The sequence below is a fragment of the Streptomyces pimonensis genome, from assembly GCF_041380215.1.
GTDB lineage: Bacteria > Actinomycetota > Actinomycetes > Streptomycetales > Streptomycetaceae > Streptomyces > Streptomyces pimonensis.
In genome coordinates this window covers 1-57671 of sequence record NZ_JAHWZY010000024.1, presented here as the reverse complement: position 1 = coordinate 57671, position 57671 = coordinate 1, and the positions used below count along the sequence as shown (strand labels likewise).

The following is a 57671-nucleotide window of genomic DNA, read 5'->3' as shown; positions in this document are numbered from 1 at the left end:
CGCCCCCCGACTCCCGCAGCGGGACGGCGACCGTGCGCCCGACGACGCCATCGCCGTCATCGGCATGGCAGGGCGTTACCCCGGCGCGCGGGACGTGTCGGAGCTGTGGCGGATGCTGGTGGAGGGGCGCCACGGCATCGGGGAGATACCGGCGGCCCGGTGGGACAAGGACCGCTGGTTCGACCGCGGCGACCGCCGGCCGGGCACGAGTTACGGACGTTGGGGCGGTTTCCTCGACGATGCCGCGCGCTTCGACTCGCTGTTCTTCTCGGTCGCCCCACGCGAGGCACGACGCATGGACCCCGCCGAGCGGATCTTCCTGGAGACCGCCTGGTCGGCCCTGGAGGACGCCGGCTACACCCGCGCCCGGCTGCACCGCGCCACCCGGACCGAAGAGGGGCACGCGGTGGGTGTCTTCGTGGGCGCCACCGGACTGGCATACGGCCTGGTGGGCGCGGAGGAGTGGGGCAAGGGCAACCCGGTCCCCGCCTACTCGATGGAGTTCTCCCTCGCCAACCGGCTCTCGTACTTCCTGGACGTCCACGGCCCCAGTCTGACCGTGGACACCGCCTGCTCGGCCTCTCTCACGGCCCTCCACCTGGCCTGCGAGAGCCTGCGTCACGGCGAGTGCCGCACGGCCATCGCCGGCGGCGCCCATCTCAACCTCCACCCGATGAAGTACGCCATGCTCGCCGAGCAGCGCATGATCTCCCCGGACGGCGTGTGCCGGGCGTTCGGTGAGGGCGGCAACGGGTTCGTACCGGGCGAGGGCGTGGGCGCCGTGGTGCTCAAGCCGCTGGCCGCGGCCCGTGCCGACGGTGACCGGATCGACGCGGTCATCCGCGCCACCGCCATCAGCCACGGAGGCCGCACCAACGGTTACACCGTGCCGTCCCCGCGTGCCCACGCCTCCGTGATCGGCGCTGCGCTGCGCCGCTCCGGGATCGATGCCTCGGGCATCGGCTACGTCGAGGCGCACGGCACCGGCACGGAGCTCGGCGACCCGATCGAAATCGAGGGACTGGTACGAGTGTTCGGCCGAGCCGGTGGGCAACGCCAGCACTGCGCGCTGGGTTCCGTGAAGCCCAACATCGGGCACGCGGAGGCCGCTGCCGGCATCGCGGGTCTCACCAAGATCCTGCTCCAGCTCCGGCACCGTACGCTCGCGCCGACGCTGTACAGCGACCCGCCCAACCCGAAGATCGATTTCGCCGGGACCCCGTTCCGCCTTCAGCGCACTGCCGAACGGTGGCGACCACTGCCCGGTCACACCCTGCTCCGGGCGGCCCTCAGCTCCTTCGGGGCGGGCGGTGCCAACGCGCACGCCGTGATCGAGGAGTACCGCGACGCCGCTCCCGTCGTTGACCGATCCGCCGGGAGCGGGGACCAGTTGGTGGTGCTGTCCGCCAGAACACCGGACCGGCTGAAGGCCGCCGCGGAACGGCTGTCCCGCTTCCTCACCGACCGGGACTCCGCCGGCCTGCGGCTGGAGGACATCGCCCACACCCTGCGGACCGGGCGGGAGGCGTTCGACCACCGAGCCGCCTTCGTCGTGCCGACACGCGAGCGGCTGTGCGAGGCCCTCCTCCAGTTCGTCGCGACCGGAACCGCCCACGCGGTCGGCCAGGCCGGGCAGGCGCCAGGACCCGGAACGCCGGCCGGGTCCGGCCCGTTCGCCTCGCGTCCCCTGCACGAGGCCGCCGCCCGGTGGGTGACGGGGGAGGGGCCCGGCCTTCCGGAGACCGAGGAGCGGCACGGCCACGGCCCGCACATCGTGCCTCTGCCCACCTATCCCTTCAACGGCCCCGTCCACTGGCCCGACACCGTGGACGCCCCGGCACCCGGGGCGCAGGCCCTTACGGCCGACGGGCCGGCGCTCGTCGACCGGGGCACGGCGGCGGACGGCGCCGCCGTACTCGAGGCGGAGCTCCTGCCGGATCATCCTTGGGTCGCCGACCATCTCGTCGACGGGCGGCCCGTTTTGGCCGGCGTCGCCCAGCTGGCACTGGCCCGCGCGGCGGCGGAGCGCGCTGCGGGCCGGCCCGTGGCGGAACTCACCGACGTGCGCTGGCGGACGCCACTCATCGTGCGGCCCAAAGCGCAACCGGTGGTCCGCGCACTGACAGATGCTCAGGACGGATCCGTACACATCAGCATCGGTACCGGCACCGACGACGCCCACGTCGTGCACACCACGGTCACGGCGCCCGCGCGGCCCTCCTCCGGCGATCCGTCCCGGGCCGCGGCCGGGGAACTCGACATCGAGGCCGTACGGCTGCGCTGCCCCCGGCAGACGAGCCACGAGGACTTCTACGCCCGCGCACGGGCCGCCGGCCTGGACTACGGGCCGTCGTACCGCCGGGTGGAACGCCTGTGGTGCGGGGACGGGGAGGCGCTGGCCGAACTGGCGCCCGTGCCGCTCGGCGGTACCCGCGGTGGGATCGGCGACCCCGGAACCACCGACGCCGCCCTGCACGCCGTGCACGGGGCGCTGCCCGCATGGGACGAACCCGCCACCCGGCCCGCGGCCGTCGGGCGGGTCCGCGTGCACCACACCGACCGAGCCGCCCGCTACGCCCACGCCCGCCTGGTGTCCGCAGATCCGGAGCGCGGGACGGTCAAGTGCGACGTATTGATGACGGACGCGGCGGGCCACGCACTCGTCGAGTTCACCGGCCTGACGGTGGCGCGGCCACCGCACACCGCCGATGCCCCCTACCTCACGCCCGTCTGGCACGTCGCACCCCGGCAGACCGCACCGGACGCCCGGGACACCGGCCCGGCACTGGTGTTCACGGCCGGTCACGATGAGGGACTCGCCGCCTCGCTGGTACGCCGCCACGGCGACGGAAGCCTGGCTGCCGACCTGGACACACTACGGACCGCCGACGACCACGCGGCCCTGCTCCGGTCCCACGCCGGTACACGCGTGCTCTACTTCGCCGGCGGCGTGGACACCCGCCGCCACTCCTCCACCGACCTCGGCCACCTGGCGCGGACCCAGCGGCACGGGTGCCGGGCGCTGTTCCACCTGGCGCAGGCACTGGCAACCCTCCGGCCGCGCGGTGTCCGGCTCGTCGTGCTCACCAACGACAGCCAGCACCTTCTGCCCGGCAGCCCCGTCGACAACCCGTTCGCGGGTGCGCTGCACGGGATGGCCCGCACGCTCGCGCGCGAACTGCCGTTCCTCGACGTCGTCTGCCTGGACCTCTCCCGGACGGACCTCGCCCACTGCGGCGCGCAGGAGGACTGGGAGCGGCTGGTGGAAGCCGTCGCCGAGGAGCCGCCCGCCACACCGTTCACGGAGGTCGCGCTGCGCGAGGGCACCCGGCTCGTCAAACGGCTCGCCCCGGCCCGGCTGCCCGCCCCGGCCGACCGGCGGCTGCCGCTGCGGCGCGGAGGCCGTTACCTCGTCGTCGGCGGCATGGGCGGCCTCGGACGGGTGGTCGGCGAGTACCTGCTCCGCGCCTGGGACGCGCGTCTGGTGGTGATGGGGCGCCGCGCCGAGAAGCAACTGCCGGACGGGGCGCTCGCGCGGCTGCGTGCCCACGGCGGGCAGGTCGTATACCTCTCCGGCGACGTGACCGATCCCGCCGCGACCCGTGCGGCGGTCCGTCTGATGCACGAGCGGTACGGCGGTGTGGACGGTGCCGTCCACACCGCGTTCGTCCTGGCCGACCGGACCATAGCGCACAGCGACGACGACGTTTTCGACGCCGCGTTCGCTCCCAGGACACGAGGAACCGTCGCGCTGGCCGACGCCCTCACCGCCGAACCTCTCGACTTCTTCGCCCTCTTCTCCTCGGCCGTCGCCCACACCGGCAACCCGGGCCAGTCGAACTACGCGGCCGGCTCCACGTTCATGAGTGCCTACGGCGCGCACCTGGCCGACCGGCTGCACTGGCCGGTCACCGTCTTCGACTGGGGCTTCTGGGGCGACGAGGGGGCCGTGGCCACCCCCGAGCACCACGAGCGGCTGGCCCGCTGGGGCGTCCAGCCGCTGTCCGCGGCCGAAGGACTGCACGCCTTCCGTCAGGCCCTCGCCGCCGGCGTCCCCCAGATCGCGCCCCTACGCGCGGACCTCGCGGAACTGGCACGGGTGACACCCGTGGAACCCGCGACACGACACCGGCGGTCCATGGCCGACGCCGGCCGTGACATCCTCGCCGCGCCTACCGCGGCCGTACTCGCGGCGCAGCGCACCGACCCCGAACCGTATGCGCCCGACTACCTCGACACCATCGACGACTACGCGCGCCTGGCCGTCCTGGAGGCGCTGCGCGAGGCCACGGACCGTCTGGCACCCGGTGGGACGTGCACCCGGACCGACCTGCTGAGCAGCCTGGCCGTCCACGACGAGCGCGTGTCCCTCTTCGACGCCCTGCTCGCGGCCCTGGAGACGGGCGGCCACCTCAGGTCCGACCGGGACCGGATCACGGTGTCAGCCGCCGACAGGGGCCGCCGCAACGCCCTTCGCAGCGGGCTCGTCGCGCGCTTCGACCGGCTGGCACCCACCCTCGACCTCCTGGACGACTGCGCCACCTCGCTGCCCGACGTCCTCGCACACCGCCGACGCGGCCTGGAGGTGCTCTTCCCCGGCGGCTCCGACCGGCGTATGGCGGCGCTGTACGCGGACGATCCGCGCACCCGTCATTTCAACCGCCTCACCGCGGCGGCCGTGCGGGCGGTGGTCGCCGACGCGGTGGCGGCCGGCCCGGCCCGGCACGTCCGCATCCTCGAGATCGGTGCAGGCACCGGCGCCACCACGCATGCCGTGCTGGACGCGCTGGGCGACCACTCGACGGCCGTCTCCTACGACGTCACCGACATCTCTGCCTCCCTCGTCGCCACGACCCGTCAGCGGCTGGCACCCGGCCGGCCGCACACGGACTTCCGCGTCCTGGACATCGAGGACGACCTGTTCCCGCAGGGCTTCGGCACCGACCGGTACGACGTCGTCGTCGCCACCAACGTCCTGCACGCCACGCGGGACATCCGGCGGACGCTGCGCAACGTCGCCGAACTGACCGCACAGGGCGGCCTGCTGGTCGTCAACGAGGCGACCCGTGTTCTCGACGCGGTCACTCCCGTCTTCGGCCTCACGGACGGGTGGTGGCTCGCCCAGGACGCCGAACTCAGGCTGCCGCACAGTCCGTTGATCGCTCCGATCACATGGCAGGCACTCCTCGCGGAGGCGGGGTTCGACCGCAGCCGGCGTTTCGGCGTCCAGGGCTGGACCGATCACCAAGCCGGACAGCACCTCTTCGTCGCCGAGCGGGGCGCCTGGCGCACACCACCGTCGACGACCGTCACCCGGCCCGAGCACCGGGAGCCCGCGGTCCGTACCGCGGAGCCGGCCGGACGCCAGGCCCCGGTGGCTCCGGACAGCGTGGGGGACCGGCTCGACACACGGGCGACGGAGCATTTGCGCGCCCTGTTCGCCGAACTTCTCCATCTGCCCTCGGACGACGTGGACGTCGCGGTGCCTCTCGCGTCCCTGGGCACGGACTCGCTGACCGTGATGGAGGCCGTGGAGCGACTGGAGCGGGACATCGGCCCAGTACCGCAGGAACTGCTGGTCACAGGCGAGTCGGTCCGCACCGTCGCCGAGGCGCTGGTGGCCGTCAAAGGAGAGGAACTGGCGAAGCTGCTCGCCGCTCCCGTGGAAGCCCCCGCTGTTCCCGCCGCCGAGACCGAGACCGGGCGGGGCACGCCGCCGCGGCCCGCCGAGGGCGCCTCCGCCGCCTCGGCACGGCCGGTCGACGGCCCGTCGCCGTGTGCCGAGGCCCTGTCCGACGGGGACGGCTCCGTCACGACCGCCCCGGCCGACGAACCGATCGCCGTCGTGGGGCTGGCGGGCCGTTACCCGGGCGCCGCGGACCTCGACACCCTGTGGGAACACCTGCTCGCCGGACGCAGCCTCATCACCCCCGTCCCGCCCGGGCGCCGGACCGGTGAGGAACCCTCCGGCATGGGCCGGCCCGGCGCCGACGGGACCGTCCGGGGCGGTTTCCTCGACGATGTCGACCGCTTCGACCCCCTCCTGTTCCGCATCTCCCCCCGCGAAGCGGAGCGCATGGATCCCGCCGAGCGCCTCTTCCTGGAGACCGCCTGGGAGGCCCTGGAAGACGCGGCTCTGCCCCCGTCACGACTGCGCGGCCGGGCCACCGGGCCCAGCGGCCGTACCGGAGTCTTCGTCGGCGTGATGCACCACCAGTACGCCCTGCTGGGCGTCGAGGAACGCGCTCGGGGCAACGCCGTCCAGGCGCTCTCCTCCGGCTGGTCCGTCGCCAATCGTGTGTCGCACACCTTCGGCCTGACCGGGCCGAGCATGGCGGTGGACACCGCGTGCTCCTCCGCCCTCACAGCCGTCCACCTGGCCGTGCGGAGCCTTCGCTCCGGAGAGTGCGGCACGGCGATCGCCGGCGGAGTCAACGTCATCCTCCACCCCAGCCACCACACCGACCTGGCCGCCGCGCGGATGCTGTCGCCGCACGGCACGCCCCGGGTCTTCGACACGGCCGCCGACGGCATCGTCACCGGAGAGGGGGTCGGCGCGCTGGTCCTCAAGCGCCTGTCCGACGCGTTGCGCGACGGCGACCGCGTGCACGCCTGCATCCTCGGTTCGGCGGTCAACGCCGACGGACCGACCGAGGCGTACGCCGTTCCCCGCGCCGAGGCACAGGTGGAGCTGGTCGCCCAAGCCCTGGAGGCGGCAGGAGCCGAGGCCCACACCGTGCAGTACGTGGAGGCGCAGGCCACCGGTTCACCCGTCGGTGACCCGGTCGAACTGGCCGCGCTGCGTGAGGCGTACGACGTGCGCGACGACGGTCACCGCCTGCTGATCGGATCGGTGAAGCCGAATACCGGGCACCTCGAAGCCGCCTCCGGCGCCGTCCAGTTGACCAAGGTGATCCTCCAACTGCGGCACCGCACCCTGGCGCCGACGCTCGGCACCGACGGGCCGGCCACCGCGGGCGGCTTCCTGGTGCCGCGTGAGCCCGCGCCCTGGCCCGAACCACCGGACGGCGGGCCCCGCAGGGCCGCCGTCAGCTCCTTCGGCGCGGGCGGCGCCAACGCCCACGTGATCATCGAAGAGGCGCCGCGGGCCGTTCCTGTGAGCGGAAGCGACCGCAGCGGCCCGCTTCTGCTGGCGCTGTCGGCGCGGAGACCGGACGCCCTGCGCACCTACGCCGGGCGACTCGCCGACTTCCTTCGCGGTCCCGGAGCCGCCTTGAGCCCGGTGGACGTGACGCACACCCTCCGCGTGGGACGTGAACCGTTGCCGGCGCGTCTGGGCGCTGTCGTGAACACCCTCGCCGACATCGTCTCGGTGCTCGACGCCTACGCCGGGCAACACCGGCACGACCGGCTGGTGACCGGTCGGCAGAAGGGTGCCGGCCGTGGGAGCGTCCCGCCGGTCCTGCCGCCCCACGAGGCAGAGCTGTGGGAACGGGCCCGGGATTGGGCGGACGGCGGGGCGCCGGATCTCCCCGGACACCACGAACCCGGCGCGCGGATCGTCTCGCTGCCGCACTACCCCTTCGCCGAGGGACGCTACTGGATCCCCTCCGCGCCCTCCCGCCCTCCCGCCCCAGCCACTTCCGAACGTGGCATCGGCCCCGTGGATGTGCCCGACGGCGGATCGGTGTCCGCGCCCGCGGCCCCTGTGCCCGTGCCTGTCGCGCCCGCTCGGTCCGCATCCGCCGAGTCCGGTCCGCGCGCCGTCGGCCCCATTTCTTCCGAGGAGCCCTCTGTGACCTCCACGCACTCGACAGCCGACAGCGCGGACGGCGCGCCCTCTGCCGTTCACAGGACGCGGCAGATCGTCACCGACGCCATCTGCGCACTGGTGGGAGTGACTCCTGCGGACATCGATCCCGCCGACCATCTCAGCGACTTCGGGCTCGACTCGGTGACCATGGTGCAGCTCGCCGACCGGCTCTCGACCGTCACCGGGGCCGACCTCACCCCTGATGTCCTGTACGGCTGTCGGGACATGGCAGCCGTGGTCGAGCACCTGCTCACCGCGACGGCGGACCGGGCGCCCGCACCCGTGACGGTCCCCGACGCGTCGCGGGCCGTCGCCGTCGGCCCGGCCGCGCCTGTCGACGCGCGGAACGAGCCGTTCCAGGACGTGCCCGCTACTCCCGCCCCGGATCCGGCCCCCGGCGGATCGCCGCACGCCGCGGCCGACGAACCGGTCGCCGTGGTCGGCATGGCCGGGGCGTTCCCCGGCTCACCGGATCCGGACACCTTCTGGGACAACCTGGTCCAGGGCCGCGACCTGGTCTCCGAGGCGCCGCCCGGACGATTCGCCGACGCCTCGGGCGCGAGCCCGGTCCGCGGCGGCTTCCTGGACGACGTGGACCGCTTCGACGCCGGGTTCTTCCAGATCACCCCGCGCGAGGCGCGCGTCATGGACCCGCAGCACCGGCTCTTCCTGCAGACCGTGTGGTCGGCGATCGAGGAGGCGGGGTACGACCCCGCCGAGCTCGCCGGGACCGCCTGCGGCGTCTTCGTGGGCGTGGCCTCCTCCGAGTACGGCGAGCTGGCCAGGGAACGCGGCATGGACGTGGACGGTCAGCTGATGACCGGCAACGACCACAGCGTGCTGGCCAACCGGGTCTCCTTCCTGCTCGATCTGCGCGGCCCCAGCGAACCGGTGGACACGGCCTGCTCCAGCTCCCTGGTCGCCGTGCACCGGGCCGTACGCGCCATCCAGACGGGCGAGTGCGCCTCGGCCGTCGCCGGCGGCGTGAACGTCATCGTGGCGCCGACCGCGTTCGAGGCGTTCGGACGGTCGGGCATGCTGGCCCCGGACGGCCGCTGCAAGTCCTTCGACCATCGCGCCGACGGCTATGTACGCGGCGAGGGCGTGGGCGCCGTCCTGCTCAAGCCCCTGAGCAGGGCCCTCGCGGACGGTGACCACGTGCACGGCGTCATCGCGGGCTCGGCGACCAACCACGGCGGGCGCGCCGCCTCCCTCACCGCACCCAACCCGGTCGCCCAGGCCGAGGTGATCTCCCGGGCCCAACAGCGAGCGGGAGCGCGGCCGGAGACGATCGGCTACGTGGAGGCGCACGGCACAGGGACCGCGCTGGGCGACCCCATCGAAGTGACGGGGCTGCGCACCGCTTTCGAGCCTCGCGGAGACGTCGCCCCGGAACCGGCACCGCTGCAGTACTGCGGGCTGGGCAGTGTGAAGACCAACATCGGCCACCTGGAGACCGCGGCCGGGATGGCCGGCCTGTTCAAGGTCCTCCTCTCCCTGCGCCACGGCATGCTGCCGCCCACCCTCCACGTCGAACGCGTCAATCCCCTGATCAAGCTCGCCGACTCGCCCTTCCACCTCGTCACCTCCGCCCGACCCTGGACTCCGTTCACCGACCGCGTCACCGGTGACCGGCTGCCCCGGCGCGCCGGTGTCAGCTCGTTCGGGTTCGGCGGCATGAACGCGCACCTGGTCGTCGAGGAGGCCCCCGCGTCCCTGCCCCACCCACCGTCGACCGGGACGACCGAGGAGGAACAGCTGTTCGTCCTCAGTGCCCGTGACGACGACCGGCTCCGGAGCGCGGCCCGCCGACTGCTGGAACGTCTGGAGCGCTGGGAGCGCGAAGGGCGGCTGCACGCGGTGTCGTCGGCCGACGTCGCCTACACGCTCCAGGTGGGACGCCGTCCCCTCCCCGCGCGCCTAGCGGTCACCGCCCCCACCCTCGCGCATGCGGCCGAGGCTCTGCGCACCCACCTCGACGGCGGCGACGAACCACGGCTGACGACGAGGGACGATGCCGGAGCCCGTACCGTCGACGACGACGATCTGGACGAAGCCCTGCGCCGGGCCGTCGCCGGTGACTTCGCCAGGCTCGCGACGCTCTGGGTGGCGGGCGCCGACGTCGACTGGGCCGCTCTGCACACGGGGACGTCCCGCGCCAGGGTCTCCCTGCCCACCTACCCCTTCGCTCCCGAACGTCACTGGCTTCCGTCCGTGACAACGTCCGCCACCGCACCGCACGCGGCCGAGGACCATGCGGCCGCCCATGTCGCCCCGGCGCGGAAGCCCGCACCCGCGTCCGACCCGGCCTCTCCGCCCGCACCGGCCGGCCCCGTCTCGACGGACGTGGTCACGGCCCCGACGGTGCCAGGGACAACCGCAGCCCCGGACCCGGACCGGTTGGCCGCGCTGCGGCGCCACGTCCGCGAAGCGGTGGCCGACGGCATCGGCATTCCGCCGCAGGACGTCGACCCCGTACGGGACTTCGCGAGTTATGGCGTCGACTCCATCGGTGCCATGCGGATCATGCAGACCGTTCAGGAACGCTACGGGGACCACATCCCGATGGCCGCCATCCTCGAGCACCCCAGCGTCGACCGCCTAGTCACCCACCTGGACCAGAGCTATGTCCTGCCCGACGCGGTACCGGAAACCCTGGACACGAACGACGGGGGAGCCGTCCGGAAACCGGAGTCGCCCCGGTCGCCGGACCGGGCGGCGGCCTCGGCCCCCCGGCTGGTGCCTCTGGCGGAGAATCGCCCCGGGGACCCGGTGTACTGCCTCTTCGGCGACACCGGCGAACTCACCTGGGTGATGCACCTGTGCGGCCACCTCGCCGAGTACGGTCCGGTCACCGGCATCGAAGCCCCCGGCTTCCGGGAGGGCGGGACCCCCGTCGCCGACATCGTCCACCTCGCGCGCGCCTGCGCCGACGTGATCACCACGGCACACCCGGAGGGCTCCTGCCGCCTCGCTGGGTACGGGACCGCGGGGCTGGTGGCCGTCGAGACCGCCCGCATCCTGCAGGACCGCGGTCTGCAGATCGCCGAACTGCTCCTCGTCCAGATCCCGGGGCAGGGGGAGCGGTCGCCGGGCGAGACCGAGACCGAGTCGCTGGCCGCGGTGGCCGGACCACTCGCCGGCGTGTGGGGAGCCGACCGGCCGCCCGTGGTCGGGGCACACCTGGCCGAACGGACCCCCGAAGCGGCGCTGGAGCACGTCACCGCTGCCCTGGCTCCGGTCGCCCCGTTGGACGCCGGCAAGCTGCGGGTCCGACTCGCCCGTGCCGCCGCCTGGCGCGCCGCACTGGTCGCCGCCGCGGCCGAGCACTCCGTGCGTCCCCTCAGCGGCCCGGAGCGGACCGTCGTCGTGCGGGCCGTGTCCTCCGGGGGCACCGACGGGGAGTACCACCGCTGGATCGCGCCGCCCCCCGAGGTGGCCGAGCTCGACGTCGAGCCGTGGCGCCTCGTCTCGGCCGCGAACGCCGCCCGGGTGTGTCCGCCGCCCGCCACTCCCGGACCGGTCGCGCGCCCCGTGCGGGAGACGTCCCCGATCGTGGCGATCAACCGGCACGGTGACAGCCGGCGGTCGGTCTGGGCACACAACCTGTACGGCGAAGTGAGCTACGCGATCTACCTCTCCCGCCACCTGGGGCTGCACAAGCCCGTCATCGGCCTGGAGCAGATCGGTGCGGCTGCCGCGGACCGCGTACCGCGCAGGTACGGATCGGTCGAGGAGATGGCGGCTCACTACGTCGACGAACTGCGCGCCCGCTTCCCGGACGAGCCGTACCTCCTCGGCGGCTGCTCCTTCGGCGGCGTGCTCGCCTACGAGATGACCCGGCAACTGCAGTCGATGGGCGAGGAGGTGACGCACCTGATCGCGATCGACCCCATCATGCCCGGGACCAAGGCCTGGGACAGCGTGGACTGGGGCACCGTCACGGAGGTCGAGGCGGAGGCGTTCTCCCTGGTGATGCTCGGTAACGCCATGTGCCAGCGCTGGGGGGTGAGCGAGCAGGTCAAGCTGGCCCGCCTCACCGGCTCGGACCTTCAGGCCCAGCTCGACCTCGTCGCCGGTCATATCCACGAGCGCTCGGCCGCACGACCCGATCCGGACATGATCAAACAGCAGATCCTGGTCCGTCACGAACTGATGCTCCACAACGGCGACCTGCTCCAGGCCTATCGGCCGGCTCCCTTGCGCACCACCGTGCCGACCACCCTTTTCCACGCCACACAGGGGTTCCTCGCCCCCGGCAACAGCAACGACCTGCCGGCGGTGCCGCGCACCAGCGACGACAAGTCGAACGGGCTCGCCGAATTCGTCGGCCCGCACCTCACCATCCACGAGATGCACGCCGACCACCACACCATCGCCCACGACGAGAACCTCGCCCGCATCGCCCGGATGCTGTCCCCGGTGCTGGCGCCCCGGACCTTCCCGACCAGTCTGTTCCCCGCCCCGCTCAACCCGGCGGGCCCCGACGGCACCAGGTGAGGAACCTGATGGACTTCAGCGTCTACTTCTTCTCTGCCAACGACCGCAACGACTTCGGCGCCCGCTACCGCTTCATCCTGGACGTCGCACGTTTCATCGACAGGCACGGCTTCACCGCCATCTGGACCCCGGAACGCCACTTCCAGGAGTTCGGCGGCAGCTTCCCCAACCCGGCCGTCCTGTCCGCAGCGCTGGCCGTCGCCACGGAGAACCTGCACATCCGCGCCGGCAGCGTGGTGCTGCCCCACCACCATCCCGTCCGTGTCGTGGAGGAGTGGTCCCTCGTGGACCAGCTCTCGCAGGGCCGTGTCGGCGTCTGCTTCGCCACCGGCTGGCACCAGGGCGACTTCGTCTTCTACCCGGACCATTACGAGGACCGACGGCAGTACACCCTGGACAACATCGCGACGGTGGCCGCGCTCTGGCGAGGGGAGACCCGCACCTTCCAGGGCCCGGACGGGCGGGCCCTGGAGGTACGGACCTATCCTCGCCCCTGCCGGCCCGAACTGCCGATGTGGCTGGTGCACACCTCCAACCCGCAGACGTGGTTGGAAGCGGGCGAACGTGGGCTCAATGTCCTCTCTCTGCTGACCAGTTGGGAGAAGCTGGAAGAGGACGTCACCCGGTACCGTGCCGCACGCGAACGAGCGGGCCACGACCCGGCGTCCGGCACGGTCACCGTGGGCATGCACACCTACGTGGGCGACGACGAGAAGACGGTCCGGGAGCTGGTGCGCGAGCCGGTGAAGCGCTACCTCGCCTCCTTCATGACCCAGAAGCGCAACGACGACAAGGTCGGCGGGCACTCCCGCGGCACCGATGCCGCCGAGCAGGACCGGCTCGCCGAACTGATGGCCGAGGACTACTACAGCCGCCGCTCCCTGCTCGGCACCGAGGACAAGTGCGCCGCCACGGTGGAGCGGCTGCGCACAGCGGGGGTGGACGAGGTCGCCTGCCTCATCGACTTCGGTCTCCCCTTCGACACCGTGACACAGGCGCTGCCCGCCCTCGACGCCCTGCGTCGCCGCTGCGCCTCATCCGCTCCACGCCCCGACGCCACGACCGTCCCCGCCCGGTCCGAGGCGGAACCGATGAGCTGGTACTACACCACCTGACAGCATCGTGCGGTGCCGCGGGAGAGCCGCCTGCCCGGTGGCACCGCACCACGACACGTGAGACAAGAGGTACGGGATGACCTCACCGCACCGGTCCAATGCCGAAGCCGTCGCTGAACTGTACGACTCCTTCAGCGAGTTCCACGCCAGGGTCTGCGACAGCAACCTGCACCTCGGCTACTGGGCGAACGAGCAGGACCACTCGACGTTCCAGGCCGCCACCGAGCATCTGACGGCGCTCATGGTCGAACGCCTCGCGCCGCAGACGGGTCAGCGTGTGCTGGACATCGGGTGCGGCATCGGACAGCCGGCGTTCCACCTGGCCGGCGGCCACGCGGTCGAAGTACTCGGCGTCTCCGTCAGCCGTTGTCAGATCGAGCACGCCAGCACCCGGGCCCGCACCGTTTGCCTCGCCGACCGGGTCCATTTCGAACTGGCCGACGCCCAGTGCCTGCCCTACTCAGACGCTTCCTTCGACGCCGGCTGGTTTCTCGAGTCGCTCATCCACATGCCGGACAAACCGCGGGCCCTCCGCGAGGCGGCACGTGTCCTGCGGCCGGGGGCCCGCCTGGCCATCGCCGACATGTTCCACGAGCCGGGCTGCGACTGGTCCGCGCCCCACCCTCTGGTCACGGCCGTACCTCTCGACGCCTACGAACCACTGCTCGCCGGCGAGGGCTTCGAGATCCTCGATCTCACGGACGTCACCCCCCACATCCGCGTCCCCGAACCGGTTCGACGCCGACTGCGCTCGATGATGCTCGAGCACCGCGCCGAATGGGTGGACGTCGCAGGCGAGCAGGTGGTGGCGGCCCTGCTCGACCCGGAAGTCGACACCTTCTACACGCCCGGTCTCGGCTACGTCCTCATCACGGCACGACGGTGCTGACCGGAACCGTGCTCACGGCACGAGCGCTCGCAGCAATTCGTCAGCCAGATGAGCGAGCAGACCGTCTCGCGAAGGCCCCAGGAAGAAGTGGCCGCCGGGCAGGAGCGCGGTGGTGCATCCGCCACTCGTCACGTCCGCCCAGGCGCCCAGCGTCACTGCCGACGTCTCGGGATCCTCGACGCCGCCGTAGGCGAGGACGGGACACCCGAGAGGGCGCCCCGGCGCATAGCGGTACTGCTCCAGCATGGTCGTGTCCGCACGCAGGATCGGCAGATACAGGGCGCGCATCTGGGCGTCCTCGCGCAGCAGCGGAGGTATCGCCCCGTACCGTTGGTCCAGCACGTCGAGGTACTCGTCGTCCGGCAGGCGGTGGACGGTACCCGTGTACGTACGCTGCTGCGGCGGGTTGCGTGCCGACACAACCAGCAGGACCGGCTCCTGCACGCCCCGCTCCCGCAGCGCACGCACGGTCTCGAACGCCAGGAACGCCCCGAGACTGTGGCCGAAGAACGCGTAGGGCTCCGTCAGCAGGGGGACCAGGGCGTCGGCCAGTTCACTCGCCGTCGTCACCAGGTCGGTCCGCAGAGGTTCGTGCAGCCGGGCGTCACGGCCGGGCATGCGCACCGCCCAGGGCTCGATCACGGCCGGCAGACGTTCCGCCCAGCCGTGATAGACGGCCGCGCCGCCTCCCGCGTAGGGAACGCACACCAGCCGCAGCAGCGGATCGGGCCGGCCGGCCGCATCGCGCATACGCAGCACCCAACGGTCCGCCGGCCGGGCGGGGCCGGCGCCGTGGGTATCACGGGTGACGACGGTCATGCCGTCGCGTCCACCGCGGCCGCCCGGGCGGGGGCGTCCAGCATTTCCACGACAGCGCAGGAGAAGGAGATACCGGCCCCGGCGCCCAGCAGCATCACGCGGTCACCGGCCCGCAGTCGTCCGCTCGACACGAGGTGGTGCAGAGCACTGGTCTGGTCGTTGGCACCCGTGTGCCCCACCGAGCGCCCGAAGTCCCAGACCCCCTTGGACACGCCGACGTCATCGCCGAACGGTTCCAGCAGCCGGTGAAGCACGCCGAGGTCGCCGACGAACTGATGGGCGACCCGGGTGATGTCGTCCGCCGTCAACCCTGCCTCGTCCAGCGTCTCCCGGATCAGGGCACGCTGCGTCTCGCCCATCAGGCGCCCGGCGTTCACGAGGTCCTGACTGCCCTTGTACGTGGCCGCGCGCTCCCGGAGGTCGACCCGGACACCTGTGGTGCAGCCCGGAGGGAAGAGCGGTTCCCCGCCCCGGTTGAGCTCCTCCAGCTCCGGCAGCGACATCGCACGGACGTTGACGAGACGTGCGAAACCACCGCGGCGGGACAGCACGCAGGCCGTCGCCGCGTCACCGAACAATCCGCCCGGAGTGGCCCGCCACCGATCGACCAGGGGGTCTCCCCAGTTGTCGGCCGACGTGATGAGCGCGGCCGTACGGTCCGCGGCCGCGGCCAGATAGGTGCCCGCGAGTTCCATCGCGGCGAGGAAACCGTTGCACCCCTGACGGATCTCCATGGCCGGGATGTTCCCGCCCACGGTGTGCCGCAGGACGTAGTGCTGTGGTGACCACATGTCGGGACCCTGATGGTTGCACGACACGTGCATCAGCACGTCGATGTCGGCACGGGTGTGGCCCGACCCCTCCAGCGCCCGGCGCGCTGCCTCGATCGCCAGGTCCGGGGCGGGCACGTCACCCGCGACGGCCACCGACTCCCAGCCGAGGGCCTCCGCCTCCGCCGCGTCGTACCATCCGGCGGAGACGGCTTCCTTCGTGGTGACACGCTCGGGTATGAGGGCACCGAGGCCGGCGATGTACAGGTCGGACAGGAGCATGGTCGAAAGCCTTTCGCTCAGGCGGGGTCGGGACCGTAGGCGGGCGCCGGCGTCGGCCGGTCCAGCCCGTGATTGCGCAGCGAGAACGGGCGGGTGTTCAGCCACATGCAGGGCTGGATCAGGGTGTCGGCGAACACCAGGAAGCAGACGGTGCCGAGCCCCACAGGCCCGCCCAGGACGTAGCCGCACACCAGCAGGACGAGTTCGAGGCTTCCCTTGGCGGCCCGGAACGGCCAGCGCCAGCGGTGCGTCATACAGATGGCCACCAGGTCCATGGCCCGGATCCCGACACCGCTCATGACGATCAGCGCGGACCCGTAGGTGCACAGCGCAACGCCGACGAGCATGAGGCCACCGGCCCGGAGCGGCAGGTGACCGGCTGCTCCGACCGCCAGCAGGACGTCGATCAGGCTGCCGCACAGGAGGAAGGTGAGGAACGGCGACAGCGGTGGCCGTCGCCGGTTCCACGCCGTCCAGACGGCCAGGGCCACCAGGGCCTGGACGGCGCCGATGGTCAGGGGAGCGTGCTCCAGCACGCCCAGCGCGAGGACGTCGAGGGGGGCGGTCCCCGGATCGGCGTGGACGAAGCAGACCGCCCCCACTGGAGAACAGCAGGCAACCGCTCAGATGGACGAGGTACCGCTGCCGGTGTGCGATCAGGTGGCCGCGCAGCCGGGGGTGTGCGGCCTCGCCTCGGATCGGGTCACTCACGAGCGCTCCAGGGGTCCGGCAACCAGTACAAGGTCGTCGTGGACGAACAGCCTGGCCCACCGGCAGGGACGGCCGCCCCGGTACCCGCCCCAGCATCGACCCCAGTCCCGCGAGCGGGCGCGGTCCGTGACCGTGGGCCGGGTTAGCGTCTGGTGGGTGGGCCTGCCGACACGCATCCGGCCCGGCGAGGGGAGACGTCCGTGTCAATGCCGGTAGGATCCATTCCCTGCTTCCGCGTGGAGCGTGGCCGTCCGAGCAGCGTGGACATCGCCGCCCTCGTCGTCGCATTGGCACACCTGCAGCGCCGGGCGGGTGAGCAGGCCGGAGGTCCGGCCGAGTCTCCCTCCGGGACCTCACGCGCGGCCTGGCGGCGCCTTGAACGGCGGCGGTACTACCGCGGCCCGACCAGTTGGTGCAACTGACACACGTTCGGCACACTCACCGGCGCCCGGCCCTTTGCGTAAGGCGGTCACCGCCGAGGGCGGACACACCTCGTGGCTTGTCGACCACCACCGGGCGAGTCGCCGTGCGCCGGCCGACCAGTACCGAGGGCAGCACCGGTGGCCACGGCGTGTTCGGCGATTGGCCGCTGCGCAACGGCTCACCAGTGGGTTGACGCCGAGGTCTGCCAGGCAGGGTGACGGCCGCCCCGAGTTCGACGGAGCCCGTATCGGCCTCTGACAGATGAACCGACCGCAGCTGTGACCGAGGACAGTACGGCCGGCTGCCGTGTCCGTAATGGGTCCTCGACGGACCGGCCTGGCCGTGTCACCGGGGCAAGGTGCGCAACCGGGAGATGGCTTGCTGCAGATCGTCGAAGGCGCGCTGTTCGTCTCGGGGGGTGAAATGGACGGCGGTAGGGATGCCGTCGCGCGCCCTGCGGATACGGGTATAAACGGCGAAATGGTCGACGACCTGCTGAATGGCGACCTCCTGCGACGTGGAAGGATCCGGGGAGGAAGGACCGTTCGGGAGAGACATCGCTGAACTCCTTTCGCAGTGCGGAACCAGCTTCTCCAGGAGGACACACAGAACGCGGGACGAGCCGCACGTGGTGCCCCCTACGCCGTGGTGGTGGCGGGAAGGCCGGGAACGACCGGCGGGCGGCCTGGCGCGACGGGGAGACTGAGGACCATGGTGAGACCGCCGCCGGGGGTGTTCTCGGCGTGCAGGGTGCCGCCCGTGGCCTCGGCGAATCCGCGGGCGACCGCCAGGCCGAGGCCGACTCCGTTGCCGCGCGGGGCATCGCCGTAGCGCTGGAAAGGGGAGAAAATGCGGTCCTTGGCCTCGTCGGGGACGCCTGGCCCCCGGTCGACCACGCGCAGTTCCACCCGGTCGGCGAAAGCGCTGGCCGCCACCAGGACCGGCTCGCCCCGAGGGCTGTACTCGACCGCGTTCTCCACGACGTTGGCGACCACGCGTTCCAGTAGCCCCTTGTCCGTGGCCACCATGGGCAGGGTCTCCGGAATGTTCAGGGCCACGGTCGTCTCAGGTTCGGGGACGCCGCCCAGGGCGAGGGGTACGACCTCGTCCAGGTCCACCTCACGGATGAGCGGGGTGACGGTACCGGTCTGCAGGCGGGACATGTCGAGCAGGTTGCCGACCAGGTGGTCGAGGCGGTCGGCGCCCTCCTCGATCGAGGTGAGGAGTTCGGCCCGATCCTCCTCGGACCAGGCCACGTCGTCCGAACGCAGTGACGTCACGGATGCCTTGATGCCGGCGAGCGGGGTGCGCAGGTCGTGGCTGACGGCGGCGAGCAGGGCGGTGCGGATGCGGTTGCCCTCGGCCAGATCCCTGGCCTGGTCGGCCTGGGACTGCAATCGCTGGCGGTCCAGGACGACGGCGGCCTGCGCGGCGAAGGCGGCCAGGACGCGGCGGTCGGAGGCGGGCAGCACCCGGCCGGAGAGCGCCAGTGCCATGTGGTCGCCCACCGGCACGTCCACGTCGGCGTCCTCGGGACGCCCGACGGCCCGGCCGTCTCCGACAGCGCCCGCGCAGGTCCACGGGGCCGTGTCGTCCTCCCGTTCCAGCAACGCCACGCAGTTCACGGCGAAGGTTTCCCGTACGCGTTCCAGCAGCGCTTCCAGACTGGTCTCGCCGCGCAGCACGCTGCCGGCGAGGAAGGACAGCATCTCCGCCTCTGCGCGGAGCTGGGCCGCCTGGTCGGTACGGCGGGCCGCGAGATCCACCACCGAGGCCACGGAGACGGCGACGCCCACGAAGACCGCGATGGCGACGATGTTCTGCGGGTCGGCGACGGTGAAGGTCCGGACCGGTGGAGTGAAGTACCAGTTGAGCAGCAGCGACCCCGTCCCGGCGGAGGCCAGGGCGGGCATCAGGCCTCCGAGCAGTGCCGCCGCCACCGTCAGCGTGAGGAACAGCAGCATGTCGTTGGCCAGGCCCAGGTCGGGCAGGGCGGCGCTCAGCAGTAGGGTGAGCAGGACGGGGCCGAGCGAACCGGTCAGCCAGCCGGCGACGGTCCGAGCACGGCCGAATCGCGCACCCCGGGCGGCCGGGAGGCCGCGGCCCTTGCCCACCGCGTCATGGGTGATGAGGTGGACGTCCAGATCCGGTCCCGAGTCCCGCGCCACGGTGGCGCCCACGCCGGGGCCGAAGACGTACTGCCAACCCTTGCGCCGGGACACTCCGAGCACGATCTGTGTGGCGTTCACCCCTCGGGCGAACTCCAGGAGCGCGGTCGGTATGTCGTCACCGATGACATGGTGGAAGGTGCCGCCGAGATCTTCCACCAGGGTCCGCTGGACGGCCAGTTCTCTGGGCGAGGCCGAGGCCAGTCCGTCACTGCGGGCTACGTAGAGGGCCAGCACCTCACCGCCGGCTCCCTTCTCCGCGAGACGGGCGGCCCGCCGTATCAGCGTCCGGCCCTCCGGGCCACCGGTCAGGCCGACCACGATCCGCTCGCGCGACCCCCAGATCGTGCGGACCCGGTGCTCGCTGCGGTACTGCTGCAGATGCTCGTCGACGCGGTCCGCCACCCAGAGCAGGGCCAGCTCACGCAGGGCGGTGAGATTGCCGGGGCGGAAGTAGTGGGAAAGGGCGGCGTCGACCTTGTCGGGTTTGTAGACGTTGCCGTGCGCCATCCGGCGGCGCAGCGCCTGCGGTGACATGTCGACCAGCTCGATCTGGTCGGCGCGGCGCACGACCTCGTCCGGGACGGTCTCCTGCTGGCGTATACCGGTGATGGACTCGACGACGTCGCCGAGCGACTCCAGGTGCTGGATGTTGACCGTGGAGATGACGTCGACACCGGCGGCCAGCAGTTCCTCCACGTCCTGCCAGCGTTTGGTGTTGCGGGAGCCGGGGACATTGGTGTGGGCGAGTTCGTCGATGAGGACGACCTCGGGGCGACGGGACAGCGCCGCGTCCAGGTCCATCTCCGGGAACGTGGTTCCCCGGTACTCCAGCCGCCTGCGGGGCAGGTGCTCCAAGCCGTGCAGCATCACCTCGGTGCGCGGCCGGTCGTGGTGCTCCACGAAGCCGACCACGCAGTCGGTGCCGCGCTCCATCCGGCGGTGTGCCTCGGACAGCATGGCGTAGGTCTTACCGACGCCCGGTGCCGCGCCGAGGTAGATCCGCAGCTTGCCGCGTGCCATCGTCTCGTCCCTGTTCCCGTGGTGGTCGAGGTGTGCCGGTGGGGCTGCCGCTCAGCACTCGAAGTGATAGCCCATTCCGGGCTCGGTGATGAAGTAGCGGGGGTGGGAGGGGTCGGCCTCCAGTTTGCGGCGCAGCTGGGCCATGTACACCCGCAGGTAATTGGTCTTGTTGCCCTGAACCTCGCCCCACACCTCGTGCAGAAGGTGCTTCTGCGTGACGAGACGGCCCGGGTGGGTCACCAGGATCTCCAGTAGGTGCCATTCCGTCGGGGTCAGGCGGACGTCGCTGCCGGCCCGGCGGGCCCTCTTCGCCGCCAGGTCGATGGTGAAGTCGTCCGTCATGACCAGCGTCGTCTCGGCAGCAACGGGCGCAGTCTCCGTATGGCGGGCAGCGGCGCGCAGGCGCGCCAGGAGTTCGTCCATGTTGAAGGGCTTGGTGATGTAGTCGTCGGCCCCCGCGTCGAGAGCGGCAACCTTCTCCTCGGAGGCTCCGCGTGCCGACAGCACAAGGACCGGCACACGGGTCCAGCCACGCAGCGCTTCGATGATGTCAGTACCGTCCATGTCCGGTAGACCGAGATCGAGGACCACCACGTCCGGCTGGCGTGCCACCGCAAGCCGTAGGGCCGTGGCGCCGTCCGGTGCCGCGTCCACGTCGTACCGGTGGGCCCGCATGTTGAGAACGAGTACGCGTACGAGTTGGGGGTCGTCCTCCACGACCAGCACTCGGGTCATCGGTGTGCGCCTTTCCTGTCGTGCGCGGGGACGAAACGGGCCGCCGGGAGTTCGTCGCGGTGGGAGCCGGCGGTCCCGGGAAAGCTTCCTGACCGTCGGCTCCCACCGCGTTCGTGTGGACCCATCAGTTCTGGGCCGCGAGGTTCTTCAGCGCGATGTTCAGTTCGAGCACGTTCACTCTGGGTTCGCCGATGAAGCCGAGCGTGCGGTTCTCGGTGTGCTCGTCGACGAGTCCCTGGACCCGTTCGACGGGCAGGCCGTTCAGCTCGGCGACCCGGTGAGCCTGGATGTCCGCGTACTGGGGGGAGATGTTCGGGTCCAGGCCGGAGCCGGAGGAGGTGACCGCGTCGGCGGGCACGTCCGAGGGATTGACGGTGTGTCCGCCCGCGGAGTTGTCCTTGACGACGGCGGCCTTCGCGTCCTCCACCCACTGGATGAGTTCTTCGTCGTCGGCGGAGCGGTTGGTGGCTCCGGACACGATGAGGTCGTACCGGGTGTTGACGCTGTTGGTGCCGAGGCCGTTCTGCGGGCGTCCCTGGAACCACTTCAGGTCCGGCTCCGGAGTCTCCTGGTCGTCCTCCAGCGGCAGGTCGTACGACTGGCCGATCAGTGAGGAGCCGACGACCTTGCCGTCCGCCTTGATCTCGGAGCCGTTCGCCTTGCCGGGGAACAGCCCCTGGGCGATGCCGGTGATCACCAGGGGGTAGACGATGCCGGTGACCACGGTCAGCACGAGGAGGGCGCGCAGGCCCGCCCCGAGCAGCCGGGCAGTGCTGGTTACGGAGGTCTTCATGTCCTTCACCCGATTCCGGGGATGAGCGAGACGAGCAGGTCGATGATCTTGATTCCGATGAACGGGGAGATCAGCCCGCCCAGGCCGTAGACGGCCAGGTTGCGGCGGAGCATCCGGTCGGCGCTCACCGGTCGGTACTGGACACCCTTCAGGGCGAGGGGGACCAACGCGATGATGATCAGTGCGTTGAAGATCACCGCGGACAGGATCGCGGAGTCCGGCGAGGCCAGCCGCATGATGTTGAGCTTGTCCAGGCCGGGGTGGACGGCCGAGAACAGCGCCGGGATGATCGCGAAGTACTTGGCGACGTCGTTGGCGATGGAGAACGTGGTGAGCGCACCCCGGGTGATGAGGAGCTGCTTGCCGATCTCGACGATCTCGATGAGCTTGGTCGGGTTGGAGTCGAGGTCGACCATGTTGCCGGCCTCCTTGGCGGCCGACGTGCCGGTGTTCATGGCCACGCCGACGTCGGCCTGCGCGAGGGCGGGCGCGTCGTTGGTGCCGTCGCCGGTCATCGCGACCAGCTTGCCGCCGGCCTGCTCGCGCTTGATGAGCGACATCTTGTCCTCCGGAGTGGCCTCCGCGAGGAAGTCGTCGACGCCGGCCTCGTCGGCGATCGCCTTGGCCGTCAGCGGGTTGTCACCCGTGATCATGACGGTTCTGATGCCCATGCGGCGCAGTTCCTCGAACCGCTCCCGTATGCCGTCCTTGACGACGTCCTTGAGGTGGATGACGCCCAGGACGCGTGCACCGCGATCGTCCTCGACGGCCACCAGCAGCGGGGTGCCGCCCGCCTTCGAGATACGGTCGGCGGTCGCGTCCGCGTCCTCGGCCACCGTGCCGCCCCGCTCCTCGACCCAGGCTATGACCGAACCCGTCGCGCCCTTGCGCACCTTTCGGCCGCCTGTGTCCACTCCCGACATGCGGGTCTGGGCGGTGAACTGGATCCACTCGGCTCCTGCGAGTTCGCCCTGGTGGCGTTCGCGCAGCCCGTACCGCTCCTTGGCGAGCACGACGACGGAGCGGCCCTCGGGCGTCTCGTCGGCCAGCGAGGAGAGCTGGGCGGCATCCGCCATTTCGGCCTCGGTGGTCCCGCGCACCGACACGAACTCGGCCGCCTGCCGGTTGCCGAGTGTGATTGTGCCGGTCTTGTCCAGCAGCAGCGTGGACACATCACCGGCGGCCTCGACCGCGCGACCCGACATCGCCAGGACGTTGCGCTGCACCAGACGGTCCATGCCCGCGATCCCGATCGCGGAGAGCAGAGCGCCGATCGTGGTCGGGATGAGACAGACCAGCAGCGCCACCAGTACGACCAGCGTCAGTTCGGTGCCCGCGTAGTCGGCGAACGGCGTCAACGTGGCACAGGCCAAAAGGAAGACAACGGTCAGAGAGGCCAGCAGGATGTTCAACGCGATCTCGTTCGGCGTCTTCTGCCGTGCCGCCCCCTCGACCAGGTTGATCATCCGGTCGATGAAGGTCTCACCGGGCTTCGTGGTGATCCTTACGACGATGCGGTCGGAGAGGACCTTCGTCCCGCCGGTGACAGCGCTGCGGTCACCCCCCGACTCGCGGATGACGGGGGCCGACTCGCCGGTGATCGCCGACTCGTCGACCGAGGCGACCCCCTCGACGACATCACCGTCACCGGGGATGACGTCCCCGGCCTCGCAGACCACCAGGTCACCGACTCTCAGCTCGGCGCCGGGCACCTGCTCCTCGCATTCTCCCAGCAAGCGGCGGGCGACAGCGTCGGTCTTGGCCCTGCGCAGGGTGTCGGCCTGCGCCTTGCCGCGGCCTTCGGCGACCGCCTCAGCCAGGTTGGCGAAGATCACGGTCAGCCAGAGCCATGCACTGATGGTCCAGCCGAACCGGTCCCCGGGGTTCACGAAGGAGGACGCCGTGGTCAGGACGGAGCCGACGAGGACGACGAACATCACGGGTGACTTCGCCATCACCCGCGGGTCGAGCTTGCGGAAGGCGTCGGGCAGCGACTTGACCAGTTGCTTCGGGTTGAAGAGGCCCGCGCCGACGCGGCTTTCCTCGGACCTGTGCCCGGCGGGTGCGTCGCTGTGCGGTGCCCGGGGCGGGGTGGCTGTGGACATCGAGTCCTCGTGCTGGTGCGTGTTGGTGGTCATGCCGCCAGTCCTTCGGCGAGCGGGCCCAGCGCGAGCGCCGGGAAATAGGTCAGGCCGGTGACGATCAGGACGGCGCCCACCAGCAGGCCGCTGAACAGAGGCTTCTCGGTGCGCAGGGTGCCCGCCGTGGCCGGTACCGGCTTCTGCTCGGCCAGCGAACCCGCGAGCGCCAGGACGAACACCATCGGCAGGAAACGGCCGAGCAGCATGGCGAGCCCCAGAGTGGTGTTGAACCACTGGGTGTCGGCGTTCAGTCCGGCGAAGGCCGAGCCGTTGTTGTTCGAGGCGGAAGTGTAGGCGTAGAGGACCTCGGAGAAGCCGTGCGCTCCGCTGTTCGTCATCGAGTTGCCCGGGGTGGGCAGGGCCATCGCAGCCGCGGTGAGGGCCAGCACCAGTGTCGGGGTGATGAGGATGTAGCAGGCGGCGAACTTGATCTCACGGGTGCCGATCTTCTTGCCCAGGTACTCGGGGGTACGGCCGACCATCAGTCCGGCGATGAACACCGCGACGACTGCCATGATCAGCATGCCGTAGAGCCCGGAGCCCACTCCGCCGGGCGCGATTTCGCCCAGCATCATGCCGAGCATGGTGATGCCGCCGCCGAGACCGGTGAAGGACGAGTGGAAGGAGTTCACCGCGCCCGTGGAGGTCAGAGTGGTCGACACCGCGAAGACCGACGAGCCGCCCACGCCGAAGCGGACCTCTTTGCCCTCCATCGAGGCGCCCGCCATGTCCAAGGCCGGGCCGTTGTGGGCGAACTCGGTCCACATCATCAGGGCGACGAAGCCGACCCAGATGGTGGCCATGGTCGCGAGGATCGCGTAGCCCTGACGCACTGAACCGGTCATGACACCGAAGGTCCGCGTGAGTGAGAACGGGATCAGCAGGATCAGGAAGATCTCGAAGAGGTTGGTGAACGGGGTGGGGTTTTCGAAGGGGTGGGAGGAGTTGGCGTTGAAGTAGCCGCCACCGTTGGTTCCCAGTTCCTTGATGGCCTCCTGCGAGGCGACCGCGCCGCCGTTCCACTGCTGGGCGCCGCCCATGAACTGGCCGACCTCGTGGATGCCGGAGAAGTTCTGGATCGCTCCGCAGGCCACCAGGACGACCGCGGCGAGGGCGGCGATCGGAACCAGGAGACGGATGACACCGCGCACCAGGTCGGCCCAGAAATTGCCCAGTTCACCGGTGCGTGACCGGGTGAAGCCGCGCACCAGGGCCACGGCGACGGCGATGCCGACCGCGGCGGAGACGAAGTTCTGCACGGCCAGACCGGCGGTCTGCACGACGTGGCCCATGGCCTGTTCGCCGTAGTACGACTGCCAGTTGGTATTGGTTACGAAGGACACGGCGGTGTTGAACGCCTGGTCCGGGTCGATGGCGGCGAAGTCCGGCGAGCCGGGCAGTACACCCTGGAGACGCTGGAGCAGGTAGAGGAAGAGGACGCCGGCCACGGAGAAGGCGAGCACACCGCGCAGGTACGCGGGCCAGCGCATCTCCGTGTCCGGGTCGGCGCCGATGGCCTTGTAGATCCACTTCTCGACCCGTGAGTGCTTGGGGGAGGAGTAGACCTTGGCCATGTAGTTGCCAAGGGGGACGTAGGCGAGTGCCAGCGCGGCCATGAGCGCGAGCAGCTGGAGCACGCCGGCGAGGACAGGGCTCATAGGGTGCTCAGAACCTCTCCGGGAAGAGCAGGGCGAGGACGAGGTAACCCAGCAGGACGGCGGCCACGATCAGACCGACGATGTTCTCGACGGTCACAGCCTCGCCGCCCCCTTGGCGACGAGAGCCACGAGCGCGAGCACTGTGATCGTGGTGACGACGAAGGCCACGTCGGCCATCGCAAGCTCCCAGTGAGGTTCGGAGGGGAATCTGACAAGTAGAGGAAAGCCCCTCTCCGGCCGGATTCGACCACCGTTGACGACTCCCTTACGGCAACTCGACCGACTTTGATGCTTCTCATACGCCGTGCGACCGTCTGTAGAACGGCCGTCTCGTCCGCATGGGCGTCGCGCACCTCGGCGACCATGCGCACCGCACGATGGCGCAGCTCAAGTGGGTAACGGCAATGCCGCGTAGTTAGCGCGAGACGGGATCCGTCAAATCAGCGATGCCCCAAGCTTGTTCGAGCTTGTATGTGCCTCTGCCGACCTTGCGGATCAGGCCCTCGGCTGTCCAGCGTTTCATCGACGCCCGGAAGCTGTGGATGTTGCTGTAACCGAGCGATCGCGCCAGGTCACAGGACTTCCAGGTCGCTTCGGGGGCGGTGCGCATGAGCTGGAGCGTTCGGTTCCTCTGTCCTTCACCGGTGTGGCCGGGGCCGCGTCCCGCCCGGCGGCCGTCCGTAGGCGCGGTGCTCTTGGGTGGGGGCTGTGCGCTCGGCGACTGGAAGACCCTGAACTCCAGGGTCTCGATGGCGGAGCTGGTGCGGGGCCGGGGGTCGGTGAGGCGAGAGTAGTAGCGGGACATCGGCGCTTTGACCTTGCGATTACAGGTGCGTAGGCGGCGTTTGGGCAGGAGGCCCGCAAGGACAGCGCGGCCGATTCTGCCGACAGCGCCGATGGAGCTGTCCTGGAGGGGTCCGGGGCCGCGGACGACGTGGTCGCGCGCGGCTTCCAGGGCGATGGTGAAGCTGGCCCGGTCCGGGTCGGTGCCAGCGACGGACTCCACCGCGTCCACCATGGCGGCCCGCAGGACTTGGTAGAGCGTGAGCTGTGCCCATACTTCCTGTTCAAGACCCGTGGGGTCTGCGGAACGCAACACCTGGCCCTCGGCGAGGGTGTGCCGCAGGGCGTAGAAGGCAGATTCGATCTCCCAGCGTTCGTGGTAAAGCCGGACCAGGATCGTTGCGGGGTCGGTCCGGTGGTCCAGCAACGTGGTCGCGAGGCGGTAGTGATCGGAAACGCGCTGTCCGTCACTGGTCGTCATGCTGATCTCCGCGTCGATGATGCGGACCTTCTGCGGGCCGAGGAAGGTGAGGTAGGAGCCGTCGGGCAGGACCGCGAGGACTGCCGGACGGCGACGGGGCTTGAGGCGGATGAGCAGCTGAGAGCCGGTGTCGGCGACCGCCGACAGAAAATCGTTCGCGTCGAATCCCCGGTCGGCCAGCAGCAGCGTTCTCGATGACAGGAGGTGGAGAAGCTGCTGTGCATAGAAGCCCTCACCGCGCTCGGCCGGGCCGAACACGGCTCCGAGTAGGCCACGGGTTCCTGTCTCGCACAGAACCATCAGCCGGATCATCGGGTAGCCGGCCCACCCCAGTCGGGTCCGGGTCCTACCGAGCCAGTTGAGGTTCCGTTCCTGGTCAGGAGCCTTGACCGAGGAGCATCCGTCGAAGGCAACGGTTCGCCAACGGCGATAGGACACCCCGGGTGTCCGGGGCTGGCCCAACGGTCCGGCCACGACCTCGAACAGCGCTTTCAGGGGCACCGGACCCACTCGTCGGCGCAGATCCCGCAGTGCCTTCTCGCTGGGACGCGCATGGTCGCCGTCCGGCAGGCCGGCGGTTAGCTTGTCCCATACCCGTACGTAGCCGAGTGACGGGAACAAGGCCAGGGCGAGCATGAAGTAGATGCCGACGCGTGAGGGCAGCAGGCGCAGGCGCTGTTGGACGGTCCGGCTCTCGGCCAGAACATCATCCACGAGCTCGACAGGAAGGTAGTGGCTCAGCCCGCCCAGGTGTCCCGGGGCGAAAACGCCGCTGGGAGTATCGGCAGGGTGAGGGTGAGGGGGAGGGGTGGCAGAATGCTTTCGCAACGGGACCTCGCACAGCAGGCAGATCTTGGTCGATCACCTGCCATACCCGAGGTCCCGTCCTCATGCCGCTGCAACACGCCGTCGCCTCCGCTGATTTGACGGATCCCGTCTCGCGCTAACTACGCGGCATTGGGGTAACGGGCAGGCCGTGCCATGACTCGGTCCCCATACGGAAAACGAGTTTCCACCTCACTCGGGGCGGTTCAGAACCGTATTTCCGAGCAGGACAGGCCGCCGGGCGGCTTTTCCACTGTGTTCAGCTCCCCGTACAGGCACGGTCATGGGCGTTCACAACAGTTTGGCTCCGGTCACTTTGATCACCACGCGACTCAGGAGCAACGGCCATGTCCCCTTCACAGCCCCGCCAGTCCTCCTCACCGGGCGAGTCCGGGCAACCCGGCAGACGCCGTCTGCTGCAGGCCGCCGTCGCCCTGCCCGCCGCGGGCACGGCCGTCCTCGCCACAGGCGGCACACCCGCGCAGGCGGCGACCGCCGCCCGATCCGGCCGTTTCGACACCGAATCGCCGCGCTTCGCCCTGGCGGTGCTGCCGGACACGCAGTATCTGTTCGATGCCGACAGCGCCGACCCGGAGCCGCTGCGAGCGACGTTCCGCTATCTGGTGAACCAGCGCAAAGAGGCCAACGTCGCTTTCATGACACACCTCGGTGACATCACCGAGCACGGCACCCGAGACGAGATCGACCTCGCCGCCGACACCTTCGACCTGCTCGACGGCCGCGTTCCCTACAGCGTCCTGGCCGGCAACCACGACATCGCCTCCGGCGACGACCAGCGCGGCAACAGCCCCTACCTGGAGGCGTTCGGCCCGCGTCGCTTCGCCTCCGCCCCCACCTTCGGCGGGTCCTCCCCCGACGGCTACAACAGTTACCATCTTCTGCGCGCGGCGGGCCGCAAGTGGCTTGTCCTCGCCCTGGACTGGCGGACGTCCGCCGCGGGGCTGCGCTGGGCGCAGGGCGTGCTCGACGCTCATCCCACCACTCCCGCCGTGCTGACCACGCATGACCTGGTGTGGGCCGATGACGACGGTGCCGCCCACCTGTCGGGCAACGGGCAACGCCTGTGGGATTCCCTCATCCGGGGCAACGACCAGATCTTCCTGGCACTGGGCGGGCACTACTGGCCCCCGGGCCGCACGGTCCTGAAGAACGACGCCGGCAACGACGTCCACCTGCACATCACCAACTACCAGGACCGCTACTACGGCGGCGCGGGCATGATCCGCCTCTACTCCTTCGATCTGGCCCGGGACGTCATCGACGTGGAGACGTTCTCCCCCTGGTTCCTGGCCCGGGACGCCGCCGACCGGTCGCCGTTGGAGGCGGAGACGGTCGAACTGACCGGTGACACCGACCGGTTCAGCATCGCCATCGACTTCGACAAGCGCTTCCAGGGCTTCGCCCCGCTCATCCCGCCCACGCCGCGCCCGGCTTCGGCCGTCATGCCACGCGGCACGGTCGCCTACTGGCGGTTCGACACCTCCGGTGCCGCGATGCCGTCGGCCGACTCTCCCGTGCCGGACGGCACCGTGGTGCGCGATCTGTCCGGCAACGGCAACGACCTCACGGTCAGCCGGCTGCACTCCAGCGGCCCGCAGGCACTCACCTTCTCCACCGACCACCACCCCGGCCAGCCCGCGCACGCCAGCCTCCGCTTCGACGGCGGTCGGAACCCCGACCGGGGTGCCATCCTCGCCACCGGTCCGCGCGCCCCGCTGAACAGCGAGAAGTTCCTGCACGGCTACACCATCGAGACCTTCGTCCGGCTGCCCGACCCGTTCGAGGGCAATCACGCCTGGATGGGCATCCTGAGCTGGCAGGGCCGCAACGGCGACGCCGGAAAGACCACCGGCTGGTCCCCGCTGGAGCCCACCTGCAGCCTTAACCTCTCGCCCGAGCGGTTCCTGCAGTTCGTCGTCTACCCGGAACGGCAGGATGCCGACCCCACCTCCTGGAGTCACGCCCTGCCGGTGGGCCGCTGGACGCACATCGCCGTCGTCAACGACGGCCGCCGCACGGTCCTCTACGTCGACGGCTCGAAGATCGCCCGTAACCCCGCCCAGCGGTCGACGGGCATCGCCACCCTGGGCAAGCCGTTCGTCCTCGGCGCCACCCAGTTCGACGAGAAGTTCGAGCAGGGCTTCTACGGCTGGATGGGCGACACCCGGATCGTCGCCCGCGCGCTGTCCCCCCGCCAGTTCATGACCCCGTCCGACTGACCCGGCTCCCTCGTCGGCAAAGGTCACAAGCCCTCGGCTCCCGAGGACGCGTCGCTCACAGAGGGCGCCCCCGCTCCCCTCCCCCGCAGGGAAGCGGAGGCGGTACGGCACCGACGTCGGCGCCGTACCGCCTCCGCGACCTCACCGGGCGGACGGCCCGCGCCGGACGCCCGCCGTTGACGCAGTCAGCACTCCGCTGCAACTCGGCTCGAGCCCGCTACGACCCAGTGTCGCTGAAGTTCCACCGCTGAGCCGGACAGGCTGGTACTGGGACGGAAAGTCCCGGAGAAAGCAGTCCAGGCAGTGAGCGAGAAGAGCAATACGAGCAGGCGGTACACGGCTGAGTTCAAGCGGGACGCGGTCGCGCAGGCGCTGTCGTCGGAGAGGACCGTCACCGAGGTCGCCCGGGACCTGGGCGTGAGCCCGGAGGGCCTGCGGAACTGGGTGAAGCAGGCGAAGATCGACCGGGGCGAGGGATCTGCCGGTACGACGCGCCGAAGGCACCACACGGATCGTGGTGCCTTCAGCACGCTCATGGCAAGCGTGAGGTGTGTCCGACCGGGGTCAGGCTTTCGCGAGGAGCCTTCCGCCGAGGCCGCTGCACTGGTTCATGCTGCCCGTGGTGGCGCGGAACCCGGGCGGGATGGGCGAGGTGGGGCACACGTACAGGCCGGCGCGGGCGACCTTGTGGTACCAGGAGCCGATGCCACCGCAGCCGTACTTGTCCCAGGCGGTCACCACGTATCCGGGCACGATCGGCGAACCCGCGCAGGTCCACATGCCGTCCTTGGCGAGCTTGTGGCGCCAGGAGCCGATGCCACTGCAACCGTACTTGTCGTGGGCGCTGATGACGTAGCCGGGCACGATCGGCGAGCCCGAGCAGGTCCAGATGCCGTCCTTGGCGAGCTTGTGGCGCCAGGAGCCGATGCCGCTGCACCCCTGTTTGTTGTGGGCGCTGATGACGTAGCCGGGCACGATCGGCGAGCCCGAGCAGGTCCAGATCCCGTCGCGGGCGGGTTCCTGGTACCAGGAACCCCTGCCGCTGCAGCCGGTTTTGTTGAGCCGGGAGATGACGTACCCGGGGGGAACCGGCTCCCCGCCGCAGGACCACCCGCCTGCCGCGGCCTGCGGGGCAGCGGCTTCGGCGGCGCTTGCCGTGGTGACGGACGCGCCGGTGAGGACGGCCGCGAGCATCGCGACCGTTCCGACCATCGCGGCGAACCTGGTCCGGAGGACCGCCGTCGCCGTACGCATTCGCAGTCGTAACTGACTGTTCACTTCACACCCATTCTGGACAGGCTCGCGTGCCCGGCCGCGACGGCCGAGAGCACCTGGCGGTGGAACAGGTGGGACCCTACTGAACTCCGGTGACAGGAAGTGCTGTTGTGGGGAAACCTACGACCACAGTTGTCCAAAAACAGATATCGAGCTGGTCGGTTCCGGCACAGAACACGAGCAGACAGGCAGAAACCCGCTGCCGGAGTGCGCGGGCAGTCCCCGTGCGCCCGGTCGCCCGGGGCTCGGTGGCCCGGAGTCAGGTGCGGGAGATGCTGTGCTCGTAGACGAGGCGCAGGCCGGGCCGGGAGCGACGGAAGGGGTCGTCCACGTGTGAGGGCGATCCTTCGGAGCGGACATCCTGACAAGGGGTCTTGATGGTCCAGGGAGGGATGTCGGGCGGGACGCAAGCCTCGGTGTCCGGGGGAGTTCAGGAAGGATGCCGTCGCGCTCTACCGCGCTGCGGCCGGGAAGCGGACGTGCGCGCGGTGGCCGCGGATTTCGGAATCACCGTGGAGTGCTGCCGGCGTGGGCCCGTAAGGACGACTCACAGGCCGTGCCCGGACGCCGTGACCCGGGCGGGAGCGAGGCGGAGGAGCCGGCCCCTCGCACACGGCTCGGCATGGACGCGCGGAGCGCCGTAGGCGCCATGATGCTCGGCGTGGACGGCACGGGTCCCGCTCACGGTTCGCTTCTCCTCGGCCTGGCGCCCGGCGTGGGTCTGCTCAGTGGCCGGGTGCCGGCAACAGCCGGCGCAGGATGCCCCGAGGCGAAGTGGCTCCACCTCGCCACGGTGACCGACGTCTGCTCGAGGAAGGGGGCGGGCTGGTCGATCGCTCACCACATGCGCACCTGGCTGGTAACCGAAGCGACCGAGAGGGCTGTGGCCGCCCGAGACGGCCGGGTCCGCGGCGTCGTCCTCCACACCGACAGGGGCGCCCAGGGTGAATCCGACCGGTCGCCGCAACACCTTGCGAGCTGGAGGTTCGCGGACGGGTGTGCTGGATCGGCAGCGGGCGGTCAGGCGGTCAGGCGGTACGTGGTCCGGAGCGGCCCGCGGGCTCCACCGTCCCCATTCCGCCGACTCGTCCAGCGTCCGAGTCGCCGCCTCGATGCCGACGGGCCCGCTCCCCGTGCCCAGGGTGGCGTCGGGAGCGCCCTGGACGCGCAGGCCGCCGTATCCTCGCGGACCGCATGACACGGCATCGGTCATCGACAGCTCACGCGCCCCCTTCTGCCGTCGGCTCCGACGCGTTCTCCACGGAGCGGCTCCAACCGGAACCTCTGGTACCGGTTAGATGATTACGTAGGTAAGGTAAGGCTAAGCTTGCACTGTTGGGCGTCGCTTCTGTGCCGGAATCGTCATATCGATCCCGAGTTCCGTCGGTGCGGTGCCACGCGCCGACGTCGCCCGTTGAAATGGAGTTCGGAACCATGTTTACGCAGCGCCGCCTTCTCGCCGCCACCGCGGTGTCGACCGTTTTGGTGTTCGGTCTCGCCGGATGCGCGGATGGCGACTCCGGTGGGAAGGGTTCGACCGGCACCACCGCGGAGGGGTCCGCCGCATCGTCGGTCGAGATCGGGGACAACCACGGGACGCGGAAGGTCGAACTGCCGGCGAAGAACGTCGTCGCCACCGACAACCGCACGTTCCAGACCCTGGCCGACTGGGGCGTCGAACTCGCCGCCGCGCCGGTCGACCTGATCCCATCGGACAACCCGTACAAGAGCGACAAGTCGATCGTGGACCTCGGGACGCACAACGAACCCGACCTGGAGGCAGTCGTCGCGGTCGAGCCCGACCTGATCATCAACGGGCAGCGCTTCGCGTCGTACTACAAGGACTTCGAGAAGCTCGCCCCCGACGCGACGATCGTCGAGCTCGACCCGCGTGACGGCGAGCCCTTCGACGAGGAACTGAAGCGACAGGTGGAGGGCCTGGGCAAGATCTTCGGGCACGAGCAGGACGCGCAGAAGCTCATCGCCGACTTCGACGCCTCGATCGCGCGCGTCAAGAAGGTCTACGATCCGAAGGACAGCGTGATCGGGGTGATCACCTCGGGCGGCGAGATCAATTACGCGGCGCCGAGCACCGGCCGCACGGTCGGCCCTGTGTTCGACATCCTCGGGCTGACGCCCGGGATCGAGACCGACGGCTCCGCCAACCACCAGGGCGACGACATCTCCGTCGAGGCGATCGCCGCAGCGAAGCCCGATCTGATCATCGCACTCGACCGCGACGCGGCCGTCAGCAAGGCGTCTTCGGGCTCGTACGTTCCGGCCGCCGAACTGCTGGCGGACTCCGAGGCCCTGCGGAACGTCCCCGCCGTCAGGAACGACAGCATCGTGTACTTCCCGCAGCTCACGTATGTGAACGAGGGCATTCAGACCTACACGACCCTCTTCAACGACCTCGCCGACAAGCTCGAGGCGAACGCCTGATGTGACGGACAGGACCTGCTGGGCCCGCGGGCCGAACCGGCACCCCGGTCCGGCCCGCGGGCGGGTCGCGGCGACGTGGGACCACCGATGCCGCCCGGATCACTCCGCCATCGACTGAGAGCACATCTGCATGCCCCTCCCGCCCACCGACACCCTGCCAGTCGATCGGCCGCAACAACCCGATGCCGACTCCTCCCACGCCCGCACACCGAAGACTCGCCTGTTCACCTGGCCATTGCTGATCGGCCTCGTCGTCACCGCCGGTCTCGTCGTCCTGTCTCTCTTCGTCGGGGTCTACGACGTCTTCGGCGGGAAGGACGGGGCCGAGATGTTCGCCATCACCCGCGTCCCGCGCACCATCGCGCTCGTGCTCGCGGGAGCGGCGATGGCGATGTCGGGCCTGGTGATGCAGCAGCTCACGCAGAACCGCTTCGTGGAACCGACCACCACCGGCACCACGGAGTGGGCCGGGCTCGGGCTGCTGCTGATCACGATCCTGGTACCCGGAGCGTCGCTACTGCTGAAGATGAGCGGCGCGGTCCTCACCGCCTTCGCCGGAACGGTGATCTTCTTCCTGTTCCTGCGCCGGATAAGACTGCGCTCCTCGATCATCGTCCCTATCGTGGGCATGATGCTCGGCGCCGTCGTCGGCGCCGTCTCCTCCTACGTCGCGCTGTCCACCAACATGCTCCAGAGCATGGGCGTGTGGTTCCTGGGGTCGTTCACCTCAGTGCTGCGCGGCCAGTACGAACCGCTGTGGGCGGTTGCGGTCGTCGTCGTGGCCGTGTTCGTCGCCGCCGACCGCTTCACCGTGGCCGGCCTCGGTCAGGACGTCGCCACCAACGTCGGCCTGAACTACAACAAGGTCGTGCTGCTGGGCACCGGACTCATCGCCATCGCCACCGGCATCGTCACGGTCGTTGTCGGCAACCTGCCCTTCCTCGGGCTCATCGTGCCCAACATCGTCTCCCTGTTCCGCGGTGACGACCTCCGTTCGAGCCTGCCCTGGGTGTGCCTGGCGGGCGTCGCCGCGGTCACGATCTGCGACATCATCGGCCGCCTCGTCGTCATGCCCTTCGAAGTGCCGGTCGCCCTGATCCTGGCGGTCTTCGGCTCGTTCGTGTTCATCTCCCTCCTGCTGAGACAGCGCCGCCATGCCTGAACAGACCATCGCCCCCGCCGCCCCGCGCGCGGTCCGTCACTCCGGCGCTCTGCCGACCGCGCGAGCACACCGCCGGTACTGGGCCGTGCTCACGGCGCTGGCCGTACTCAGCGCGCTCATCGTTCTCGGCATCCTCGCCTGGGACAACCCGATGCCCTTCGGTACCACCGGATTCTGGCGCATCGCCGAACTGCGGGCGACGAGCGTCGTCGTCATCGTCCTCGTCGCGTTCTGCCAGGCGCTGGCAACGGTCGCGTTCCAGACCGTCACGAACAATCGCATCATCACTCCCTCGATCATGGGCTTCGAGTCCCTCTACCGAGTGATTCAGACCGGCGCGGTGTTCCTTCTCGGCATCGCAGGCGCCACCCTCGTACAGGGCGTGTGGCAATTCGTCGCGCAGGTCGTTCTCATGATCGTCTTCGCTGCCGCGCTCTACGGCTGGCTGCTGTCGGGCAAGTACGGCAACCTCCAGCTCATGCTCCTGATCGGAATCGTCCTCGGCGGCGGCCTCGGGGCGCTGTCGACCTTCATGCAGCGGCTGCTGACCCCCACCGAGTTCGATGTGCTCACCGCACGCCTGATCGGCAGCATCGCCAACGCCGACGCCAGCTACCTCGCCGTCTCGATCCCGATCACCACGATCGCCGGCGGGATGCTGTGGGCCGGAAGCCGACGCCTGAACGTCCTCGCGCTCGGCCGAGAGACCGCCCTCAACCTCGGCGTGAACCACCGGCGCGAGACGATCACCGTGCTGCTGCTCGTCTCGGTGCTGATGGCCGTCTCCACTTCGCTCATCGGCCCGATGACATTCTTCGGGTTCCTCGTCGCGATGCTCGCCTACCAGATCGCCGACACCTACGATCACCGCTACCTGTTCCCCGTGGCCTGGCTCACCGGCATCGTCGTCCTGGGCGGCGCCTACTTCGTCCTCAAGAACATCTTCTACGCGGCCGGCTCCGTCGGCGTCATCATCGAGATCGTCGGTGGCTCGCTCTTCCTCGTCCACATCCTGAGAAAGGGACGACTGTGATCACCCTCACGCAGGTCGCCAAGCACTACACCAGCGAGGTCGCGATCGGACCCGTCGACCTCACCATCCCCGCCGGCGGCCTCACCGCTCTTGTCGGCCCCAACGGGGCCGGAAAGTCGACACTGCTGACGATGATCGGCCGGCTGCTGGGCATCGACTCGGGGTCGATCGAGATCGCCGGCTACGACATCGCCGGCACGAACTCGAAGGACCTCGCCAAGATCGTCTCGATCCTGCGCCAGGAGAACCACTTCGTCACCCGCCTCACCGTGCGCCAGCTCGTCGGGTTCGGACGCTTCCCCCACTCGCAGGGACGCCTCACCGCCCGGGACGAGGAAGTCATCAACCGTTCCATCGAGTTCCTGGGACTGCAGGAACTCGAGGGCCGCTACCTCGACGAACTCTCCGGCGGCCAGCGGCAACGCGCCTACGTCGCGATGGTGCTCGCGCAGGACACCGACTACCTCCTGCTGGACGAACCCCTCAACAACCTCGACATGCAGCACTCCGTCCAGATGATGCAGCACCTGCGCCGCGCAGCCACCGAACTCGGGCGCACGATCGTGATCGTGCTGCACGACATCAATTTCGCCGGCCACTACGCCGACCGCATCTGCGCGGTCAAGAACGGAACCGTCCACCACTTCGGCAGCCCGGACGAAGTCATGCGAGACGACATCCTCACCGACATCTTCGATACTCCTGTGGAGGTCGTCGACGGGCCCCGAGGCAGAGTCGCGGTCTACTACTGAGCCTTTCGACGCTGCCGCTCCGGGGGCGGGGGAGGACGGCCGCGGCGATCGACGACATCCGATGCGGGCTGCAGCGGAACCCGGGATCCGCCACGACCTGGCTGACCGACGCCCGCCCCCACCCCGCCGGCGCGCCGGTGGACCTGCACCACCAGCGGCGGGACCACGAATCCGCGTTCCGCCACACGATCGTGAACGGCCGCAACCTGCGCTCGGGCGGCCCGGCGGACAACGATCCCGCACCCGGCCGAACCGCCCGCTCAACGGGTTCCCGGCTCGCCGCGGGCATGCCCGCGGCGGCCGGCGCACCCCACGCCGGCGAGCCCCTCCAGCGACCGGAGGGCCGTGCGCCCGGCCCTCAGTGACTCACCGTGGGTGTACGGCGCCCCGGTGCGAAGGGCCTCGGAACGGGCCACACAGGACAGGACTTCGGCGGCTTCCCAGGGGCCGCCGAACTGGAAGCCGAGCTGGGTCGTGTAGCACTGTGCCGCGGCGATCTTGTCAGCCAGCACAGCGTCGATGCCGACCGTCACCTCACCCGCCCCCTTGAGCGTGCCGGACAGGGCCCCGGCGTCGGACGCTGCCGTGCGGGCGACGTAGGGCACGTCGCGCCACCAGCCGGTTCGCGAGGGCGGTGAGACGGTGGCCGTCGCACGGGCGGTGAGCAGATGGTCGACGTGGCCGCCGATCGCCTGAGGGGCGAGGACGAGGTCCGCCGGCGCCAGGTGGGGGCGGAGCAACCGCTGCAGCTCCCTCTCGGCCACGTCGTCGGGGCGGGGAGGCGCGAAAAGCTCCGGCGGACTGCCGTATCCCCGGTGTGGTGCCTCGGGCAGCGGGAGGTGGACCGGGGCGAGCGTGCGCAGTCTCCGCTGGGCGGCCCTGTCCTCGGTACGGCGCAGGGCCATGTAGTCCACGTCGGCGGACAGCCCCTTGTCGAGTTGGGTGGACAGCGCGAAGGGACAGGGATCGTCGACCGACGCGGTGAAGCAGGTGACGACCCGTACCCGCCAGCCCGTTCGGGACAGCAGCGCCAGGAGGCCTCCGGCGGAGAAGACCGCGTCGTCCAGGTGCGGGCTGACGGCGACGGCGGTGCCGACGGCGGACACGTGCGCGGTCACAGCAGGTGGGGTTCGCGGCGGAACCGGCAGGACAGGTCCACGGAGGGCCCCGCGGATTTCTCGGCCGGGGGCTTCGCGGGCGCCGTCCTCCTCGGCCCGGCGGCGCACACTTCCTCGTACACGGCGCAGATGCGCGCGGCGGCCACCGGCCACGACCACTGGGTCAGCACCTGCCGCAGCGCCGTGCGGGCGAGGTGGTGGCGCAGCGGCGCGTCGTCGAGCATCCGGTCGACGGCCTTGGCCAGGGCGTCGGGATCGCGCGGGGGCACCAGAAGTCCGTTGACGCCGTCACGTACGCAGTCCACCACGCCGACCACCTCGGTGGACACCACCGGAAGTCCGCTTGCCATCGCTTCCAGGATGGTGTTGGAGAACCCTTCGGCCCAGGTGGGGCTGACGAAGACGTCACCCTTGCGGTAGACGGCGGGGGCGTCGTGGTAGCCGGTGGGACCGAGCACCTCCACGGTGTCGGCCAGATCGTGCTGCCGTGCCCGGTGGATCAGCCGGTCCAGGTCGGGGCCCGTGCCGGAGACCAGCAGCCGCAACCGCCTTCCCCCGGCACGGAGCAGCCGTACCGCCTCCAGCAGGTCGAGGACGCCTTTGCGGACGTCGATCCGGCCGTGGTAGAGCAGCACCGGCGGATCACCGAGGGATCCGGGGCGCCGTTCGGGCAGGGGGCGGAAGAGGCCGGTGTCGGTGGCTCCGGGAATCACGGTGAAGCGTTCGGCCGGCACCTGGTGGCGGGCGGCGACCTCGGCCCCGAAGGAGGAGGAACCGATCAGCAGGGCCGGTACGTCCCGCAGCACCCGGCGGATCGCCGTGCGGTGGGTGCCGCAGCACGTGCCGACCCAGTGGCCGTCGCCCCCTTGAACGGATACCACGGCCGGGACCCCGAGCCGGTCGGAGGCCTCCAGCACGGCCAGGCCCGGAGGGTAGCCGTACTGGGCGTGCAGCACGTCCAGCGGCTCTCGGGCGTGCACGTCGGCGATCGCGTCGCGCAGCGCGGCGATGTCGGCCTCGAAGTCCGCGGGCAGCCCGTCGCCCACGGCCTGTTCGCCCAGGGACTCCAGCGCCACCAGACGCACGCCGTCGGGGACCCGTTCGGGCGGGGGAGGGCCGCCGCCGTAGACGGCGCGGCCCTGCCGGTCGCCGCGGTACTGGGACACCAGGGTGACCTCGTGACCCGCCGTGGCAAGGGCCCGCAGCAGATTCTCCGCATAGGCGCTCATGCCCGACACGGCAGGCCAGTAGCGCCGTGAGACGAAACAGATCCTCATCGCACTCCTCCGGGGGCGCTGACACCGTACGGGGCGTGGGTCTCCGGGGGCCTGCAGGCTCCGGCGCGCTCGGCGTCGCGCAGCGCCTCCAGCGCGGAGCGCACCAGGGTGTCGGCGCGGTGCGCGTCCCGGGACAGCTCCAGGCTCACGAGTCCGCCGTACCGCACGGCACGCAGCGCACCGAGGACGGCGGGCAGGTCCATGTCGCCCTCGCCCGGGGCACGGTGTTCGTGCCGGCCGTACGGCATGTCCTCCACGGCGACCGCACCGAGGTCCCCGGCGTGCCGCGCCACCGCCTGATGCGGCGACAGGTCACCGGCGACCAGGCAGTGTCCGGTGTCCAGGGCCAGGCGCAGACCGGGGGCGAGAGCGGCCAGCCGGGACCAACCGGCGCAGTCCTCGACGAGCATGCCCGGCTCGGGTTCGAAGGCCGCCGTCACGCCCCGTTCGGCCGCGTACGCCACGACGGCGCGCACTCCTTCTGCCAGATGGTCCCAGGCCGCCCCGCCCTGGGAGGTGTCCGTGCCCGCCGAGGGGACGCCCGCCCAGAACGAGACCGCCTCACTGCCCAGGTCGGCGGCGATGTCCACGCACAGGCGCAGGAACGCCAGGCGGCGGGCCCGGCCGACCGGATCGGGAGTGATCAGGGTCGGCTCGTGCTTGTGCCTGGGGTCCAGCAGGAAGCGCGCCCCGGTCTCCACGGTGCTGCCCAGGCCCAGACGGTCCAGACGGCGGGCCAGCGCCGCCGTGCGGGAGGCCAGGTCCGGTGCGAAGGGGTCGTGATGGGCCACGTCCACGGTGAGCGCGACCCCGTCGTAGCCGGTGTCGGCGAGCAGGGCCAGCGCGTCGTGCAGACGGTGCGAGGTCATGCCGTTGGTGTTGTAGGCGTAGCGCAGCCCGTCGGCGTGGGGGGTCATCGGGCCGCTCCCGCGGCGGTGCGGGCCAGCGCATGGCGGTCGGGTTCGCGGTAGAGCGGGTACAGCGCCCCCACCGTCTCCCGCGCGGCGTCGATGTCGAACCAGGCCGGGCCGCCCAGCCGTTCGCGGGCTTCGGGCGTCAGGTGCACCGGCCTGGCCCCGGGGCGGGGAAGCGGCCCCACCCCGGCCAGCGGGCGCCCGTGCTCCGTCAGCCTGCGCACGCCGCGTTCACCGATCCTCGCGTAGGACATCGTCTCCACCTCCATGCCGGGGACGAGCACCTTGACCGCGTACGCCCCGGGTCCGCCCGCCTCGATCACCAGGACGTCGAAGTCCTCCAGCCGTCGCAGCAGGTCCTCCAGGAGGGCGGCGGGATCGTCCAGCGAGCCGGGGGGCACGGTCGGCAGGGAGGAGAAGGGAACGCCGGAACGCCGGGACAGCACGGTGGGCTCCAGCAGTTCCCGCAGACGCGGGGCGTCCAGGGCCGCCCACGCCGTCATCGCCGACAGCGCTCTGGGTTCCTGTGCGGCCAGGGGCGAGGACAGTTCACGCTCGAGGTACCCGGGCGGGGCGACGCGGGCGACCGTCTCCAGCGGGCCGTGGAAGAAGACCTTGCGCGCGCGGGAGGAGACGTACTCCGTGAGCGCCTTGCGCAACGCCACCTCGCGGTCCGGATGGGCGGCCTCGCCGCACGCGGTGAGCGCCAGCGCCGTCGCGTCCTCCCGCTTCCCCGGGGCGGTGTCCGCGCCGACGACGTGGACGTCGGCCAGGCCGAACTGGGTGGAGGCGAGCTTGGGCAGCACCTCGACGCCGGCCTCCCGCAGCCGGTCCAGGACGCGACGGGTGACCGGGTCGCGCACCTCGTCCAGGTCGATGACCACACCCTCGTCCATCGCCCGGTGCGCGGTGGCGTTGCCGTCGCGCTGGAGGATCTCCAGCAACGCGTGGGACAGGGCCCGCTCCAGGGAGTCCCCGGCTCCCAGTCCGTTGGTGACCGGTGTGGTCAGCAGACCGCCGGGAGGGGGGCGGCCGGGCAGGTCCGAACCGCAGGAGGCGGCGAACTCGACGGGCACCAGCACCTCCTCACCCGTGCGGTGCCGGCGTGCGGGCACCCATTCCAGGGGGCGTTCGGGGGTGTAGTCGGCGCCGGCCGGCAGCACGAGACCGACCGGGTCGGCCACCCGGTCCCGGCCGCGCTCGCGCACCAGTTCCGCATACGAGGCACGACGGCGTCCGGTGCGGGCCAGGTGCCGTGCCAGCAGCACTTCCTCGGTGAGTTCGCCATAGGCTCCTGTACGGGCCTGGGCAAGGTCCGCACCGTACCCGCAGGCGCTCTTGCGGACGCCGGCCGCGTCGAGATGGTCCGCCGACACGACCGGCAGACCGGTGCGGTCGACGGCGCTGATGTCGAAGTCCTGCTGCTCGCCGGGGGCGAGCGCTTCGCGGTAGGCCCTGACCGCCGGGTGCTCCTCGACGGCGCTCACCGGTCGGTTCCCAGCGGGAGAGGGGCCGTGCCGGGCCGGCCGGCCAGCTGGTGGTCGAACAGGCGCAGGACGTCCGCGGTGGTGACCGGGGCGGCGAACTCGAAGGGGGTGGCCACCGCCTCGAAGTCCAGTGCGCCGATCACCGACCGGTAGCGGCGCACCTCGTCGTGGGAGAGCGGTAGCCGGGCGTGGTAGGCCTTGTGGCAGGACAGGGCACGTGGCACGGCGCCGTCCAGGTCGACCTTGAGGGCGTCGCCGCAGAACAGGATCTTCCGGCGTTCGTCGTGCAGCACGCAGTGACCGGGGAAGTGTCCGCCGGTGCGGTGCACGGTCAGACCGGGGGCCAGCTCGAGGCGCTCGTCCACCGGCCACGTGACCTGGAACGCCTTCGTCCATACCAGGTCCTGTACGCCGACGGCCACCACCGGTGGGGCGAAGCGGCGCTGGAGCTGCCACAGCGCGCCGTAGCCGTGGACGTGGCTGGCGCCCAGCCGGGTGACACCGCCGAGCCGTTCGATCTCGGCCAGCGCGTCGGGAGGGTAGTAGGGGGCGGCTTCCCAGGCGACGTTGCCGTCCTGGGCCTCGATCAGCCAGCCCGTCGAGGCGAGGCCGAAGGAGGGCAGGGTGCGGAAACCGGTGACGCCCGGCACGGGCCGGTACCAGTCCGCGGTCAGAAGGGCCTCGACCGTCTTCTCGCCGGGGATGTCCCAGCCCTCCTCGGGCAGCGCGTTCCGCACGTCGCAGCAGACCGGGCAGGCGGGTGGGGTGGCGAACCACCGTTGCCAGTGACCGCAGTGGGCGCAGGCGTACATCGTCAGGGTCATCGTCGGCCTTCCTCGACGGTGGACGGGACCGGTGGCGGCGGGGCCGGGCGGGCGGGGGACAGGGCCTCCAGCAGCAGTCGGTGCAGGGTCAGATCCCGGTGCAGCGGCCACGGCCATGCACGCCCCACAGGGCGGCCGGCGCTCACCGCAGCCGCGGAGAACTCCCGGACCTGGACGGCGAAGGGGGACGTGCCGGTGTCGAACGGCACGGGCACGCGGCGCGTGGTCTGCGCGTCGGTGAGCCACAGCCTGCCCCCGGCGTCCTGGCCGAGGGTGTCGACGGCGGTCAGCTGCCCGAGGGTGCCGACGACCTCCAGCCGGCGGCGGGGCAGCGTGTCCGGGGTGTTGTAGGCGACGTGCAGGCAGACCAGCACCCCGCCGCCGGTCCGGCCGGCCAGGACGGCGCCGTCGTCGACCGGGTAGGGATGCACCCGGTGCTGCACCAGCGCCGTCAGCTCCGTCACGTCGTCCCCGCCGAGCAGGACACCCACCAGGTCCAGTCCGTGCGGCGCCAGGTCCAGGGCGGCCCCGCCGCCCGCCCGCGCCGGATCGGCGCGCCAGTTGTCGTACGGGCGGCCGTCCGGCGACCAGGCGGGCGGCAGCCAGCAGCAGTAGGTGATGCGCACCGCGGTGATCGTGCCCAGTGCCCCGGAGGCCGTCACCTCCCGCACGGCCCGGTGAGCCGGGTGGAAACGCTGATCGTAGGCGGTCGCCGCCGGCACCCCGGCCCGGTGGCAGGCGGCGACCAGCCGCTCGGCGTCGGCGAGGCCGGCGGCCAGCGGTTTCTCGCACAGCACCGCGGCCCCCGCCGCGGCGGCCGCCGTGACCGCGGGACGGTGGGCGTGGTTGGGCGTCGCGACGTACACCGCGTCGGGCCGGTGGACGGCCAGCAGGGCGGGCAGGTCGGTGGCGGTCCGGGCGCCGGGCACCCGGGCCGCCAGCCGGGCGGCGGCCGCGGGGTCGGTGTCGGTCACGGCGACCAGACGGGGCACCGCGCCGCCGGTCCGGCTGTCGGCCGCTGCCAGCAGTCCGGGCAGGAAGTGGTCCCGGGCCACCCATCCGCATCCGGCGACCGCCCATCGGCACACGGTGGCGGGGGCGGCCCGCCCGTCCGAGGTGTTCACCAGCGCTCCGGGAGGTCCAGGAGCACCCGGCGGCGGACCAGGCCGGTCACCTCCGGTGTCAGCCGTCCGGCCCGGGCGTCGGCGAGGAGGGCGGGGGAGAGGTCGATCCGGTCGGGCAGGTAGGCACGGGCGGCGGTCCCGTACTCGTCCCGCCAGCGGTCTCCCGGCCAGTGCAGCAGGCCGTCGCGGTAGAGCGGGTTGGGGCGCAGGGGCCGTCCGGGGACGGGCCGGTCCGGGGACAGGGGGCCGTACCCGGGCGGCGGGGGCGGGGTACTGACCAGGGCCATGGCCTCGCAGCCCGCCAGTTGCCCCGCCGTGCGCGGCCGGGGAGGGGCCCCCGCGAGCAGGGCGCGGGTCAGGTCGGCGTCGTCGTAGCAGACGGCTCCGGGCAGCAGCGCACGCCATCCGGCGGGATCCAGCGGCAGGCCGCTGACCGGTCCGGGGACGAGGGAGTTGTGGCAGTGGCCCAGCACGACACCGCCGCCGGCGGCGTACGCCAGTGCGCGGCGCACCACTTCCTCCTTGCGCGGCAGGAAGTACAGCGCGTCGTGGCAGACCACGTGGGCGGGACGGACCGGGGGGAGCAGTGGCCAGGGCGCTGTGACGTCGGCGCACACCAGCCGCGCCCGGGGGACGACGAAGCGCCGGGCCAGCCACAGTTTGGCGAAGACCACGTCGATCCCGGTCAGGTCCCGGTGCCCGCGCAGCCGCAGTTCCCGCAGCAGGTGCCCGGCGCCGCACGCCAGTTCCAGCACCGGCAGACCGCCGGGGGAGTGCCGGGCGGTCAGGGCGAGCACGGCCAGCCAGGTCGGGTCGCTCCACCGGTGCAGGAAGTACGTCCCGACCCTGCCCATGCCCAGCAGCGTCACCGCCTCGCGCAGGGTGGCCGCGCCCAGCGCGGCACGCAGCGCGCCGGGGGAGGGGACCGGGCCCTCCCACCAGTCGTCGAAGTCGGCGAGCAGGACGAGCGCGGCGCCGTCCGGATCGCCCTCCTCCATCCGGCGCACCGCCCGCTCGCGCACCGTCTCACGGCCGGTGCGCAGCCAGGGGACACCCGCCACGACGGGCCAGCGCCGTTCGCCGTCGGAGAGCAGTCCGGGCCCGCAGGGCCGCAGCGGGACCCCGTTGCCGGGGCTGACCAGACGGGTAGGAGCCCGGGCCGTGTCCTCGGCTGCGGTGGGTCCGGCTGTTGCGTTTGCGGCCGTTGTGCGGCCCGCCCGGCCGCTCATGTGATCTCCGCCGCGTCCAGGACGGCCCGGTGGAAGCCGGACACCGCGCAGGGGTGCACCAGGTCCAGCTCCTCCAGGGCCTGCTCGGCGGTGAAGGCGACCGCTCGCGCGTGGTGGCGGACCTGCAGCACGCGGTCGAGGACGTCGGCGGCGTGGAAGGCCCGCGCGGCCGGGGAGCCGGCACCCTCGCGCAGAGCGAGCAACGGCTCCACACGCACCGCGAGGGCCGCGGGCAGGTCGGCGAGTGCCTGCCGCGTCAGCCGTGCCAGGACAGCGGGCAGGTGCTCGCCCAGCAGTTCCTCCCCGGCGAAACCTGCGTCGGGCAGGACGGCGTTGTGCAGGTGGTGGGCCAGACCGAGCAGGAAGACGTCGCCCGGAGCCGCGCCGAACGCCCTGGCCAGCAGTGCTCCGTAGACCGCCACCGCCCAGCAGTGGTCACCGTGGCTCTCGGGGGGCTCGACCATCAGCCGTGGTCTTCCCGGGCAGGTGGCGCCCGCCCGGGGCTGGGCGCACAGCACCACCGCGAACCCGGGGGCCGAACCCTCGCACGGCTCCTCCACCAGCTCCGGCAGCGCCTCGCGCAGCAGACCGGACGTCACCGGGTCCATCCGGTCCGCGTGCTGGGCGACCGAGCGCTCCAGCACGGCCACCGCCTCATCGGCGGCCAGCCCGCACCGCCGCAGCACCGGGCCGTCGATTCCCGCCAGACGTGCCCCGGCCACGGCGGCCGCGCACTCGCGCACGGCGGTCCTGCCGGGGTCCCCGCCGCGCACCAGTCCGGCCCACGACCGGCAGAAGGCGCGTTCGCCCATCGAGAGCCCGCCGCCGGCCGTACGGACCCTCTTGAGGTCGCCGATCTCGCGCAGCAGCGGAACGGCCTTCCGCAGGGACTCACGCGGTACCTGCCCGTCCCGCCTTGCGGGACGGGCAGCGGCCTGCGTCACGACCGCCCGCCCGCAACGGTTCGGCCCCCGCCGTCCAGCCAGTCCAGCAGCGCCTGCTCCTGCAGGTGCAGGGCGTGCTCCGGGACGCTCCCGTCGGCGGTCATCGGAGCCTTGAAGAAGAACCCGAACTGCTCCTGCACCCCGCGCTCCCCGCGGCGCCGCGCCTCGGCCAGCAGCCGGATCAGTTCCAGTACCAGCGGAGCGGCCAGGACGGAGTCCCGGCACAGGAAGTCGATCTTCATCTGCATCCGGCGGCCGAGGAAGCCCACGAGGTCGACGTTGTCCCAGGCCTCCTTCTCGTCGCCGCGCGGCCGGTAGAACTCGATGCGCACCCGGTGGTCCTCCACCGGGTAGCCGAGCAGTGCGTCCAGCACCGACTCCTTGGTGGCCGTCTTGCTGGCCAGCGAGTCGGGATCCTCGAGCGCCCGGCCGTCGCGGTTGCCCAGCAGGTTGGTGGAGTACCAGCCCTCCACTCGCAGCGCCCGCGAGCGCAGGGCGGGGGCGAGTACCGTCTTGAGCATGGTCTGTCCGGTCTTGCCGTCCTTGCCGGCGATCGGTACCCCTTGCCGTTCGGCCAGACGTGTCAGCGCCGGCACGTCGGCTCCGCAGCTGGGGGTGAAGTTCAGGTACGCCATGCCCTCGCACAGGGCAGCGTAGGCGTAGAGCATGGCGGGGGTGATCGCCTCGTGGCCCGTGTCCAGTGCCGCCTCGAACGCCTCGGGTGAGGCGAGAGCGGGCGACGCCGGGTCGGGCAGGCGCTCGGTCGAGGCGAGGTTGACCACGACCACCTCGTCCAGGCCCTGTTCGTCCCGGAAGCGTCGCAGGTCCTCCCGGATGCGTCCCGCGCGCTCGCGCGGGCTGTCGAACGCCACGACGTGGGCGCCGGTCACCGCGCGACAGTAGGCGGGATCCGCCACCGCCGGCCACGGCCGCATCCGCTGGAGCCGGGGAGCGGCGGCCTCGATCTGAGCCGGTTCCAGGACGCGGTGCAGATGGGCGGCCTTGGCCAGGTCGTCGGCCGATACGTCCCAGCCGCCGAACACCAGTTCCTCGTAGGGCACCAGGTCCGTGCGTGAAGCCAACGGGAGCCCGTCCTGACCGCACATGCCGAGTCTGAGCAGTTCCACTCCGGCCACGGCGGTGGTCGCGACTGCCCCGCCCAGCCCCACGACGGCGGCACCCAGGCGGCCCGTCGGCGCGTCCGGGGCCTTGTCCCGGGCGGATCGTCCGTCGGTCGGTCCATGCATCGCTCTCTCCGTTCGCCTCGCCCACGGGACGTGACCGGGCTCTGGTCGAGAGGCGACGGGCACGGCCGATGGTCCTGCGCGGTCCGCGGTAGCCATTCCTCGTGCGGCAGTCGGGTTCACCGCAACGACACCGCCCAGCCTCGGTGTGACCGCGTACCGGCGCATCCGGGAAAAAAATCATGTTCTCGGTGTTTCGTCCGGTATTCACGGGGTGACGCGCTGGAACGTGCCCGATGGATGCGTTCCACCGGGCGGCCGACCGCTCGAGCGGGGGGCCGAACGGGTGAAATCCGCTTCCTCTCCACGCCGCCTCGACGACGCGGGGACGCCGCGACGGGCGATCGGGTGGACGGTGAGGCCGATGCACGGCGCTCCGGGACGGTGCGGGGCAGGCGGTCGAGGGGCGCGGCGAGGGCGGGGGCTCGTGGGGCGCTGTCATGTCGTCGGCCGTCCGGGTGCCGGAGGGTGTGCCGGGGGGTGGTGGGCCCGCTGCCGATCCCGGATCGGGCTGTTGCGGACACGGCGGCGGTACCGGTGACGCGGTTCCGGACACGGCGGCGGTACCGGTGATGCGGTTCCGGACGGCGAAGCGGTTGATCATTTCGGTCCGGCGTCCGGGTGCGGTCATCGGCTGGCGCCGGGGCCCGAAGCGGGGCGAGACGCCGCTGAACACGGACAGGAACCGCTGGGTTCCACCCGTACTGCGAGAACCCCTCATCGCAGGTTCGCGCTGCCTGGCCGGCTGGTGGCTGCTCCCGGCCCTGTTGTTCAGACCCTTGTGGGAACGGTGCTCGACGAAGGACATGACCTCGCGGTGGGCAGCGCCGTAGGAGCGAGCTCGCCGGTGGCGACCACCCGCGGCACCGTGCGGGTCCTCCTCATCAGCCTTCACCACGCGTCAGCGCGAGGTTGGGAAGCGCTCATTGCCGGTGTGGCTGGTGATACGGCGCCCGCGCAGTGCTGCGACATCCGGCGTAACGCTTCCAGCAACGCAGGGGGCCCGTCCACGGTAAACGGCAGGCCGAGCGCGGCGAGGTAGACGGCCAGCGTCAGCGGCGCGGCGGCGCCGATGTGCAGAAGGCATCGCTGGTCGTCGAGGTGCTCGACCCTGGCCACCGGCGGTACCCGTTCGCTGACGGCCGTCACCGGCGCGTGCACGGTCGCGACCGTACGGCAAGGTTCCAGTGTTGAGGCCACGCCTTTGGTCACGAAGTCGATGGCTTCCCCCGGCGGTAGAGACCGGCCCGGAAAGGACGGCCCCATGGGCGTGCGTGGCCGCAGCCGGTCGATGCGAAACATCCGCCAGTCGTTGCGATCGATGTCCCACGCGACCAGGTACCAGCGTTGCCCGGTCGACACGAGGCGGTGCGGTTCGACGTCTCTCAAGGTGGCATTCCCCTTGTGATCGTGGTAGTCGAACCGCACCCGCCGCCGGTCCCGGCAGGCGACAGCCAGCGCCGTCAGCACGTCACCGTCGACGGCCGGGCCGTTCCCCGGCAGAGGCACCGTGGAAGCCGCCAGCGCGGCCACACGGGGGCGCAGCCGGGCCGGCAGCACCTGTTCGAGCTTGGTCAGCGCCCGCAGAGACGTCTCCTCGATGCCGCCCACCGCCTGGGCCGCGGCCGTACGCAGGCCGATCGCCACCGCAACGGCCTCCTCGTCGTCCAGCAGCAAGGGTGGCAGCCGGGCACCGGACCCCAGCCGGTGGCCACCAGCCGTGCCGGGAGTGGCCGCCACCGGATAGCCGAGGTTGCGGAGCCGTTCGATGTCGGAGCGGATGGTCCTGGTGCTGACACCGAGCCGGCCGGCCAGCTCCGGTCCCGGCCAGTCGGTGCGGGACTGGAGCAGTGACAGCAGCCGCAGCAGCCGCGCCGCAGGATCTCTCGTGGTCATGTCGTCCAGTGAGGAAGGCCGAACCCCACCCCCAGCGCGCCGGTACCGCTCCACCGTCACGGCATGGCCGCGTCCGGTACGCGGCGCTTCACCGTGCGCCGTTGCCGTGCCGACAGCGCCCTCATGACACGCAGCAGGGCCATGCGGCCTCCCCCGGGAACGCTCCACAGATCGTGTCCGCGCACCCCCCACCGGGCCAGCAGGGCGTTCGCCGCCTGGAAGCCGCTGGTGGCCGCCCGCTCCATGAGGGCCACCGGCAGGTCGACGCGCACCAGGTCGCCCGCCAGGACGAGGCAGGGATCCGGCGTCGTCACCGTAGGGCGGTCCCCGAATCCTCCGGAAGGGAACAGCGGGCAGTCCGCGTGGAGTTCGTGGCGCTCGTCGACCACCGTGGCGTTCGCCGTCTCCGGATAGATCCGTCGCATCTCCCGTGTCAGCCGTTCCCGCACCCGCCGCAGGTCGGTGACGTCGGGCAGGGCATAGGCGTGCAGTTCCACGACGCATCCGCCGCTTCGCCGGACCCACGCCCGTGCTTCGTCCTCGTAGCGGTCGAGCACGCTGATGTTGTCCAGGGGACCGAAGCCACCGGTGCCCAGGAAGGCGGGCCGGTCCGCGTTCAGCGGCCGGTCGAGCCACAGGCGCGAGACCAAGAAGGGCGGCGCGCTGCGCAGGCACGTGATCCGTCGTCGCCATTCCCGCCCGCCCAGGGCCGGCGAGGTTTCGACGATGCGCTGCAGGCCCCGGGTGTCCGCGGCGAGTACCACGGCGTCGACGGCGTGCTCCCCGGTCGCCGCTCCTGCCCCGGTCATGACGGTGAACCGCCGCTGCCGCCCGGGCAGGACCGCGGACACGGCGGTGCCGGTATGGACCGTGGCTCCGAGCCGATGCAGATGATGGCGCAGGGGGTTCCATACGGCAGCCGGAAAGGTCCGCCGGGGAACGTCGAAGAGGAGCCCCTCGCTGGAGCCGAGGAAGTAGATGTGGAACATGACGGCCAGCTCGGCAGCCGAGAGTTCGGCGGGGTCGGCGAAGAAACTGCGGGAGAAGACCTCGAAGGCGAGGTGGTGGGCGCTCGCCGGGAAGCGGACCTGTTCCAGGAAGGACCGGGCGTCGAGGTGATCGAGCCGGTGGTAGACCTCCGGTACGCCCACGTCGAACAGTTCGAGGGCGGCGCGCCCGTCGATCGTCCTGAGGTCTGCGGCGCGGAAGGTGGGACTGCGCATCATGAAGGCCGCCGCGTTCCAGGGGGGTGTCCTCGGCAGACCGGCGAAGGTGTCCGTGTGCCCGGCACCGTGGAGCAGCGGATAGTCCGCAACGGGTGTCAGGAGGTCGAGGCCGGGATCGATGCGTCGCAGCAGCGCGCGAAGGTTGTAGTACTGCCGGAAGAAGGCGTGGAAGCCGCGGGACATGGTCGCGGTCGAACCGTCACGCAGTGCGGTCGGCCAGCCGGCCAGACGCCCGCCGAGGTGGGAATGCTGTTCGAACAGGTCGACCGTCATGCCCCGCTCGGCCAGGGCGACGGCGGCCGTGACCCCCGCGATGCCGCCGCCGACGACCCCGATACGGGGCGGCGGCCCCGTCCGCCAAGTCGGCGGGAGGCTGTTCGTGGCGACGCTGATCCGTACCGCGCGCCGGTCCCGTCCGGGCCTGTCCGCCACGGGGGAGTGGTTTCCGCACAGTCTGTGGGGCATTCTTGGACCGCTTCCTCACTGCTGTCGCCGGCCGGACGGGGTGGTGCGGCGCGGTCCGTCCAGTCTCGGGCCCGTACGGGAGGCGTCCGCGGGTGCCGCGCCGCCGTGTGGTCCGTACCGGTGAAGCTTCCGGTGCCGTTCCTGCCGCCGCGGTGGGGGGACCGGGTCGTTTTCCTATGCTCACGGCATGGTTCAGGTACAGGAACGGCCCGGGCTGCACCGCGGGCCCCGGAGCGGTCGGCGGGCGGTCTGGTTACTGGCTGCGGCCGCCGTGCTGTGCCAGATTCCCTACCCGCTCGTCTCCGGTCCACGGCGCGATGCGCTCACCGTCGTCGGCGTGGTGGTCTTCTGCCTGGCGTCCCTCGCGGCCGCCGCGCTGCGGCACGGTGTCCGGGGCCCACTGGCGCTGTTCGTGGTGGCGGGGCTGGGGGGCCTGGCGGTGGAAGCCGTGGGGGTGCGTACGGGTTTTCCGTTCGGCGCCTATCACTACACGGGCTCTTTGGGGCCGAGCGTGGCGGGGGTGCCGGTGGTGGTGCCTCTCGCCTGGGTCATGATGGCCTGGCCCGCGTTGGAGGCCGGACGCGTACTGGCCGGGGGCCGGGGGCGCGCCCGGGCGCGCCCGGCCCGGGTTCGGACGGCGGTGATCGGCGGATGGGCGCTGGCGTCCTGGGACGTCTTCCTCGACCCGCAGATGGTTGATGCCGGTCACTGGATCTGGTCGGACCCCCGCCCGGCGCTTCCCGGCGTGGAGGGCGTGCCGTTGACCAACTTCGTCGGGTGGGTGGCCGTGTCCGTGGTCATGGTCGCCGCCGTGGACGTCGCCACCGGGCGCTCGGTGCGGCGATCCGCCGGGAGCGGCGGGCACGACGGCCCTGCCCTCGTGCTGTATCTGTGGACCTACGCCTCCTCGGTGCTGGCCTGCCTGGTGTTCTTCGGCCGCCCGCAGGTGGCGTTGGTGGGCGGAACGCTGATGGGCCTGGTCGCCGTGCCGCTGGCCGTGCGGATGGCGGGCGCCGTCGGGAGACGGGGGTGAGCCGGTTCCGCCCCGTGCGGGCGATGATCGCGGCGGGGACGGTGCTGGCGGCCGCCGGCAGCGCGCACAGCGCCTGGAACAGCACGGTTCTGCGGATTCCGCCGACGGATCCGCCGCCGGTGACCGAGCACGTGTCTCTTCTGATGCCGGTGCGCAACGAGGCCGGCCGGGTCGGTCCCGCACTGCGGTCGCTGCTGGCGCAGGAACACCTGCCCCGGACAGAGGTCATCGTGCTCGACGACCAGTCCACCGATGACACCGGTGACGTGGTCCGCCGCCTGTGCGGACCGTGCCGGCACGCCCGGGTCGTGCGCGGCACGGCACCGAAGCCGGGTTCTCCGGGCAAGGCTCATGCCTGCCACCAGCTCGCGTCGCTCGCGCGGGGCAGCGTGCTGGTCTTCGTGGACGCGGACGTGGTGCTCGCACCGCATGCGGTGGCGTCATCAGTGGCGCTGTTGCGCTCGACCGGGCTCGACCTGGTCTCCCCCTTCCCCCGCCAGGACGCCGAGGGACCCGCCAACCGGCTCGTCCAGCCACTGCTGCAGTGGTCGTGGCTCACGGCACTGCCGTTGCGGCGGGCGGAGAGCTCGCCGCGGCCGGCGCTGTCCGCGGCGAACGGCCAGTTCCTCGTCGTGGACGCCACCGCCCTGTACGAATGCGGCGGCTTCGCCGCGGTCACGGACGAGGTCCTCGAGGACATGGCGCTCATCCGGGCGCTGAAGCGGGCCGGCGGTCGGGGCGGGATCGTGGACGGCAGCCGGATCGCGAGGTGCCGGATGTACGACGGCTGGCGTGATCTGCGCGAGGGATACGGCAAGTCCCTGTGGACGGCGTTCGGATCCGGCGGCGGCGCGGCGGCGGTGTGCACCCTCCTCGTCTGGGCCTACGTGGTGCCCCCGTTGGCAGCGCTGTGGGGATCGCGCTGGGGAGCGGCCGGATACGTCGCGGCCGTGACGGGGCGGGCGCTGACCGCGCGGCGCACGGGCGGGCGTTGCTGGCCGGACTCGCTGGCTCACCCGGTGTCCGTGGGACTGCTGGTGGCGCTGACGGCACGGTCCTGGCTCGGCCACCGCCGTTCCACGTTGACGTGGAAGGGCAGGCCGCTGCGGGGGTGGCGCTGAGATGGCCCGCGTCGCCGTGATCGGTGCCGGCATGGGCGGGCTGGCGGCTGCCGCCCGGCTCGCCCGTCAGGGGCACCGCGTCACCGTGTACGAGCGGGCGGCTGTGTGCGGAGGCAAGCTCGGCACGCTGCGCCGAGAGGGTTTCACCTTCGACACCGGGCCGTCGCTGCTGACCCTGCCCGAGGTCTATCACCGGCTGTTCGCGGACACCGGCGCCCCCATGGAGCACTGCCTACCGCTGAGACCGGTGGAACCGGCCTGCAGCTACCGGTTCGCCGACGGGACCTGGCTGGCGATGCCCGGTGACCCGCGCCTGGTGCCCGGTGCGCTGGACGATGCTCTGGGCGAGGGGGCCGGAGCGCAGTGGGCCCGGCTGCACGCGGCCTCCGGCGAGCTGTGGCGGCTGGTGGGCGAGAACGTACTGAGGCGTCCGCTCGGCGGTCCGGCGGGGCTGCTGCGCCGCTCGGTCCGTCCCCGCGACCTGGCGGCTGTCGCTCCCTGGCGCACCCTGCGGGGCACCGGCCGACGGTACCTGCGCGATCCCCGGCTGCGCATGTGGCTGGAGCGCTACGCCACTTACAGCGGCTCCGATCCCCGGCGCGCACCCGGCGTCATGGCGGTGGTCCCGTACGTGGAGCAACGCTACGGCACCTGGTACGTGCCCGGCGGCCTTCGTCTGCTGGCCGAGGCCGTGGAACAGCGGTGCGTCGATCTGGGGGTGCTGTTCCGCTACGGCTGCGGGATCACCGCGGTGGACACCTCGGGCCAGGGCGTCACCGGCGTCCGCCTGGAGGACGGAGGCACGGCAGCGGCGGACGTCGTCGTCTCCGGCGTCGACGCCGGGATCCTTTACGGACGCCTGGCAGCGGACCGGCGCGGGCACCGGCCTCTGACCGCCCTCGCACGTGTCCAGTCCTCGTTGGCCGGGTTCGTTCTCCTGCTCGCGCTGCGCGGGCGGCATCACCGGACACCGCATCACCGGGTTCTGTTTCCGGTGAACTACGACGCGGAGTTCGATGCCGTCTTCGGCGCTCCGGCCCGTCCCGTCGCCGACCCGACGGTGTACATCAGCTCTCCGGACGATGCCGCGCTGCGTCCCGACGACGCGCATGAGGCGTGGTTCGTCCTGGTCAATGCCCCCCGGCACTCACCATGGGGAGCGCCCGGCACGGTCGACTGGACCGCCCCGGGGCTCAAGGAGTCCTACGCCGAGCGGATCCTGGACGTCATGGCCGACCGCGGCACGGACGTGCGTCGGCGCCTGCTGTGGTACGAGGCCCGCACCCCCTTCGATCTGGAAAACGCCACCGCAAGCCCGGGCGGAGCCATCTACGGAACCTCGTCCAACGGCGTCCGCGCCGCTTTTCTCCGACCGGCCAATCGCTCCCCCGTCCCCGGGCTCTTCCTCGTCGGCGGGTCGGCCCATCCCGGCGGCGGCCTTCCGCTGGTGGCGCTGTCGGCGGAGATCGTCGCAGCGCAGATCGGCGACGCCTGATTCCGCGGATCCCTTACTTCAGCGTCCGCGCCACCCCAGCCGCCAGGTGCAGGAAGCCGACGGCTCCGGTCACCGTCCAGCACACCGCGCACACCGTCGCCCAGTCCCATCCCGTCCCCGGTGCGCCCTCGGACAGCAGGCCGCTTCCCAGACACGCGACCGCGCACAGCACCACCCGCAGCGGCCGTTCGGCGACGCTCAGCGCCCCGACTCCGCGCATTCCCGCCGCGTTGGCCCGGGCCCGCACGTACTCGTGCAGCTGAGCCAGAGAAGCGGCCGCCAGGCACCAAGGAGCCGGCGCCCCCAGGACGTACAGGATCACGACGAGCAGAAGGTCCGCCACCCGGTCGGACAGGGCATCCACCACAGCGCCCAGAGGGCGGGCCCGGCCGGTGACCGCGGCGACCGCGCCGTCCAGCCCGTCGAACAGACCGGACAGGACGACGAGCGCGCAGGAGGCCAACGGCCACGGGCCGCCCGCGGCCGCCGGTCCCACGGCGGCGGCGACCGCGAGGGGTCCGGCCAGCGAGAGGAGGTCGGGCGGCACGGCGCGAAGCGGACGCGTGCGGGCGCAGCGCTGGACCAGCACCAACCACGTCGGGGCCAGAACGCCGCCGGACGGTTCGTACCCTCCGTGGAGTTCGGCCCACCGCGCCAGGGCGTCGGCGCGGCCGTGTGCCCCGGGTCCGGCGAACACCCTCCTGCGGCTGTGGGAGCGCACCCCTGCGGCCCCGGTCGCTCCGGACCACGGCCGGGCGGCGGGCTCACCGGCCAGGTGACCACCCGGAGTACGGCTCCTCCGGAAAGGACGGGGCACCGCGAGAAGGGGGCCTGCGCGGCTGTCCAGGCAGAGCATCAGCCGGTAGCCGACGAGCACGACCGCGTGCAGCAGGTACAGCCACAGCCCCAGCGCCACGGTGACACCGGGCACGGCGAGTCCGCCGAACGGCACGCTCCAGTCGACCGGGATGGCCAGGAACACCACGAAGCCGCAGAGGAAACCGCACAGGAAAGCCCCCGTCACGAACGCGGCCAGGACCGTCGCCCGGGAGCCGGCGACACCGACGCCGACGAACCGGAAGACCAGGAGCACCTCCGTTGAGAGCAGGAGCCACAGCAGGTGGAAGGAGAGGAAGGCGGACACTGCGGGACGCCATCCGTCGGCGTCGGCCAGCCGGGCCAGCGCTGGACCGACGTACAGGGCGATGCCCATGAGAAGCGGGGCCGCCATCAGCGCCGGCACCATGCCCAGCCTGCCCCGCCAGCCGGTGAACGTGTCGTTCTCCGCCGCCACCGGGGACACCTGCAGGAAGCCTCGTCGCAGCCCTTCTCCGTACAGGGTGGCGGGCACCAGTGCGATGGCGAGAGCAGGCCAGGACAACTGGACCACCGCCTCGGCCAGGGTCCGCAGTCCTGTCTGCACTCCGTGCCCGTACGGAAGCGCGTCCGCGATCCCCCCCACGACCCGCCGGGTGTCGTCCCCGCCGAGCGCAGCCGCGCACAGCCGGAGCAGTACCAGAGCCAGGGGTACGACGGAGATCATCCCGAAGAAGGAGACGCCCGCTGCCGCCAAGGCCACTTGCCTGCCGTGCAGACCGTCCCGCACCTCGCGGACGAGCAAGCGCAGCGCGCACCGCCGTGTGTGCGTAGCACCAGTCGGCACCGGCTGCTCCTCTGCACGTCCCATGACCGATATATGCGCTTTGCGGTGACAATACACAGGGCGTCGCGCGACAGCGGCCCTTCCATGGACACACATCCCCGTCGTCGCCTCGGCGCCGGTCCCGTTCCGGCTGCGCGCGGACCCGGCGGGAATGCGAGCGGCTGTCCTCCACGGAGGGGACCGATCGGCAGGCCCCTCGGAACTCGCTGCAGCCACAGCGAGCTTCCAGCCGAAGGACACCCGCATCGACCGGTGCGCCGACCACCACCGGAGCCGGAAGCCCCCTCCGTCGCCCTGTCGACGCCCTGAGGAACGCCGTTCGATCGGGCGGCATCGGTGGCAGAACGTCGTGCCCCGCCGGTGCCCGGTCCCCCAGCGGTCTCGCCGGGGAGGACCGCACGACGCTCGGCGTCCGATGATCCACCGCTGGTCTTCGGAGCCGTCGCAGGTCCGCACTCCGAGCTTCTTGTAGTCCTCGTGGCAGGTCGGGCAGTCCTGAACACTGATCCTGATCCGGTGGGTGCCGCCCGCGAGGGGAACGACCTCCCACTTCTGGTGGAAACTTCCTTTCCAGGTGTCGATCCGGGCGAAGCAGGTGCTCAAGTTCCCGGTGGGGACGGAGCCGTGACCATTGACGATTCCGCAGCGCCCGCCGCCCACGTCCTCGAACGCCCATGTGCCGTTCATGCCATCCTGCTTGTCCGCGACCACCGGCGAACCGGGCGGAGCGTTCGTCGCGACGGCCCCGAAATTGTCGACGGTCCTCAGCCGCACCGGCACACCGACCGGCGGACGGCCGGTTCCGGGAGGCGTCGTGGGTGCGCTGCCGAAGCGGAAGCCGGGACGAGGACCGGAGCGGACGGGGACACCGGAGTGTCGGAGGCCGACCGGGGTAGCCGGTCAAGCACGGCACGAGGTGAAGGGGGATGAGTATGCCCGGGGCGGCCGGTGAAACACGGGCGGGTGCGGGAGGCGCGGGCGCGGTGAGGATCCTCCTTGCCGCGCTGTTGGCAGTGGCGCTGGCAGGCTTCCTGCTGGGAGCGGTCGTCGGTAAGGACGAAGCAGGCATGCTCCAGGGCTTGCTGTTCGCTGCGGTCTTCCTCCTGTTGGGCCTGGGGGCGGCCGTCGGGGCGTGGTGGTGGACTCGGCGCCGAGCGGCGCAGTTCGGACTGAGCGCGAGCCGGTACATGCGGGTGGGCCGCCGTATACAGCGCGGCGAACTGCCGAAAGACACCGCCGAGCTGCCGGCCGCGATCGACATCGCCACACGTCAGCGCCGCACGCTGAACGTCCAGCAGAGCCGGTGGGTGCGTTGACTGACAGCGGCCGCCGCGCTGCTGTGGCTGGTGAGCGCCATGGTACAGATCTTCGCCCGCAACTACGGGTACGCCTGCTTTCACCTACTCGTGGCAGGCACGTTCCTGGTCACCCCCCTCAGCATACGTCGACAGCGGCGGCGCCTGGAGATCGTTGAGCAGGCCCCCCAGATCCATCAGCACCCGCAAGGCACGTCCGACGCCCCGGAGGCGCCTCACCGTCGGGTGTGAGGGGAAACGCCCTCCGAGTCACCGGCGGCCGGCCGCGTCGATGAAGGCTACGGGCGTATGCGGCCGGTCGAGCTCGGCCGCGAAGAAAGACGCCGAGGTCTTGAGGATCTCGTTGGCCCGCTTGGGCTCGGCGTTCTCCTTCTTGAGCGCCTTGAGCCGGGTGGACTCCACGGCACCCGTCCCACTCACCACGGCCTCCCCGGCCTCGATGTCACTCGCCACGTTAGTCATCAACTGTCGCTTCCAGATCGGAAGTTACACCGTTCACCG

38 protein-coding genes and 3 pseudogenes (1 of these 41 running past the window's edge) are annotated in these 57671 nt (G+C 71.4%); 15 read left to right on the top strand and 26 right to left on the bottom strand.

Annotated features, from left to right (window positions below):
• From KYY02_RS22675 to KYY02_RS22665, 3 genes are all read left to right on the top strand, one after another.
• On the top strand, positions 1-12274 hold the 3' portion of the coding sequence (locus KYY02_RS22675; protein ID WP_371240692.1) for an SDR family NAD(P)-dependent oxidoreductase. 1901 nt of this gene lie to the left of the window's left edge; only the last 12274 of its 14175 coding nucleotides appear in the window; its start codon lies off the left edge, out of view; the stop codon is at positions 12272-12274.
• 8 nt (positions 12275-12282) lie between these two features.
• A complete protein-coding gene (locus KYY02_RS22670; RefSeq protein ID WP_371240690.1) occupies positions 12283-13389 on the top strand; it encodes a MupA/Atu3671 family FMN-dependent luciferase-like monooxygenase in 1107 nt (368 codons plus the stop codon).
• Positions 13390-13465: 76 nt separating this feature from the next.
• The gene (locus tag KYY02_RS22665; protein WP_371240688.1) at positions 13466-14278 is read left to right on the top strand and encodes an SAM-dependent methyltransferase; all 813 of its coding nucleotides are present in this window, start codon (positions 13466-13468) and stop codon (positions 14276-14278) included.
• A gap of 12 nt (positions 14279-14290) precedes the next feature.
• On the opposite strand, the gene KYY02_RS22660 is transcribed toward KYY02_RS22665, so the two are convergent.
• Genes KYY02_RS22660 through KYY02_RS22650 form a run of 3 tightly spaced genes read right to left on the bottom strand, consistent with a single transcriptional unit; the run spans position 14291 to position 16751 of the window.
• Positions 14291-15097: a thioesterase II family protein gene (locus tag KYY02_RS22660; RefSeq protein ID WP_371240686.1), complete on the bottom strand. Its 807-nt coding sequence runs from the start codon at positions 15095-15097 to the stop codon at positions 14291-14293.
• The gene (locus KYY02_RS22655) at positions 15094-16149 is read right to left on the bottom strand and encodes a ketoacyl-ACP synthase III family protein (protein ID WP_371240685.1); all 1056 of its coding nucleotides are present in this window, start codon (positions 16147-16149) and stop codon (positions 15094-15096) included. The genes KYY02_RS22660 and KYY02_RS22655 overlap by 4 nt, the downstream gene beginning before the upstream one ends.
• A 17-nt stretch (positions 16150-16166) precedes the next feature.
• Positions 16167-16751 (bottom strand): YczE/YyaS/YitT family protein, encoded by a 585-nt coding sequence (locus KYY02_RS22650; RefSeq protein WP_371240683.1) that lies wholly within the window; start codon positions 16749-16751, stop codon positions 16167-16169.
• Positions 16752-17066: 315 nt separating this feature from the next.
• Here KYY02_RS22650 and KYY02_RS22645 point away from each other — a divergent pair, with 315 nt between their 5' ends.
• Positions 17067-17282 carry an acyl-CoA carboxylase subunit epsilon gene (locus KYY02_RS22645; protein ID WP_371240732.1) on the top strand — a complete coding sequence of 72 codons (216 nt, stop codon included), beginning with the start codon at positions 17067-17069 and terminating at the stop codon, positions 17280-17282.
• A 346-nt stretch (positions 17283-17628) separates the two neighbouring features.
• Here the strand turns inward: KYY02_RS22645 and KYY02_RS22640 are convergent, their stop codons facing one another.
• From KYY02_RS22640 to KYY02_RS22605, 8 genes are all read right to left on the bottom strand, one after another.
• A complete protein-coding gene (locus KYY02_RS22640) occupies positions 17629-17841 on the bottom strand; it encodes a hypothetical protein (RefSeq protein ID WP_371240681.1) in 213 nt (70 codons plus the stop codon).
• A gap of 80 nt (positions 17842-17921) precedes the next feature.
• Positions 17922-20474 carry a DUF4118 domain-containing protein gene (locus tag KYY02_RS22635; protein WP_371240679.1) on the bottom strand — a complete coding sequence of 851 codons (2553 nt, stop codon included), beginning with the start codon at positions 20472-20474 and terminating at the stop codon, positions 17922-17924.
• 51 nt (positions 20475-20525) lie between these two features.
• Positions 20526-21209, bottom strand: coding sequence for a response regulator (locus KYY02_RS22630; RefSeq protein ID WP_371240677.1), 684 nt, complete (start codon positions 21207-21209; stop codon positions 20526-20528).
• 124 nt (positions 21210-21333) lie between these two features.
• A complete protein-coding gene (locus KYY02_RS22625; RefSeq protein ID WP_371240675.1) occupies positions 21334-22002 on the bottom strand; it encodes a potassium-transporting ATPase subunit C in 669 nt (222 codons plus the stop codon).
• A gap of 5 nt (positions 22003-22007) precedes the next feature.
• Positions 22008-24140: a potassium-transporting ATPase subunit KdpB gene (gene kdpB, locus KYY02_RS22620; protein WP_371240673.1), complete on the bottom strand. Its 2133-nt coding sequence runs from the start codon at positions 24138-24140 to the stop codon at positions 22008-22010.
• A complete protein-coding gene (gene kdpA / locus KYY02_RS22615) occupies positions 24137-25801 on the bottom strand; it encodes a potassium-transporting ATPase subunit KdpA (protein ID WP_371240671.1) in 1665 nt (554 codons plus the stop codon). The genes kdpB and kdpA overlap by 4 nt, the downstream gene beginning before the upstream one ends.
• A gap of 7 nt (positions 25802-25808) precedes the next feature.
• Positions 25809-25898 (bottom strand): K(+)-transporting ATPase subunit F, encoded by a 90-nt coding sequence (kdpF, locus tag KYY02_RS22610; RefSeq protein WP_371240669.1) that lies wholly within the window; start codon positions 25896-25898, stop codon positions 25809-25811.
• 318 nt (positions 25899-26216) lie between these two features.
• Positions 26217-27893, bottom strand: coding sequence for an IS4 family transposase (locus KYY02_RS22605; RefSeq protein WP_371240667.1), 1677 nt, complete (start codon positions 27891-27893; stop codon positions 26217-26219).
• A 344-nt stretch (positions 27894-28237) separates the two neighbouring features.
• On the opposite strand from KYY02_RS22605, the gene KYY02_RS22600 reads away from it, so the two are divergent.
• Entirely contained in the window at positions 28238-30130 is a 1893-nt protein-coding gene (locus KYY02_RS22600) for a LamG-like jellyroll fold domain-containing protein (protein ID WP_371240665.1), read from the top strand.
• A gap of 303 nt (positions 30131-30433) precedes the next feature.
• Positions 30434-30598 (top strand): annotated as a pseudogene (locus KYY02_RS22595) (transposase); the annotation flags it as partial.
• 96 nt (positions 30599-30694) lie between these two features.
• Here the strand turns inward: KYY02_RS22595 and KYY02_RS22590 are convergent.
• Complete coding sequence (locus KYY02_RS22590; RefSeq protein WP_371240736.1) at positions 30695-31342, bottom strand: hypothetical protein; 648 nt, start codon at positions 31340-31342, stop codon at positions 30695-30697.
• 832 nt (positions 31343-32174) lie between these two features.
• Here KYY02_RS22590 and KYY02_RS22585 point away from each other — a divergent pair.
• From KYY02_RS22585 to KYY02_RS22565, 5 genes and pseudogenes are all read left to right on the top strand, one after another.
• A pseudogene (locus KYY02_RS22585) lies at positions 32175-32603 on the top strand (DDE-type integrase/transposase/recombinase); the annotation flags it as partial.
• 236 nt (positions 32604-32839) lie between these two features.
• Positions 32840-33847 carry a siderophore ABC transporter substrate-binding protein gene (locus KYY02_RS22580; protein ID WP_371240663.1) on the top strand — a complete coding sequence of 336 codons (1008 nt, stop codon included), beginning with the start codon at positions 32840-32842 and terminating at the stop codon, positions 33845-33847.
• Positions 33848-34082: 235 nt separating this feature from the next.
• Entirely contained in the window at positions 34083-35009 is a 927-nt protein-coding gene (locus KYY02_RS22575; RefSeq protein WP_371240661.1) for an ABC transporter permease, read from the top strand.
• Positions 35002-36042, top strand: a complete 1041-nt coding sequence (locus tag KYY02_RS22570; RefSeq protein ID WP_371240659.1) for an iron chelate uptake ABC transporter family permease subunit — start codon at positions 35002-35004, stop codon at positions 36040-36042. The genes KYY02_RS22575 and KYY02_RS22570 overlap by 8 nt, the downstream gene beginning before the upstream one ends.
• Positions 36039-36794, top strand: a complete 756-nt coding sequence (locus KYY02_RS22565) for an iron ABC transporter ATP-binding protein (protein WP_371240657.1) — start codon at positions 36039-36041, stop codon at positions 36792-36794. The genes KYY02_RS22570 and KYY02_RS22565 overlap by 4 nt, the downstream gene beginning before the upstream one ends.
• 260 nt (positions 36795-37054) lie before the next feature.
• Here the strand turns inward: KYY02_RS22565 and KYY02_RS22560 are convergent, their stop codons facing one another.
• From KYY02_RS22560 to KYY02_RS22505, 12 genes and pseudogenes are all read right to left on the bottom strand, one after another.
• Entirely contained in the window at positions 37055-37912 is an 858-nt protein-coding gene (locus tag KYY02_RS22560; RefSeq protein WP_371240655.1) for a PIG-L deacetylase family protein, read from the bottom strand.
• Positions 37909-39141 (bottom strand): glycosyltransferase family 4 protein, encoded by a 1233-nt coding sequence (locus KYY02_RS22555; RefSeq protein WP_371240653.1) that lies wholly within the window; start codon positions 39139-39141, stop codon positions 37909-37911. The genes KYY02_RS22560 and KYY02_RS22555 overlap by 4 nt, the downstream gene beginning before the upstream one ends.
• A 44-nt stretch (positions 39142-39185) precedes the next feature.
• A complete protein-coding gene (locus tag KYY02_RS22550) occupies positions 39186-40106 on the bottom strand; it encodes a sugar phosphate isomerase/epimerase family protein (RefSeq protein ID WP_371240651.1) in 921 nt (306 codons plus the stop codon).
• Complete coding sequence (locus KYY02_RS22545) at positions 40103-41590, bottom strand: YcaO-like family protein (protein WP_371240648.1); 1488 nt, start codon at positions 41588-41590, stop codon at positions 40103-40105. The genes KYY02_RS22550 and KYY02_RS22545 overlap by 4 nt, the downstream gene beginning before the upstream one ends.
• Positions 41587-42414 (bottom strand): MBL fold metallo-hydrolase, encoded by an 828-nt coding sequence (locus KYY02_RS22540; protein ID WP_371240646.1) that lies wholly within the window; start codon positions 42412-42414, stop codon positions 41587-41589. The genes KYY02_RS22545 and KYY02_RS22540 overlap by 4 nt, the downstream gene beginning before the upstream one ends.
• Entirely contained in the window at positions 42411-43538 is a 1128-nt protein-coding gene (locus tag KYY02_RS22535) for a Gfo/Idh/MocA family protein (RefSeq protein ID WP_371240644.1), read from the bottom strand. The genes KYY02_RS22540 and KYY02_RS22535 overlap by 4 nt, the downstream gene beginning before the upstream one ends.
• Positions 43535-44767 carry a class I SAM-dependent methyltransferase gene (locus tag KYY02_RS22530; protein ID WP_371240642.1) on the bottom strand — a complete coding sequence of 411 codons (1233 nt, stop codon included), beginning with the start codon at positions 44765-44767 and terminating at the stop codon, positions 43535-43537. Before KYY02_RS22530 ends, KYY02_RS22535 begins: the two co-directional genes overlap by 4 nt.
• Positions 44764-45711: a hypothetical protein gene (locus KYY02_RS22525; protein ID WP_371240640.1), complete on the bottom strand. Its 948-nt coding sequence runs from the start codon at positions 45709-45711 to the stop codon at positions 44764-44766. Before KYY02_RS22525 ends, KYY02_RS22530 begins: the two co-directional genes overlap by 4 nt.
• Positions 45708-46958: an inositol-3-phosphate synthase gene (locus tag KYY02_RS22520; RefSeq protein ID WP_371240638.1), complete on the bottom strand. Its 1251-nt coding sequence runs from the start codon at positions 46956-46958 to the stop codon at positions 45708-45710. Before KYY02_RS22520 ends, KYY02_RS22525 begins: the two co-directional genes overlap by 4 nt.
• A 550-nt stretch (positions 46959-47508) precedes the next feature.
• Positions 47509-47846: pseudogene (locus KYY02_RS22515) on the bottom strand (DDE-type integrase/transposase/recombinase); the annotation flags it as partial.
• Positions 47847-48851: a helix-turn-helix transcriptional regulator gene (locus tag KYY02_RS22510; protein ID WP_371240636.1), complete on the bottom strand. Its 1005-nt coding sequence runs from the start codon at positions 48849-48851 to the stop codon at positions 47847-47849.
• A gap of 56 nt (positions 48852-48907) precedes the next feature.
• Entirely contained in the window at positions 48908-50542 is a 1635-nt protein-coding gene (locus KYY02_RS22505; protein WP_371240634.1) for an FAD-dependent oxidoreductase, read from the bottom strand.
• Between the two features lie 187 nt (positions 50543-50729).
• Between KYY02_RS22505 and KYY02_RS22500 the strand changes: the two genes are divergently transcribed.
• Genes KYY02_RS22500 through KYY02_RS22490 form a run of 3 tightly spaced genes read left to right on the top strand, consistent with a single transcriptional unit; the run spans position 50730 to position 54191 of the window.
• Positions 50730-51575, top strand: coding sequence for a carotenoid biosynthesis protein (locus KYY02_RS22500; RefSeq protein WP_371240632.1), 846 nt, complete (start codon positions 50730-50732; stop codon positions 51573-51575).
• Positions 51572-52696, top strand: a complete 1125-nt coding sequence (locus KYY02_RS22495; RefSeq protein WP_371240630.1) for a glycosyltransferase family 2 protein — start codon at positions 51572-51574, stop codon at positions 52694-52696. The genes KYY02_RS22500 and KYY02_RS22495 overlap by 4 nt, the downstream gene beginning before the upstream one ends.
• 1 nt (position 52697) lies before the next feature.
• Entirely contained in the window at positions 52698-54191 is a 1494-nt protein-coding gene (locus KYY02_RS22490) for a phytoene desaturase family protein (RefSeq protein ID WP_371240628.1), read from the top strand.
• Between the two features lie 13 nt (positions 54192-54204).
• Here KYY02_RS22490 and KYY02_RS22485 read toward each other — a convergent pair whose 3' ends face one another.
• Entirely contained in the window at positions 54205-55854 is a 1650-nt protein-coding gene (locus KYY02_RS22485) for a YhjD/YihY/BrkB family envelope integrity protein (protein ID WP_371240626.1), read from the bottom strand.
• A gap of 926 nt (positions 55855-56780) precedes the next feature.
• Here KYY02_RS22485 and KYY02_RS22480 point away from each other — a divergent pair.
• The gene (locus KYY02_RS22480) at positions 56781-57170 is read left to right on the top strand and encodes a hypothetical protein (protein ID WP_371240624.1); all 390 of its coding nucleotides are present in this window, start codon (positions 56781-56783) and stop codon (positions 57168-57170) included.
• Between the two features lie 249 nt (positions 57171-57419).
• Here KYY02_RS22480 and KYY02_RS22475 read toward each other — a convergent pair whose 3' ends face one another.
• On the bottom strand, positions 57420-57632 hold the full coding sequence (locus KYY02_RS22475; RefSeq protein ID WP_371240622.1) for a hypothetical protein: 213 nt from the start codon (positions 57630-57632) through the stop codon (positions 57420-57422).
• Positions 57633-57671 lie beyond the last annotated feature (39 nt).

Bases quoted from the DNA above. Each gene is read 5' to 3' on its own strand.
- KYY02_RS22670 (WP_371240690.1), top strand. From the start codon at position 12,283: ATGGACTTCAGCGTCTACTTCTTCTCTGCCAACGACCGCAACGACTTC.
- KYY02_RS22665 (WP_371240688.1), top strand. From the start codon at position 13,466: ATGACCTCACCGCACCGGTCCAATGCCGAAGCCGTCGCTGAACTGTAC.
- KYY02_RS22660 (WP_371240686.1), bottom strand. From the start codon at position 15,097: ATGACCGTCGTCACCCGTGATACCCACGGCGCCGGCCCCGCCCGGCCG.
- KYY02_RS22655 (WP_371240685.1), bottom strand. From the start codon at position 16,149: ATGCTCCTGTCCGACCTGTACATCGCCGGCCTCGGTGCCCTCATACCC.
- KYY02_RS22645 (WP_371240732.1), top strand. From the start codon at position 17,067: ATGCCGGTAGGATCCATTCCCTGCTTCCGCGTGGAGCGTGGCCGTCCG.
- KYY02_RS22640 (WP_371240681.1), bottom strand. From the start codon at position 17,841: ATGTCTCTCCCGAACGGTCCTTCCTCCCCGGATCCTTCCACGTCGCAG.
- KYY02_RS22635 (WP_371240679.1), bottom strand. From the start codon at position 20,474: ATGGCACGCGGCAAGCTGCGGATCTACCTCGGCGCGGCACCGGGCGTC.
- KYY02_RS22630 (WP_371240677.1), bottom strand. From the start codon at position 21,209: ATGACCCGAGTGCTGGTCGTGGAGGACGACCCCCAACTCGTACGCGTA.
- KYY02_RS22625 (WP_371240675.1), bottom strand. From the start codon at position 22,002: ATGAAGACCTCCGTAACCAGCACTGCCCGGCTGCTCGGGGCGGGCCTG.
- kdpB (WP_371240673.1), bottom strand. From the start codon at position 24,140: ATGACCACCAACACGCACCAGCACGAGGACTCGATGTCCACAGCCACC.
- kdpA (WP_371240671.1), bottom strand. From the start codon at position 25,801: ATGAGCCCTGTCCTCGCCGGCGTGCTCCAGCTGCTCGCGCTCATGGCC.
- KYY02_RS22600 (WP_371240665.1), top strand. From the start codon at position 28,238: ATGTCCCCTTCACAGCCCCGCCAGTCCTCCTCACCGGGCGAGTCCGGG.
- KYY02_RS22590 (WP_371240736.1), bottom strand. From the start codon at position 31,342: ATGGTCGGAACGGTCGCGATGCTCGCGGCCGTCCTCACCGGCGCGTCC.
- KYY02_RS22580 (WP_371240663.1), top strand. From the start codon at position 32,840: ATGTTTACGCAGCGCCGCCTTCTCGCCGCCACCGCGGTGTCGACCGTT.
- KYY02_RS22570 (WP_371240659.1), top strand. From the start codon at position 35,002: ATGCCTGAACAGACCATCGCCCCCGCCGCCCCGCGCGCGGTCCGTCAC.
- KYY02_RS22555 (WP_371240653.1), bottom strand. From the start codon at position 39,141: ATGAGCGCCTATGCGGAGAATCTGCTGCGGGCCCTTGCCACGGCGGGT.
- KYY02_RS22550 (WP_371240651.1), bottom strand. From the start codon at position 40,106: ATGACCCCCCACGCCGACGGGCTGCGCTACGCCTACAACACCAACGGC.
- KYY02_RS22540 (WP_371240646.1), bottom strand. From the start codon at position 42,414: ATGACCCTGACGATGTACGCCTGCGCCCACTGCGGTCACTGGCAACGG.
- KYY02_RS22530 (WP_371240642.1), bottom strand. From the start codon at position 44,767: ATGAGCGGCCGGGCGGGCCGCACAACGGCCGCAAACGCAACAGCCGGA.
- KYY02_RS22520 (WP_371240638.1), bottom strand. From the start codon at position 46,958: ATGCATGGACCGACCGACGGACGATCCGCCCGGGACAAGGCCCCGGAC.
- KYY02_RS22510 (WP_371240636.1), bottom strand. From the start codon at position 48,851: ATGACCACGAGAGATCCTGCGGCGCGGCTGCTGCGGCTGCTGTCACTG.
- KYY02_RS22505 (WP_371240634.1), bottom strand. From the start codon at position 50,542: ATGCCCCACAGACTGTGCGGAAACCACTCCCCCGTGGCGGACAGGCCC.
- KYY02_RS22500 (WP_371240632.1), top strand. From the start codon at position 50,730: ATGGTTCAGGTACAGGAACGGCCCGGGCTGCACCGCGGGCCCCGGAGC.
- KYY02_RS22490 (WP_371240628.1), top strand. From the start codon at position 52,698: ATGGCCCGCGTCGCCGTGATCGGTGCCGGCATGGGCGGGCTGGCGGCT.
- KYY02_RS22480 (WP_371240624.1), top strand. From the start codon at position 56,781: ATGAGTATGCCCGGGGCGGCCGGTGAAACACGGGCGGGTGCGGGAGGC.
- KYY02_RS22475 (WP_371240622.1), bottom strand. From the start codon at position 57,632: ATGACTAACGTGGCGAGTGACATCGAGGCCGGGGAGGCCGTGGTGAGT.